Origin of the sequence: Pseudoalteromonas sp. OOF1S-7 (assembly GCF_022347765.1) — a bacterium.
Classification (GTDB): Bacteria; Pseudomonadota; Gammaproteobacteria; order Enterobacterales; family Alteromonadaceae; genus Pseudoalteromonas.
Map to the genome: position 1 here is coordinate 1 of NZ_JAKRFZ010000013.1, position 57,671 is coordinate 57,671.

The 57,671-nt window shown below is 46.5% G+C and carries 53 protein-coding genes and 2 tRNA genes (1 of these 55 running past the window's edge); 14 read left to right on the plus strand and 41 right to left on the minus strand.

Going from position 1 to position 57,671, the window contains the following annotated elements; genetic code table 11:
- The 38 genes from MHN33_RS17045 to deoC form a co-directional block, all read right to left on the minus strand.
- Nucleotides 1-127 (minus strand): GTP-binding protein (locus tag MHN33_RS17045; protein ID WP_228553369.1); only part of this gene is annotated, 127 nt, incomplete at its 3' end.
- A gap of 57 nt (nucleotides 128-184) precedes the next feature.
- Entirely contained in the window at nucleotides 185-2,299 is a 2,115-nt protein-coding gene (gene fusA, locus MHN33_RS17050; protein WP_239399650.1) for an elongation factor G, read from the minus strand.
- 27 nt (nucleotides 2,300-2,326) lie between these two features.
- Nucleotides 2,327-2,797, minus strand: a complete 471-nt coding sequence (gene rpsG, locus MHN33_RS17055) for a 30S ribosomal protein S7 (protein ID WP_046003850.1) — start codon at nucleotides 2,795-2,797, stop codon at nucleotides 2,327-2,329.
- A gap of 102 nt (nucleotides 2,798-2,899) precedes the next feature.
- On the minus strand, nucleotides 2,900-3,274 hold the full coding sequence (gene rpsL / locus MHN33_RS17060) for a 30S ribosomal protein S12 (protein ID WP_010387308.1): 375 nt from the start codon (nucleotides 3,272-3,274) through the stop codon (nucleotides 2,900-2,902).
- Between the two features lie 526 nt (nucleotides 3,275-3,800).
- On the minus strand, nucleotides 3,801-4,964 hold the full coding sequence (locus MHN33_RS17065) for a hypothetical protein (RefSeq protein WP_239399652.1): 1,164 nt from the start codon (nucleotides 4,962-4,964) through the stop codon (nucleotides 3,801-3,803).
- 4 nt (nucleotides 4,965-4,968) lie between these two features.
- The gene (locus MHN33_RS17070) at nucleotides 4,969-5,769 is read right to left on the minus strand and encodes an outer membrane lipoprotein-sorting protein (protein ID WP_239399654.1); all 801 of its coding nucleotides are present in this window, start codon (nucleotides 5,767-5,769) and stop codon (nucleotides 4,969-4,971) included.
- A gap of 56 nt (nucleotides 5,770-5,825) precedes the next feature.
- Nucleotides 5,826-6,674, minus strand: coding sequence for an acyltransferase domain-containing protein (locus MHN33_RS17075; RefSeq protein WP_275442859.1), 849 nt, complete (start codon nucleotides 6,672-6,674; stop codon nucleotides 5,826-5,828).
- Complete coding sequence (locus tag MHN33_RS17080) at nucleotides 6,675-8,993, minus strand: MMPL family transporter (RefSeq protein ID WP_239399658.1); 2,319 nt, start codon at nucleotides 8,991-8,993, stop codon at nucleotides 6,675-6,677.
- A complete protein-coding gene (locus tag MHN33_RS17085; protein ID WP_239399660.1) occupies nucleotides 8,994-9,419 on the minus strand; it encodes a hypothetical protein in 426 nt (141 codons plus the stop codon). It abuts the gene before it with no gap.
- Between the two features lie 27 nt (nucleotides 9,420-9,446).
- Entirely contained in the window at nucleotides 9,447-9,830 is a 384-nt protein-coding gene (locus tag MHN33_RS17090; RefSeq protein WP_239399662.1) for a hypothetical protein, read from the minus strand.
- Nucleotides 9,831-9,837: 7 nt separating this feature from the next.
- Complete coding sequence (locus MHN33_RS17095; RefSeq protein WP_239399664.1) at nucleotides 9,838-12,450, minus strand: lipopolysaccharide core heptose(II) kinase RfaY; 2,613 nt, start codon at nucleotides 12,448-12,450, stop codon at nucleotides 9,838-9,840.
- A 12-nt stretch (nucleotides 12,451-12,462) separates the two neighbouring features.
- Nucleotides 12,463-12,909 carry a DsrE family protein gene (locus MHN33_RS17100; RefSeq protein ID WP_239399666.1) on the minus strand — a complete coding sequence of 149 codons (447 nt, stop codon included), beginning with the start codon at nucleotides 12,907-12,909 and terminating at the stop codon, nucleotides 12,463-12,465.
- A 371-nt stretch (nucleotides 12,910-13,280) separates the two neighbouring features.
- Nucleotides 13,281-13,604, minus strand: a complete 324-nt coding sequence (locus tag MHN33_RS17105; protein ID WP_239399668.1) for a hypothetical protein — start codon at nucleotides 13,602-13,604, stop codon at nucleotides 13,281-13,283.
- 14 nt (nucleotides 13,605-13,618) lie between these two features.
- Nucleotides 13,619-14,656 carry a hypothetical protein gene (locus MHN33_RS17110; RefSeq protein ID WP_239399670.1) on the minus strand — a complete coding sequence of 346 codons (1,038 nt, stop codon included), beginning with the start codon at nucleotides 14,654-14,656 and terminating at the stop codon, nucleotides 13,619-13,621.
- 3 nt (nucleotides 14,657-14,659) lie between these two features.
- The gene (locus tag MHN33_RS17115; protein WP_239399672.1) at nucleotides 14,660-15,100 is read right to left on the minus strand and encodes a hypothetical protein; all 441 of its coding nucleotides are present in this window, start codon (nucleotides 15,098-15,100) and stop codon (nucleotides 14,660-14,662) included.
- 13 nt (nucleotides 15,101-15,113) lie between these two features.
- Nucleotides 15,114-15,860: a 3-oxoacyl-[acyl-carrier-protein] reductase gene (fabG, locus tag MHN33_RS17120; RefSeq protein ID WP_239399674.1), complete on the minus strand. Its 747-nt coding sequence runs from the start codon at nucleotides 15,858-15,860 to the stop codon at nucleotides 15,114-15,116.
- A 24-nt stretch (nucleotides 15,861-15,884) separates the two neighbouring features.
- Nucleotides 15,885-16,238 (minus strand): hypothetical protein, encoded by a 354-nt coding sequence (locus tag MHN33_RS17125; RefSeq protein ID WP_239399676.1) that lies wholly within the window; start codon nucleotides 16,236-16,238, stop codon nucleotides 15,885-15,887.
- A 14-nt stretch (nucleotides 16,239-16,252) separates the two neighbouring features.
- Nucleotides 16,253-16,933, minus strand: coding sequence for a DsbA family protein (locus tag MHN33_RS17130; RefSeq protein WP_239399678.1), 681 nt, complete (start codon nucleotides 16,931-16,933; stop codon nucleotides 16,253-16,255).
- Between the two features lie 7 nt (nucleotides 16,934-16,940).
- Nucleotides 16,941-18,728, minus strand: coding sequence for an alpha/beta fold hydrolase (locus MHN33_RS17135; RefSeq protein WP_239399680.1), 1,788 nt, complete (start codon nucleotides 18,726-18,728; stop codon nucleotides 16,941-16,943).
- Nucleotides 18,725-19,528, minus strand: a complete 804-nt coding sequence (locus MHN33_RS17140; protein ID WP_239399682.1) for a beta-ketoacyl synthase N-terminal-like domain-containing protein — start codon at nucleotides 19,526-19,528, stop codon at nucleotides 18,725-18,727. Before MHN33_RS17140 ends, MHN33_RS17135 begins: the two co-directional genes overlap by 4 nt.
- Nucleotides 19,521-20,672 carry a beta-ketoacyl synthase N-terminal-like domain-containing protein gene (locus MHN33_RS17145; protein WP_239399684.1) on the minus strand — a complete coding sequence of 384 codons (1,152 nt, stop codon included), beginning with the start codon at nucleotides 20,670-20,672 and terminating at the stop codon, nucleotides 19,521-19,523. Before MHN33_RS17145 ends, MHN33_RS17140 begins: the two co-directional genes overlap by 8 nt.
- The gene (locus MHN33_RS17150; RefSeq protein ID WP_239399686.1) at nucleotides 20,669-21,658 is read right to left on the minus strand and encodes a beta-ketoacyl synthase N-terminal-like domain-containing protein; all 990 of its coding nucleotides are present in this window, start codon (nucleotides 21,656-21,658) and stop codon (nucleotides 20,669-20,671) included. The genes MHN33_RS17145 and MHN33_RS17150 overlap by 4 nt, the downstream gene beginning before the upstream one ends.
- A 10-nt stretch (nucleotides 21,659-21,668) precedes the next feature.
- Entirely contained in the window at nucleotides 21,669-22,892 is a 1,224-nt protein-coding gene (locus MHN33_RS17155; protein ID WP_239399688.1) for a beta-ketoacyl-[acyl-carrier-protein] synthase family protein, read from the minus strand.
- Nucleotides 22,893-22,940: 48 nt separating this feature from the next.
- Entirely contained in the window at nucleotides 22,941-23,186 is a 246-nt protein-coding gene (locus tag MHN33_RS17160) for an acyl carrier protein (protein WP_239399690.1), read from the minus strand.
- A gap of 1 nt (nucleotide 23,187) precedes the next feature.
- Nucleotides 23,188-23,994: a hypothetical protein gene (locus MHN33_RS17165; protein ID WP_239399692.1), complete on the minus strand. Its 807-nt coding sequence runs from the start codon at nucleotides 23,992-23,994 to the stop codon at nucleotides 23,188-23,190.
- A complete protein-coding gene (locus MHN33_RS17170; RefSeq protein ID WP_239399694.1) occupies nucleotides 23,991-25,031 on the minus strand; it encodes a beta-ketoacyl synthase N-terminal-like domain-containing protein in 1,041 nt (346 codons plus the stop codon). Before MHN33_RS17170 ends, MHN33_RS17165 begins: the two co-directional genes overlap by 4 nt.
- Entirely contained in the window at nucleotides 25,031-25,927 is an 897-nt protein-coding gene (locus tag MHN33_RS17175; RefSeq protein ID WP_239399696.1) for a hypothetical protein, read from the minus strand. Before MHN33_RS17175 ends, MHN33_RS17170 begins: the two co-directional genes overlap by 1 nt.
- Before the next feature lie 1,668 nt (nucleotides 25,928-27,595).
- The gene (rpoC, locus tag MHN33_RS17180) at nucleotides 27,596-31,777 is read right to left on the minus strand and encodes a DNA-directed RNA polymerase subunit beta' (RefSeq protein WP_239399699.1); all 4,182 of its coding nucleotides are present in this window, start codon (nucleotides 31,775-31,777) and stop codon (nucleotides 27,596-27,598) included.
- Between the two features lie 95 nt (nucleotides 31,778-31,872).
- Nucleotides 31,873-35,898 carry a DNA-directed RNA polymerase subunit beta gene (gene rpoB, locus MHN33_RS17185; protein WP_125782363.1) on the minus strand — a complete coding sequence of 1,342 codons (4,026 nt, stop codon included), beginning with the start codon at nucleotides 35,896-35,898 and terminating at the stop codon, nucleotides 31,873-31,875.
- Between the two features lie 265 nt (nucleotides 35,899-36,163).
- Nucleotides 36,164-36,526: a 50S ribosomal protein L7/L12 gene (gene rplL / locus MHN33_RS17190; RefSeq protein WP_022944288.1), complete on the minus strand. Its 363-nt coding sequence runs from the start codon at nucleotides 36,524-36,526 to the stop codon at nucleotides 36,164-36,166.
- A gap of 70 nt (nucleotides 36,527-36,596) precedes the next feature.
- Complete coding sequence (rplJ, locus tag MHN33_RS17195) at nucleotides 36,597-37,091, minus strand: 50S ribosomal protein L10 (RefSeq protein WP_046003847.1); 495 nt, start codon at nucleotides 37,089-37,091, stop codon at nucleotides 36,597-36,599.
- Between the two features lie 332 nt (nucleotides 37,092-37,423).
- Nucleotides 37,424-38,128, minus strand: a complete 705-nt coding sequence (rplA, locus tag MHN33_RS17200) for a 50S ribosomal protein L1 (RefSeq protein WP_010387319.1) — start codon at nucleotides 38,126-38,128, stop codon at nucleotides 37,424-37,426.
- A gap of 6 nt (nucleotides 38,129-38,134) precedes the next feature.
- The gene (gene rplK / locus MHN33_RS17205; protein WP_010387320.1) at nucleotides 38,135-38,563 is read right to left on the minus strand and encodes a 50S ribosomal protein L11; all 429 of its coding nucleotides are present in this window, start codon (nucleotides 38,561-38,563) and stop codon (nucleotides 38,135-38,137) included.
- Between the two features lie 177 nt (nucleotides 38,564-38,740).
- Nucleotides 38,741-39,298, minus strand: a complete 558-nt coding sequence (nusG, locus tag MHN33_RS17210; protein WP_046003846.1) for a transcription termination/antitermination protein NusG — start codon at nucleotides 39,296-39,298, stop codon at nucleotides 38,741-38,743.
- 37 nt (nucleotides 39,299-39,335) lie between these two features.
- Entirely contained in the window at nucleotides 39,336-39,713 is a 378-nt protein-coding gene (gene secE, locus MHN33_RS17215) for a preprotein translocase subunit SecE (RefSeq protein WP_046003845.1), read from the minus strand.
- Nucleotides 39,714-39,842: 129 nt separating this feature from the next.
- Nucleotides 39,843-39,919, minus strand: a tRNA-Trp gene (locus MHN33_RS17220).
- Nucleotides 39,920-40,047: 128 nt separating this feature from the next.
- A complete protein-coding gene (locus tag MHN33_RS17225) occupies nucleotides 40,048-40,548 on the minus strand; it encodes a hypothetical protein (protein ID WP_239399850.1) in 501 nt (166 codons plus the stop codon).
- A 29-nt stretch (nucleotides 40,549-40,577) separates the two neighbouring features.
- Nucleotides 40,578-41,324, minus strand: a complete 747-nt coding sequence (gene deoC / locus MHN33_RS17230; RefSeq protein ID WP_239399701.1) for a deoxyribose-phosphate aldolase — start codon at nucleotides 41,322-41,324, stop codon at nucleotides 40,578-40,580.
- Between the two features lie 449 nt (nucleotides 41,325-41,773).
- On the opposite strand from deoC, the gene cysG reads away from it, so the two are divergent.
- The 10 genes from cysG (at nucleotide 41,774) to MHN33_RS17280 (ending at nucleotide 51,563) form a co-directional block, all read left to right on the plus strand.
- A complete protein-coding gene (gene cysG, locus MHN33_RS17235) occupies nucleotides 41,774-43,195 on the plus strand; it encodes a siroheme synthase CysG (RefSeq protein ID WP_239399703.1) in 1,422 nt (473 codons plus the stop codon).
- Nucleotides 43,196-43,238: 43 nt separating this feature from the next.
- Nucleotides 43,239-44,138 carry a sulfate adenylyltransferase subunit CysD gene (gene cysD, locus MHN33_RS17240; RefSeq protein ID WP_239399705.1) on the plus strand — a complete coding sequence of 300 codons (900 nt, stop codon included), beginning with the start codon at nucleotides 43,239-43,241 and terminating at the stop codon, nucleotides 44,136-44,138.
- Complete coding sequence (gene cysN, locus MHN33_RS17245; RefSeq protein WP_209053205.1) at nucleotides 44,138-45,553, plus strand: sulfate adenylyltransferase subunit CysN; 1,416 nt, start codon at nucleotides 44,138-44,140, stop codon at nucleotides 45,551-45,553. The genes cysD and cysN overlap by 1 nt, the downstream gene beginning before the upstream one ends.
- A gap of 33 nt (nucleotides 45,554-45,586) precedes the next feature.
- The gene (locus MHN33_RS17250) at nucleotides 45,587-47,311 is read left to right on the plus strand and encodes an SLC13 family permease (RefSeq protein WP_239399852.1); all 1,725 of its coding nucleotides are present in this window, start codon (nucleotides 45,587-45,589) and stop codon (nucleotides 47,309-47,311) included.
- 12 nt (nucleotides 47,312-47,323) lie between these two features.
- Complete coding sequence (cysC, locus tag MHN33_RS17255) at nucleotides 47,324-47,923, plus strand: adenylyl-sulfate kinase (protein WP_046003838.1); 600 nt, start codon at nucleotides 47,324-47,326, stop codon at nucleotides 47,921-47,923.
- 15 nt (nucleotides 47,924-47,938) lie between these two features.
- Nucleotides 47,939-48,706: a 3'(2'),5'-bisphosphate nucleotidase CysQ gene (gene cysQ / locus MHN33_RS17260; protein WP_239399707.1), complete on the plus strand. Its 768-nt coding sequence runs from the start codon at nucleotides 47,939-47,941 to the stop codon at nucleotides 48,704-48,706.
- A gap of 63 nt (nucleotides 48,707-48,769) precedes the next feature.
- Nucleotides 48,770-49,135 (plus strand): cupin domain-containing protein, encoded by a 366-nt coding sequence (locus tag MHN33_RS17265; protein WP_239399709.1) that lies wholly within the window; start codon nucleotides 48,770-48,772, stop codon nucleotides 49,133-49,135.
- 579 nt (nucleotides 49,136-49,714) lie between these two features.
- A tRNA-Ile gene (locus tag MHN33_RS17270) sits at nucleotides 49,715-49,791 on the plus strand.
- A 136-nt stretch (nucleotides 49,792-49,927) separates the two neighbouring features.
- On the plus strand, nucleotides 49,928-50,632 hold the full coding sequence (locus MHN33_RS17275) for a zeta toxin family protein (protein ID WP_239399711.1): 705 nt from the start codon (nucleotides 49,928-49,930) through the stop codon (nucleotides 50,630-50,632).
- A gap of 355 nt (nucleotides 50,633-50,987) precedes the next feature.
- A complete protein-coding gene (locus MHN33_RS17280) occupies nucleotides 50,988-51,563 on the plus strand; it encodes a hypothetical protein (RefSeq protein WP_239399713.1) in 576 nt (191 codons plus the stop codon).
- A gap of 13 nt (nucleotides 51,564-51,576) precedes the next feature.
- Here the strand turns inward: MHN33_RS17280 and MHN33_RS17285 are convergent, their stop codons facing one another.
- Nucleotides 51,577-52,071, minus strand: coding sequence for a YbaK/EbsC family protein (locus MHN33_RS17285; RefSeq protein ID WP_239399715.1), 495 nt, complete (start codon nucleotides 52,069-52,071; stop codon nucleotides 51,577-51,579).
- A 280-nt stretch (nucleotides 52,072-52,351) separates the two neighbouring features.
- On the opposite strand from MHN33_RS17285, the gene MHN33_RS17290 reads away from it, so the two are divergent.
- From MHN33_RS17290 to MHN33_RS17305, 4 genes are all read left to right on the plus strand, one after another.
- On the plus strand, nucleotides 52,352-54,850 hold the full coding sequence (locus MHN33_RS17290) for an EAL domain-containing protein (protein WP_239399717.1): 2,499 nt from the start codon (nucleotides 52,352-52,354) through the stop codon (nucleotides 54,848-54,850).
- Nucleotides 54,851-54,893: 43 nt separating this feature from the next.
- Complete coding sequence (locus MHN33_RS17295; protein WP_058796952.1) at nucleotides 54,894-55,328, plus strand: transcriptional repressor; 435 nt, start codon at nucleotides 54,894-54,896, stop codon at nucleotides 55,326-55,328.
- Between the two features lie 72 nt (nucleotides 55,329-55,400).
- Entirely contained in the window at nucleotides 55,401-55,868 is a 468-nt protein-coding gene (locus MHN33_RS17300) for a chemotaxis protein CheX (RefSeq protein WP_046004976.1), read from the plus strand.
- A complete protein-coding gene (locus MHN33_RS17305) occupies nucleotides 55,865-56,296 on the plus strand; it encodes a secondary thiamine-phosphate synthase enzyme YjbQ (RefSeq protein WP_239399719.1) in 432 nt (143 codons plus the stop codon). The genes MHN33_RS17300 and MHN33_RS17305 overlap by 4 nt, the downstream gene beginning before the upstream one ends.
- Before the next feature lie 8 nt (nucleotides 56,297-56,304).
- Here MHN33_RS17305 and alr read toward each other — a convergent pair whose 3' ends face one another.
- Nucleotides 56,305-57,393 (minus strand): alanine racemase, encoded by a 1,089-nt coding sequence (gene alr / locus MHN33_RS17310; protein ID WP_239399721.1) that lies wholly within the window; start codon nucleotides 57,391-57,393, stop codon nucleotides 56,305-56,307.
- 48 nt (nucleotides 57,394-57,441) lie between these two features.
- Nucleotides 57,442-57,671, minus strand: the end of a protein-coding gene (gene dnaB / locus MHN33_RS17315; RefSeq protein ID WP_046004973.1) for a replicative DNA helicase. Its footprint extends 1,150 nt past the window's final position; the window shows 230 of its 1,380 coding nt (coding positions 1,151-1,380); its start codon lies off the right edge, out of view — the gene reads right to left on this strand; its stop codon occupies nucleotides 57,442-57,444.

Genomic DNA, 57,671 nt, shown 5'->3' on the forward strand with positions numbered 1-57,671 from the left:
CACCACCGTATACTTTTGCAAGTACGTTAGTGATTGCTGCAGTTAGGGTAGTTTTACCGTGGTCAACGTGGCCGATAGTACCAACGTTAACGTGCGGTTTCGAACGTTCAAACTTTTCTTTTGCCATTTTCAAAATTCCTATAAAGAAATTAAAGTCCAGCCCTAAGACCGGACCGAACTAAAATTACTTAACAGCGCGAGCTGCAATAATTGCGTCAGCAACGTTTTTCGCCGCTTCTGCGTACTTGGAAAATTCCATTGAGTACGAAGCTCGACCTTGTGTTGCAGAACGAAGATCGGTTGCATAACCAAACATTTCAGACAACGGCACCTGAGCATTAACTTGCTTCAGACCACCAAATGAGTCTTCCATACCTTCGATTATGCCTCGACGACGGTTAAGGTCGCCAACGACATCACCCATGTTTGCTTCAGGGGTGGTGACTTCTACCTTCATAACAGGCTCAAGGATCACAGGCTGCGCATCAAGCGCACCTTTCTTAAAGCCCATTGCGCCGGCAATCTTAAACGCCATCTCATTTGAATCGACATCGTGGAACGAGCCGTCAAACAAGGTAGCTTTCACACCCAGCATAGGATAACCCGCAAGAACACCTTGCTTCATCTGCTCCTGGATGCCTTTGTCAACCGCAGGAATGTATTCCTTAGGAACCGTACCACCTACGATTTCATTTACGAATTCGTAAATTGGCGCGTCTTCATCAGCAACATCCATAGGCTCGAGCTTCAACCACACGTGACCATACTGGCCGCGTCCGCCTGACTGACGTACGAATTTACCTTCGGCTTCAACCGAACCGCGGATCGTTTCACGATAAGCAACTTGTGGCTTACCTACGTTACATTCAACACTGAATTCACGTTTCATACGATCTACGATGATATCCAGGTGGAGTTCACCCATACCTGAAATAATGGTTTGGCCTGATTCTTCGTCGGTTTCAACTCTGAAAGACGGGTCTTCCGCCGCCAGTTTACCCAGCGCGATACCCATTTTTTCTTGGTCAGCAACGGTCTTAGGCTCTACTGCCACTGAGATCACTGGCTCTGGAAATTCCATGCGCTCTAACGTGATAACAGCATCGTGGGCACAAAGCGTGTCACCAGTAGTAACATCTTTGAGACCAATTGCAGCAGCAATGTCCCCAGCGCGAACTTCTTTGATCTCTTCACGCGAGTTAGAGTGCATCTGAACGATACGTCCAAAGCGCTCTTTTTTGCCTTTAACTGGGTTATAAACCGAGTCACCCTGACCTACTGTGCCGGAATAAACTCGGAAGAAGGTAAGCGTACCAACAAATGGGTCGGTGGCGATCTTAAACGCCAGAGCAGAAAACGGCGCGCTATCGTCCGCAGGACGCGTTGCTTCGCTTTCATCTTCCAGGATACCCTGGATCTCTTTAACCTCTGTTGGAGATGGCATGTATTCAACAACGGCATCAAGCACAGCCTGAACACCTTTGTTTTTGAACGCACTACCACAGGTCATTGGGACAATTTCATTGTTCAATGTACGCTGACGGATCGCGGCCTTAATTTCGGCCTCGTTCAGTTCACCTTCTTCAAGATATTTGTCCATTAGCTCTTCAGAAGCTTCTGCAGCAGATTCAAGTAGCTCTGCGCGCCACTCCTCTGCCAGCTCCTGAAGTTCTGCCGGGATCTCTTCATAGTTGAAAGTCATCCCCTGGTCTTCAGAATTCCAGTTGATGGCTTTCATCTTGATGAGATCAATAACACCTTTAAATTCATCTTCAGCACCGATTGGTAGCTGAATTGGCACAGGCGTAGCGCCAAGACGCTTTTTCACCTGATCCACAACGGCGAGAAAATCTGCGCCGGTACGGTCCATTTTATTGACGAAAATCATGCGAGGTACTTCGTACTTGTTCGCCTGACGCCAAACGGTTTCCGTTTGTGGTTGTACACCTGATGAAGCACATAATACGACTACAGCCCCATCTAGTACACGTAATGAACGTTCTACTTCGATGGTGAAGTCTACGTGTCCGGGAGTATCGATGATGTTTATACGATGCTCATCAAACTGAGCATCCATCCCTTTCCAGAAACACGTGGTCGCAGCAGAAGTAATGGTAATACCACGCTCCTGCTCCTGCTCCATCCAGTCCATAGTTGCAGCACCATCATGTACCTCACCAATTTTGTGAGACAGGCCCGTGTAATAAAGTACACGTTCCGTAGTGGTGGTTTTCCCCGCATCTACGTGAGCACAGATCCCGATATTACGGTAGTGCTCAATAGGAGTTGTACGTGCCATATTATCCTCTTAAAGGTCTCGGGCAGATTACCAACGGTAGTGAGCGAATGCTTTGTTCGCTTCAGCCATACGGTGAACGTCTTCACGTTTCTTAACCGCAGTGCCTTTGTTGTCAGCAGCGTCAAGCATCTCTTGAGCCAGACGAAGGCCCATTGATTTCTCGCCACGCTTACGTGCAGCTTCAACCAACCAACGCATACCTAGTGCGTTGCGACGAACTGGACGTACTTCAACTGGTACCTGGTACGTAGAACCACCAACACGGCGAGATTTAACCTCTACCTGTGGACGTACGTTATCAAGTGCAGACTCGAAGATTTCTAGGTGCGACTTGCCTGATTTTTCAGCAGCCACGTCTAGCGCACCATATACGATTTTTTCAGCAGTAGACTTCTTGCCGTCTAGCATTACTACGTTTACGAATTTAGCAAGAAGCTCTGATCCGAACTTCGGATCTGGAAGAATTTTACGTTGACCTATTACGCGTCTTCTAGGCATTTTCTCTCTCCGGTATCTTCAGGTTCGTCTTACTACGACGAATTCCCAAAACAAAATATATAAATTAAAACTTAAGTGCTTGGCCTTACTAACGGAGAACCATTAGCCCTTAGGACGTTTTGCACCGTACTTAGAACGACCTTGTTTACGGTCATTTACGCCAGCACAGTCCAGCGCGCCACGTACTGTGTGGAAACGCACACCTGGTAAGTCTTTAACACGACCACCACGGATTAGGATAACACTGTGCTCTTGCAAGTTGTGGCCTTCACCACCAATGTAAGATGTTACTTCGAAGCCGTTCGTTAGACGAACACGCGCTACTTTACGTAGTGCAGAGTTTGGCTTCTTAGGTGTAGTTGTATATACACGAGTACATACACCACGCTTTTGAGGACAAGCTTTAAGAGCAGCTGAGTTGCTCTTAGTAACCTTGCTGCGACGTGGCTTACGTACTAGCTGGTTAATAGTTGCCATTAAATAGCTCCTGAATTAATAATTACTACTGAAATAAATACAAAATCGCCCCACTTTTGCCGCTGCATTTTATTGAACGACTAAAATGGGTGGCGGAATTTTAATGACCAAAGTTTAGCCTGTCAACTAAAACCGCTTTAACCGATTAAAAGATTGCCCATATGACACGATAATAAAGGCTATATGTCATAAATTACATAAGACTACAATTGAACAATTGCAGAACAAAGAAGCAACACCATGATGCGAATTCAATTGTTTATCCTGCCTGTTTGCCTTGCTATGACTTCTGCCTGCAGCAACGGGCGTACCTATTCTGGCTTAGGGAAAGCGGGGAAAACGATGAACCTGATTGCTTGCATCGCCATTCGGAAGACTGTCATACACCCACAGCGTTTGTTAAGCGGGTGATCGCAACAAGGCAGCCTCCTTCGATATGAAAGAAGGCCTGGGCACAAGCTTTTTTGCAGCGCTTGAGCCCGTTGCGTACACATCGGTGATATTACAATCAGCTTGGCAAGGAAATTTAAAAGAAGTAAGACACTGACAGAGACATAAAATCATCGTTGCGAATAAGATAGTACTCATTAGCTGCGTGGTCTGCATTGATACCCCAAAGTTCAAACGCCCACTTCCAATCAGCATTCAGCCGGCCTGACGCTTCCAACCTCATATTCATTTCGGATATATCGGTCACGCTTTGCTCTATACCAAAAAGTACTTCTGTCCCTTGTACATCATTGAATACCAACCTGGCACCCAAAAAGAGTACCGACTTATTAATGTCGCTCGCCTGAGAATCAAACAGGTATTCAGCCAACCAGCCAACATCATAAATAGAGTCAAACACACCGACCTGAGTATACTCAAACCCTGCTCCTAATTCCCACAGGTTAGCTATGTCATCTCTATAAATACCTTCCATTTTGAATAGCCAGCTAGCTTTAGCCTTTTGAAATTCAAGTCCCGTTTGCCGCATCTGCACATAATAAGGCCTCACGCCACTGGGGTCATTGAGCAAATAAGGCTCGCGATTTGTTCCTTCAAAGTAGCTAATTGCATACTCAAATTCCTCCAGATAGTGATTAATCCGCAGTGCAACATCCCAATGTCTTTCTTCCGCCCCTGATTCATACTGGGGCGACAACAAATCTATGCCCGAAGGAAATAGGCGGCCAGACTCCCCCGCAAATGTACGCTCTCGAAAGTAAGGCAGGAGAAAGATGTTGATACTCCCCCAGGCTTCAACTGAACCAAACTGTAACATTGGCTGACCAAGCTTTTCTTCTTCATCAAGCGATTCAACCAAGTCAACCTGATTGATGACATCTACGATATGACGGGACTCTAAGACCCCCCAAAAAACCTTATTTAATCCGACACCCAGTTGATAGTCCTGCCAGTAAAACTCACCGTAAAACTCGCGAAAGTCGACCTTAGTCCTCTTATCATCATGGCTGTCTAATCGAAAGAAAGGTTTGATGTGAAATGTCTTAGTGTCGTCGTACCAACTAAACTCACTTTGCAGCATCACAGAGGACTGGCCATAGACAGGTCTGCCGGCGCGCTCCCCTGTGGGCTTGTTAGCGAATAACCGTTGATCGAGCTGAATCTCGTGGTCCTGCTCAAACTCAGCAGCGCCACTGTTAAAAGAGGCGCAGGTTACAAAAAACCACACATACCACTTCATGGTTTTATCTCATTCGCTTAAAACTAGCTTGACTAAAGTCTTGTTCACTGAACGAATGACCAAAAGACATGGCATGTGTTTTGAGTAAAGTTGTCTCTTTAGTCTGCAATTGTTCCATGCGCAGTGAGTGAGGACGCCAAAACTTATCTTTGTACAACTTATAGTCGGATAAGGTAAGTCGTTTTACCAGATTTCCAGCTTTATCAAAATACTCTTTTTTACTTGCCTGAAAGGTTTTTGTGTTTAACCAAACCACTTGTCGCTGATAGCCTGAATACTTATCTTTGGGTGTTTGCTCTACAACAAAGTGCTCAACACCTTCCAGCGGTTCTTTTTTTAAAAATTTAAAATCAAATTTTTCAATCTCAAATGATGATAAATCTTCATAAGCAAAGTGGCTTCCCATAAAAGGGCCGGATTTATTTGCAGATGCGATGCGTTTAACCCGCTTAATTGAGGGTAAATATAACCATTGCTGATCCGGCTTGCTGATGTGTGAATAGCTTAAAAAACGAGTACCTTTCACATCACGAGGCGTTTCAAATAGTGTTAGCAACTTATCACCATCACCAATCACTTCCAAAGCCCGCATTTTCATGCGCCGTTCATTCTTCTCACCCGTCGCTGAAACAATGATCATTTCCACTTCGGCCTCGCTAGACCCCCATCCTTTGTCTTTCAGCTTCCTTTCCTGCGATATCTTCATGCCCGCTTCCGAAGCCGAAAGCGCACTTAAGTCAATGCTGGCATAACCCTTAAAAGCAACCAGTGCCACCGCAATACCTAGCTGTATTGTCCATTTCATACACTAAACTCCTGTTCATTAAACCAGCGCACCATGACTGATGCGCTAAAAGAGACCTATAACAATTCTTTTTTGTTATACCTCAGAATGTTAGTCAGTGTCTTGCCATGACCGCATTCAACAAACTCAGCATCAGGGAAATGTTTGAAAACATAGCCGATAGAATCTGACCAACACACAGGGTGTGTTAGATGATCGGCAAGCGCCGTGGCAATATGATTAATAGGCTGTGCCGTAACGTTGCATACGAGCGGTATAAGGGGTGATGCAAATGCAAACTGCGACAAAAATTTTGCAAACTCTGTTTTTGCCTCTGCCATTTGTTTTGAGTGAAATGCGCCGCTGGTGTTTAGTTTCACAACGAACGCGCCCGATTCCCCGAGGTGTGCAGCCACTTCTTCCAACGCTTGTGCCGGCCCAGAAAGAACGGTTTGTAACGCACTATTATAATTTGCAAAATCAATGTGCTCTGAGGCAGGTATCGCCGCCAGTGCAGCTTCTATCTCAGCTCTGTTGAGTTTCATTACTGCACACATTGCACCACCGGCTTGCCGGGCCATCAATTCACCGCGCTTCTTGACCAGTTTAAGTCCATCTTTAAAACTAATGACGGAGGCTGCAACCATCGCATTATATTGGCCAATACTATGCCCAAGTACAGCACTTGGCTCATCATTACTACTTTGCCATTGTAAAAGATGTAAGTGATTAACCGTATAGATTGCAGCTTGTGCAAAGTCCGTTTTATTTAGTTGCTCCGCCGGACCATGTAAACAGAGTGATTTCAAATCATACCCCAGCACTTCATGCGCAATGTCTGCAATTTCAGGGGCGGTATCCCACATTTCGGCACCCATGCCGACTTCCTGTGAACCTTGCCCCGGAAAAAATAACACTTTGTCCATCTAACGTTCCTTCTTATAAATAAATCGTTTGATCAATTCTGGTAACATAAACAGGTCGGCTATCAATGCGATGAAAATGACCATTGCGGTTAACATGCCCATCCCCTGATTCAGTCTGAAACTTGAAAATGCCAAAATAGCAAAACCACAAACCAGAATAATCGTTGTATTGATAATCGGGCTACCAACTTGTTGATAAGTCTTGGCGATAACCTCATTAAATGTCGCAGCATTTAAGTTTTTCTTGATATGCGTTAAGAAATAAATCGTGTCATCGACCACAATACCGAAGGTCATCACTACAACTATCGATACAGCGAGTCCAACCTCACCATCAATCAATCCCCATATGCCAAATGCAATCACAGCAGGCAATAAATTGGGTAGTAAACTTAATACACTCATTTTCAAGCTTTTAAGTGCGATAAGTAAAATGATAGAAACAAATACAAATGCTAATACGGTGCTTGAAATTAAACTGTGAGCATTTGATTGACCAATGTCAGCGAACATGATGGTTGGCCCAGTGCCAGGGTGCAACTTAATATCACTGTTATACGATTTATGCCATTGTGCAGCTTTTGCTTCTAGTGCCAATATCTCCTTACTACTGACGTTGTCAACAACCACAGTGACACGTGTACTTTCGCGGCTGAGATCCACTAGATTCTTGGTAGACAATCCATAAGGTAATGACATTTCATACAACAAGTGCATTTGCGTCGCGGTTTCCTTGTTCTCAGGCAACCTGTAATCTTGGCTTGCCCCTCCCAGGCTTGCTTGATATAGCTTCTTTTGTACATCGGCTACGGAGGTGACATGACGAACGATCTCTTGATCATTTAGCCAGTGAGTAAAGTCATCAATATAAGTCAAATAGGCAGGCGTAAAGATCTCTGATTTTCCAGGAGACTGCACCTCAAAGTAAACTTGGTGAACTCCGGTGAGCCTCTGATCTATGTATTCAGCATCAACCCTTACCTTGTTTTCACTGTCAAAGTACTCAATAAAATTATCATTCAGTTCGTTGTATGTAATTGGGAAAACAAGCGCAACACTCAGGAGCAAGCCTGATACAAAATAGCGTCCAGACCGATTAGCAATATGCAGCCCAAGTTTACCCAATCGTTTCTCTGAACGCTCTGCGTGACTCACTTGCTTCAGTTTAAACAAAGATAAAAAGGCGGGTAAGAAAGTAACGCTTAACGCGAATACAGCCACATTACCGACAACAAGCATAAAACCTAAATCCTGAAGTGGCGGCACTTCACTGCTCATTATCGCGGCAAAGCCAGCGCACGTAGATAAGGTGACAAGAAACAATGGCCATATATTTGCCCGGACAGCCTGTTCAATGGCATCTTTTTGGTACATACCAGTTGCGATACGTTTTTGCACAGAAAACAAAATATGCATACTTTGCGCAACTGCCAGTGTCATTAAAACAGTGGGCGCAGACACTGAAATCGCAGTTAACTTCAGCCCGCTCAACCCGGCAATTCCCAGTGCAATAAACCAACTCATTGTAACCGACAGCAATACCGCAACAGTCGCAGCAATTGAACGAGTTAATAGCCAAGTCAGAAGTAACACGGTCAAATACACTAGCCCATAGAGTGTCTCCACGTCTGATTGTGCGGAGACGTCAAAGCCATGGTCAATCACTATCGAGCCGGTTAAGTGATATTGAAGCGTTTGCTCATCGTAAACACTCAACAGTTCGGTCAACGCTTTCATGAATGCCGCTTTGCCAGTCTCTGTTGTGACATCATCAGCGAGTGACAAATTGATACCCGTGACCGAGCGCTCAGGCCCGACTAAAAAGTCTTTTAAGCCTTTTTCAGCCTGTGCTCTTGCATAAAAGTCGTTTAAGTATTGGGGAGTTACTAAATCTTGCTCTAGATCTTGAACATAATCCGAGACTAAAATGTCATCGCCTTGAGCGCGAATGAACTGGTAATTCGTCACGCTATCAACGCGTAAAACATGAGATAAAGTTCTCATTTTTGCCGAAATATCAGCAATGAGATCGAGACCCGCTTTGTCGTATATCGTGTTATTAGGCGTTGTAATAGCAATAAACACATTATTTGATCTGACAAACTTATCCTGTAACGACTCAAACGCCTGTAGCTTTACGTTATCCTCTGCAAAAAAGTCTCTGTAGTCAGAGCTAAACTGCAAACGCTCCAAACCATAGCCTGTACCTAAAGTGATAATTATCGAAAGTACAATAATCCACCACCGCATGGATAAGATCGAAAACTGCTTTGACGTTTGAATCGAGTCAATTTCAGAAGATTGAATTGGATCACTCACTTAATACACTCCTTGCTGATTCTCGTAAAGGTATACGCCAAAGCAATGTAGTAAACCAATGCCCAGAGCGATAAATGAAGATACTTTATCAAAATCCGAGACCGGCTCTTTCATAAAGGGGATTGCCAGAACAACTGAACCACGTAGCACGTATATCGCCGCAATTGCCATCAACCCATATAATAAGAATGGCGCTGTGAAATACTTTGCTGCCGCGAGATTGTAATAGCTGAAAATAAAGAACACTGCTGTGACGCCTAAAGTCACAATTGCAGGTATCCATGAACCATTTTCAGCTTTCGTCGCCATGGCCTCTCCAGCCCCAAAGTAACGATAAGCGGGTGCGCCCACGTAAATTATATACAAGTGCAAAATCGCGATCGCCGCATTGATAACTGCACATACAAGCCACGTAATCTCATTCATACACATTCCTTTTAAAATCGAGTTAAACTACCAAAACCAAACCTTATCGTGCTCAAGACATAACTGTGCCATAGTCTCCGTCACCTCAACCCCGTCTATCAATTTCAGATCACTGCTGTACTTCGCAAGGTCTTCAGACAGCACCCAGATACGAGCACCCTTTTCAATTAACGCTTTAATGGAGTAAGGGTTATGACTGAGCATGACTTTTTCGACTTCACCTATGTCTAAGCTCATAGCAGCCTGTTGTTCAAAACACATCGCCACTGCAGAGCCGGTCAGCAACAGGTTATGATTGGCCCTCATTGACTTCATGCATTCAGAGAGCCATACAATATTGCCATACTGCTCTTCCAGTGCACCTCTGAATCCTTTTTCAACAATCGCCAAAGAAGAATTTAAACGACTCATATATCACCTACTTTACAAACATGCCTAAATCGTCCATTTGTTCAATGCACGACGTAAATTGAAGTGCAACTTCATCCAGATGGCTGTAATCATGTGCATTCGAAATTAGGAACCCGTGCAGTTCAGGCATATAGATATTTTTCTGACGCATAAAATAAGCCATCGCCAATGTTGCCTTAAAGTTAGCTCCTTGTAAGGCATCTCTAAAGTAAGACGGTTGCTTGTGTGTAAAACACACTGAAAACATGGAATAACCTGACTTCAATCGCATGTTGATGTCTCTGACATCGGTAGCATGCTGCATCTTATTTGTTAGATAGCGGGTTTTATCGCGTAACGACTGATAAATATCTTGATTTGATTTCAGGTGATTCAGTACAGCAAGTCCCGTTGCACAACTGACGTAATTTCCGCTCATTGTGCCACCCAGGAATACACGCTCTTCATAATCTCTGAACGGGTCCCCTGTCGTACGGCCTAACTCTAGCAGCTTATGCTTACCCACAACGGCGCCTGCCGGTAGACCGCCACCGATGATTTTCCCCAGGCAGGTAATATCGGCTTCGACGCCTGATAGCGTTTGAATACCGCCGTAGTCCACCCGAAAACCAGTCACAACCTCATCAAACACCAGTGGAATATCGAGTTCAGTACAAAGTGCCCTCAGTTTCTGCAAATACTCAACCTCAATCTGCCCTGCCCCGGCTTGCATTGGCTCTACCAAAACAGCAGCGATATCATCAGCTTCTTTACGTAATACTTCTAATGAATATTCGTGGTTGAATTGCAATACACGTGTACTGTTTACAATATGGTCTGGTGTGCCTTGGCAGCCAGCAATCGCTTGGGGATCATGCTTTTCGCCGTGTACTTTGAACCATGAAGAGACCATAGCTTGATCAGAAAAGCCATGATAGTGTCCTTCAAATTTCGCGATCTTTTTCGCATGTGGACGATATGCTCTGCACAGTCGCAGCGCATGAATAACAGACTCAGTGCCCGAGTTAGAGAAAACCGCATAATCAGCCCCAGGAAAAGCATCTACTAACGTTTCGGCCAGTTCCACTTCCAATTTGTGACCCAGTGCATTGATATTGACGTTTGAGCTCGCAGATTTCATCGCTTCCTGAACAACTGGGTGGCTGTATCCCAGAATATGAGGACCATAACCACAACTGAGGTCGATCATTTTATGCCCGTCAACATCTGTTACATAAGGTCCAGAGGCTGTCTCGACAAATAGAGGGTAATTACTCGGAAAAAAATATCTATCTAAGTGTGTAGACGCAATAAGGCTCTTTTTCGCCTGATTGCGTAACACTAAGGCTTTAGGGTTTTCTTTCTCATACCAGTTATCCAGCATGGTTTTGATACTATCGCTGACGAACGGAGAATACTGATCTGAAAATGCTCGCGCATTCCCCCATACATCCAGATTCGGATCCATCTGAGTAGCAAAGCCTTCACAAGACATCATGGCCAGCTCAGCTTTGGTAAAGTTTGGTGTATAAGAAGCGTTATATTGATGCAGTACTTTATTCACATCATTGAAAAACTTAGCCGTGTCCCAGCGCTCTGCAACCGTTTTAAAGTGGTATTCCAGTACGTCCGACATGTCTTTTTTAAAGCCATCATTTTGCAATAGATCTTCGTCACAAAGTGCAAAGCAATTGGTAAAGCGGCGAACGGCAAGCGGCCAGTTGTGATTGGTGGCTGCATAATAGAACGAAGAAAGCCCCCATTTTTCATGCTCTGTTAAATAGGCAACAATACCAAAGTCGATGAACGTAATTTTACCATCCTGAGTGAAAATAATATTACCTGGATGCGGGTCGCCATGGCACACACCATCGAAATAAAGCATTGTATAGATGGCATTTTGCAACCTAGCGGCAAGCTGAGATGGCGATTTGTCTACCTGATGATAGTTAAGCGCTTTAATGCCATCGACGAATTCCATAACCAGGATATTATCGTGACACAACTCCTCAAAAGGGGCGGGAACTTGAATATACTCATGGTTGAGGAAGTTATTTCTGATCTGTTTCATATTGTGCAGCTCAATTGATAAATCAAGTTGTTCGCACAATAAGCGTCTAATTTCATCCATGCGTTTTGAGGCATGCATCTTTTTCATCAAAGGAACAACCTTCTCAAAGATGTTCGTCATGCCACAAATAAAACTAAGGCTGCGCTGCATTTGTTTACGCACATTTTTACGCACAACTTTGACCGCGACGTCTTCACCTGTGACCAATCTGGCACGGTGAACCTGGGCGATGGATGCACTGGCAATGGCTGTCTCGTCAAACTCAGCAAAAACTTCTTCTAAGGGTTTTTTATACGCTTTCTCTAACTGAGATTTAATATAGCTAAAGTCGTTTGCTGGCGTATCGTCTTGTAGTTTTTGAAGTTGACGAATGGTCGCCTCAGGTAATAGATCGGAACGTGTTGATAAAATTTGAGCTAGTTTGATGTAAAATGGCCCACCAGCTAGTGCAAGCTTGTAAAGATAATACCCTAGTTTTTCACCAAATTTGGCACTTTTCCTATTAGAAAAAAGTGCACGAGCTGAGTAAAAAAACATCATAGGAAATCGAAACAAAACAGAGTTCTGCATATCGCGTCCTTGTTACTTAGTACCAAGCACTAAGGCTTGATCTGATTGGTTAAGATAAAAGTTGAACGAGAAAGGAAGTAACACTTCTACTTCTTCTATTTGATTTGTCGCGCCACGCTCTTCCATACAGTACTGGCACACATACCAGCGCAACTGATCAGGATATTTAGCAAACAAACTTTTCGCCAGTTCATACATGGGGTAATTTCCCTGCTCATCCAGCCGAGACTTAATCGGATCCTGAGTACGGATAGAAGTCGTTTGGGTGATAGCGGTACTATTGCCACAAGTCCAAATGACCACTTCTTTCCCTTGGCTTAAAATAGATTCAGCCATACGAAACACCGAGGTTGTTCCGTCATTGGCAAACGGACTTCCCATTAACCCCAGGAAAATTGAATGGGCTTCCTCATCTTTTGTTGGCTTGTGCTGGCAAGCATGAATGTGCGTATCACACATTTGAAACTCCTTCTTTAAATTTCACATTTTGTCGATTAAGCCCAACACGTATGTATAAATTTCTAGCTTATCGAAGAGGAGTACTTCTTCAGCCTCATATCTCAGCTAAGCGATATTCAGATTAAGCCATGTCATTTATACCAATAAAGCGACTCTAAGGGTTTCTGTAAAAGCACTTACTTCCCCCACCGAAATGCCATATCCAATGGTCTTGTCACCCTTGTCCCAACGGAGCACCGGCCCATAAAGCATTTAGTTGGCATGGGAAGGTTAAAGGCACCAAGTCACAAATACTCTTCGAGTCCAATACTCATTGGAGTTGGCAGACACACTCGTGGAGTTCACCATCTCCCATTGTCACAACTAAACAGTCAGTGCCAGATTGGACGCACTGATTTATTCATCAGACACAGAGTGAATTCATCTATTTCAGCCGCTTTAATTTCTTCGGGCAGGGTGATATCTCCGCGCTGCTGCAAGCTAAATTTATCGACAAAACAGGTAATATTTTCGTGTTGTGCACATGCTAAGATTGCTGTTTTATCACGCATGTGCAACAAGCTAATCGCATCTTGAAAAAGCCACACCGCAACTTGCTTTCCTGCATTTGCAAGTTCGGTAGCGAGCGTGAGCCCTGAGGTACACCCGCCACCCGCTAAGTCATTTTGTGTCTCAACAATTAAGTAATCACACATAGCTCATTGCTCACTTAGTACGTTAGGACGTAGGAAGTAAATGACATGCCTGAGCTACCTAACCAGCAGCCCACTTTATCCCCGCGCTGTAACTTGCCACTTTCGATATCCAACGCCAAACTTGCCGGCATTGATACCGTACCCAAGTTGCCATAGTTCGGGAATAAATATGTAATCTTGCCACCTGCTCCCGCTTCTTGCGCCCACTTTTCATACGCATTGACGTCACCACCAGTATGCGCATAGATAGTTTTCACTTCGTCAAAGCGATGTGAAATCTTGTCAAGTATTTCTATCATGCTTTCAAAGCTGGCAAATACGCGTGAACTAAACGCGGTAAATGACCCCAGGCCATTGAGTGCAATCAATGAACTATCCATACAACGCCCTTCGTAACCGGCCAAAGGAATCGTACAAAGATCGGCCCCTTCCTTTTTACTAATGTAGTACCGCTCCCAATCATCACCATCAGCAGATAAGATTGTTGCCGCCGCACCGTCTCCGCCACAATAAGCGCCAAAACAATGTTCTAAGCTGCGGAAGTTCTTCAAGGTGAAATTACTCGGGTAAGACACACCACCTTTATTGAAGTAACTCTCCGCATTGATGATCAATGCATTTTTGTACTTACCGGATTTAAAAAAGCTCTCAGCGATATCTGTTGCTCTTGACCACGCCATACAGGCATCCATAACGTCAAAGCAATCGACCTTGTCCATACCCAGTGCTTGCGCAATAAAGTATGAATCGGCCGGTTCCAGAAATCCTCTGGCAATACCGCAGAAAATCAGTACATCAATGTCTTGACGATCAATTCTTGATTCTTCAAAAGCGGCTTCTGCTGCCTGAACCATTAACTCCAGGGGGGTTTCATTGGTAAACCAGTAACGCTCCTGAACACCAATGCTATCTAACATGTAGCCAATTGACGCCAATGCGGTGTCCAGATCACCATCAAATACAGGAGCACTGTGTTCTCTTACCACATCTAAAATATCTTGATTTGATACTTTCTTTTTCGGATGTACGAATTTTACTGACTCAATCTTCATAACTTATTCCTTGATTATTTTCGCAACCAGTGAGTCCATGGTTAGCACACGCGTACCATCAACTTCTGCAAATCCAGATGTCACAAACGAATCCTCACTCAGCACTTCAAGTCGGACACTCATATCTAGTCGACATGCCAGAGGGATCGGCGCATGTTGCGTTACACCCGAGATACTGCCTAGCAGTATCTGTGGCGCTTTATCCGCATCATTACTTACATTGATAAGCGCAATAGTTAACTGTCCCAAGGATTCAATCACTAATTCGCTTGGCCAGTTCTGCTCAGTGTCTTGTAATAAAAACGGTTCTTTTGCCGCAATGACTTTGCAGCCTTTTGCCCATTCATTCTTTTCAAACGACGTGATCTGATCGAGTAAAAGAAACGGAAACCTTTGCGGCAAATATTGGGTAATTCTCTCACCTGAAATAAAATCTTTTTCCATGATGTTTTCTCCGCTAGATCACCAGTCCACCGTCGACAACGAGAGTTTGCCCTGTGACATATTGCGCTTTTTCAGAGGCTAAAAAGGTGACAACATTGGCCACATCATCGACCGTGCCCATTCGCTTCATCGCGATTTTACCTTTCATCTCTTTGCGCTCTTTATCAGACATATATCCCGTCATGTCTGTCTCAATAAATCCAGGTGCCACGACATTCACTCTGATGTTCCGTGGCGCAAGCTCCTTCGACAGTGATTTAGCCATACCAATCAAGCCTGCCTTTGATGCGGCATAATTGGTTTGGCCCGCATTGCCATATACACCTGCAACAGAGCTGATCATGACAATACTGCCTTCACGTTGTAGCAACATTTTGTACCCGGCTTTTTTTGCCAGTAAGAAGCTGCCTGTTAAATTTGTCGTGATCACTGAGTTCCAGACTTCACTTTCCATAGTGATCATCATGCCATCAGCGGTGATCCCTGCGTTGCTTACTAAGATATCCAACTTCTCTAGCGGGTCGATTTGTTGCTCGAACAACACATCTATATCTTGCTCACTGGCAATGTCGCAGCAGGCAGCGACAAACTGCTGCTCTGGATAAAGCGCTTTAAGTGTTTCAACCAGATCGTCAGCCATCTCTGCATTACTACGATATGTGAATACAACATTCGCACCTTGCTTGGCTAAGTCCTCAACGATGCCTTTTCCAATACCTCGATTACCACCGGTTACCAGTGCGTACTTTCCTTGCAACATAATTCATTACCTTAAATTTGCTTGTTAACGATATACAAACACCGATTTGGACTTCACCTGCCCATCAACACTGATTTCGGCTTGTATATGAACTTCACCCGGCTTTTTTTTCTTGATTGACGAATTCACGTTGAGCACATCGCCTGGCCGAACAATATCAATAAAACTGACGCGTTTAAGCTGAGCATATGGTTCAGATTGAGAGGATCCAATCTCCTGAAATAGCTGATCGCTGAGTTGGCGCATACACCTTAAAGACATCACTCCAGGAAACACGGGGTCGCCAGGGTAATGGCCCATTACAAACGGCGCACTGCCACTTACGAAATAATTGCCTTGTGCACTTTCGTCATTTTCTATACGTACATTACTTAACACACAAATCTCCTTATTTACCCGCATCCACCAGCATGATCTAAATCCAATGCAAACTTGCAAGACAACGGCAGATCTAATGCCTCTTCGGAGCCCAATTTAGCGTGCTCGATAAAATCATTTAAGCGATCAAGACCCCAGTATTGCTGCCGTTTCATTGCGAACATAGGGACACCAAACACATCTTCTCGATAAATTCGGTATAAAATATCGATGCCTTGCGCACGAATTTCTGAGTCATCTGCTGCGGCGACAACTTGCTGGCTTAGCTCTGCATTTAGCCCTATTCGCTCACATATTTTGAATAAGGTCTCTTTTTCACTGATGTTCTCACCAAGCTGCCATCGCGCCTCGTAAGTGGCCCAGAAAAACGCATTTCCAACGCCCAACTCTTTTGCCTTTAGATAGCCAAGGTGGCTCAACTCCCACCAGGGGGCGGGATCAATTGGCCAACTGATTTTTAAACCGAAGGATTTGGTCAGTCGCGCTATATCCTTAAGAATATAACGGTGTTTTGCATCACTCATTGCACGATAGGGAAACTCTCCGGAACGCGCACTAAGATCAGACGCATTCTGTTCATCCGGTTCCCAAAAAGGAACGAGTTCAATCTCGTTCCTTTCAATACGACTTTTCAATGCAAGTGAAGCCAGCCATGAATACGGGCTACGAAATGAAAAGAAGTAAACAGGTTTCATACCTATATTATCCAACTAAGTTCTTGTGGATAGATGCTTTTGTTTCATCATCAAATGCAACTAAGCTCCAGTCTTTACGGTCGTTAATACGTGCGTAACCGTGGGTAATGCTGCCTGTCGCTGTATGGATTAGTTTTCCGTTGCGCTCTACATAGCAATCCATGCGATGCGTATACGTAAAGTCACGATAGGTATCAACCAGGGTGTAAGTTGTGTACAGCGTCTCTTCCATGAATGCTTCTTCAAGAATTTCAACTTGTGCAGAAGGTACAACTGGGATCCACTTTTTCTCATGCAGCATAGTGCGAATGGAGATACCATTGTCCGCCAGGAACAGATCTTCAACTTCTTCCATAAGACGCAGGTAACCTGAATGTTTCATACGCTCGTTGAAGTGACAATAGAAATAGGGAATGTGCCATTTCCAGACCAATGATTTTTCACTATTGGCTTTAATAGCAGCAACCACACTGTCAGAACCATTCACTTCACCACGGCTTTCAAGGATATCTGCACGCTGTGCACTTTCAATCGCAGGACGTGAAATAGTTTCGTACGTCCATTTTTCTAATGCTGGTACCTTAATAGGCGCAACATCTTGTGTAACCGGGCTATCGTCTAACTTAAACAGCACAGCTGCGCGGCAAACTACTGCCTTGAGCATTTGGCCATCTCGCTCAACATTCAAGTTAACAATCAAGCTGATAGATTCGTCTTGGTCGCGTTCTTCATCAATTTGAACATCAGCTTCAACAACATCATCCATGTGCAAGGCATGTAAGATACGTGCATCAGAATCAACGATCTCTAAACAAAGGCCGTTGTCTTCATACAATGCACGAGGCACAAATTCATTTTGACGGAAATGGTCTAAGATCGCTTCTTCAGCTACATACATAACGTGCTTAAAGCCGATCCAGGTACAAATGTTATTCCCTTCATTTCTGGGAAAGATAGTTGATTTAGTGGGTTTAGTTACTGTTGACATCGTAAGTTCCTTTTCAATAAAACTAGTTATTAGTTTTGAAACAAAATCTGAATCTTCCACCATGGCAAAATGACCACAGTGCGCTATAAACTCAAACTGTCCCCGCTTAAACTTGGTAGAAAATTGACTTATCTCTTCGTGTGGAATTGAAAAGTCTTGTGCACCACCAGCTATCAAAGTTGGCATTGAAAAAGGTGATACATCTAATCCAGGGGTTTGAGAGTAAAATTTGTAAAATTCCAACCAGCTTGACGGGCTGTACAGTTGTTTGGCTTTATTTAAGACAAGCTCTCTGGATCGTGGCTTCATGCTTTTACCACCTAACCTTGCATCGATACTCATCATTAAAAATTTATCAAACTCCTGAACCATCCCGGTGAAGAAAGGCCAGTCAAATATTTTGTAGTCTTGACGTGAATACACTGAAAGCAAAACCAAAGCATGGATATCCTCAGGTTTTATCGCTTCTCCTAAAGATAAAAGCACATTGGCGCCAAAAGAGTGTGCGAGTACCACTTTGGGACCTTTTGGTAGATGCTTCCACGCTTCGGCCAACACAACATCAGCCGAAGGTTCGTAGACCAGTTCATCACCAACCTCTAAGTTCCACGGCAAATCCATCTCATAATAAGCGTCAAACTTCATGGGCAATTTATTTACTGCTTCTCGCCACACATCGTGAGAATCAGCAATGCCATGGATCAGGATAAGCTGGTACGGACAGCTTGGCTCGTCGGACTGCTTTTGTAGCGACAAAATCCGAGCTTCGGAGCCAATATCTATCTGGTCATGCTCAATCAACATCATGAAATCTGCCAGTACTGGCTGTGTGCGGATACAGAGCGAGGTTCTCTTTTACTCGCATATTCACATGCGAGTTTAATTTTCAGAACTCCTGCTGCTCCACTCGCATCATTACACAGCGTTTTGATCTCTTCATCTGTGATCAAATTCTCTGCAATGGCCTGCTCACCCTGATGTAACTTGACAACTTGTTCAGCACGGGCAACGGTGGATGACTCTAGCAGATAGCCACAGGCACCATGAAAGCGCGGCACGCTGGGCGCGATATATTGTGCAATGACGTCATTACTGACCTCAACGCCAATCACCAGTACACGCTCTGCACGCTGGGTGTCAATTAAGTCCATCGCCAGTTGCAACGCGTCATCACCAGATGACTGCCCATTACATAGCATCAAGTTGGGACCTCTTAGTTGGTTCACTATCGAGATTGATGCTGAAATCGAGTTAGAAGAAGCATTTGGTAAATCCATTGCACTGGTTGCATCAACGTGCTCTTGCGCAATGGTTTGTGCTGTTTTTAGTACAGTATCAACATTACCAAGGTTAGAACTTACGATGATTGCAGTGGCATCTTTTTGAGCATCACTCAGCGAAGGAGCAGACGCCAAAATCTGTTGCGCGGCAACCAAAGCCATGAGCGTCGCTTCATCTTTGTAACGAAGACCTTTTCTGCCTAATAACTTAGAGGCCGTTTTATAGTGCAAGTGGACATTTTCTGCTTCAGCGATGCAAGGTATTTCATTGCCCGCCATTTCTGGCTTGTATAGCTCACAACTTAAAATCGAATACGTATTAGACATAACCACTTTCCTTGTATTCAGACACGAGAACAACAGAATTGACACCACCAAAACCAAACGCATTAACTTGAACATGTTTTATTGGGGCTTTATGTGACTGAGCATAAATCGGAAAATCCGTGACTTCATCCAAAGGCGCGCTTGTCCCCGGTGTAGGTGGTACGACAGAGTTTAAAATAGACTCCACCGCAGACATGACCCCGATACAGCCAGATGCCCCGGACGTATGGCCAGTCATTGCTTTAATCCCAGATATTGCTGGTTTGCGCTCTATCGTTTGATAAAAGTTAGACAGGGCTTTTGACTCAACCGAATCGTTCAACTCTGTGCCTGTACCATGCACATAAATCAAGTCAATATCTTGCTTGTCAATATTGGCTTGCGCAAAGGCTTCCGTAATCGCACGCTCAATACCGGGTTGATCTGGTGCTGTTTCGTGCACAGCATCAGTACTCAAACCAACAGAGTTGACCTCGGCTAGTATGGATTGCTGACGACTTTTTGCACTCTCTTCGCTTTCCAGTACTATGGCGACACCGCCATCACCCATCAATACACCCTGGCGGCTTTTTTCCATGACCTGAACGGCAGTTGGCATATTCGGATTAACGCGATCTAATAAACCAAACATAGATGCCGTGAGTGTATCGCACCCGGCAACAACGGCCATTTTTGTGCGCCCTAGTTTGATTTGATCAAATGCCAACGCCAGTGCATAGTTTGATGCTGCGCATGCATTTGACAAGGTATAGACATTGCCACAGTTAGGGAGGACGCTTTTCACTGCTTTACTAAAATCTAAATCTGCAACATCAGTTGGCTCATTTTGTAGCGCGGATACCTCCAGTGTGCGTAACTCACGCAAACCTGTACCAACATAAACAGGAACCGTTTCAGATTCAATTTCAGGTACTTCTTCCATTGCTTCGGTGATTGCCCGAATCAAGAAGTGGCTGCTTCTCGCTTTGCCAGCTTCCCCCTGGTCTTCACGTTCATAAGCATTCGGTTTATTAAATTTACTTGCATCCAGTTGCTTAAGCGGCTGGTTGCCTTGTGTACCTTTAACAAACTCTGTAAAACATGTTTTTGAGTCATCGCCTACCGCGGTACACGCACCAATACCGGTTATCACTACACGAGTCATACAGCCTCCTTTCGAATCACAACCATACCTGTGTTTCCCTTGATGCACTGTGCATATGCAACCCCAATTTCACCTGGTTGCAACTCATCTAGTAAAGCACTGATTTGCAATGTGAAATGCGCACTATTTGCATTGCCATACTGTTCATAGGCATCGATCATTAATACGTGCTCATCGAACACTTCAGCCAAACACATACGCTCAATTTCTTTCGCGTTTGGCCACAGGCCTCCCAGAGAAACAGCCCGTACCTTGTCACTTGTCACATCCGCCTGCTGAAGCCCATCGGCGATGAGGGACTTTAATGCCGCTGCATTGCTCGGTTCAGGATTAAATCCTCCCAGACAAGACAGTACAGTTGCAATAGGCGTGCGACCATATTGCTCAGCAGTCTCTGCAGATTCCATCACAAAAAACACACTGGCTTCTGTGAACTTCTCCGTTTCGTTGTACTGCTGTGCTAAGGCGCTAAAGGCCTTCTTATTCGTTTGAGATAGCTCTTCGCATCCCCCTACAAGTAGGGTCTTCGCATAGCGGTTTTCTATCAGTGACAGACCATATTGAATGGCAGCCAAACCACTGAGCTCACCAGCAGAAATGGTTGTATTTGGTCCTTTTAAACCATGCCAGATTGCTGATTGGCCCGCGGCGCAGTTCATTACTGTATTCGGAAAAAGCGCAGGATTAACATAGTCAGGTTTATCGTAAGCTAATGACTCGTAAGTAAACCGGACAATACTGTCCATACTTCCCTGTGCACTACCAACCACAGTGCCGATGCACGTTGGATCAGCTTGTTGCTGCTCACGCAAGTCGTCCATGTGCGTGCCAATACCATATATGGATAAGGCTGTCAGGCGGTCAAGGTTCCGGGTTCCTTTCTTTCCAAGCGCGGCTTTTACTTCGAAATCAGCCATTACATTAAACTGCTGCGTTTCGTTATCGCCCACCAGAACTTGCTTTAGTGAAATTACTGTATTTGTCATGTTCCCTCACTTACTCATGAAACGCGCCATACAAGGTAATTGCATTGTTTCCACCAAATGCAAATCCATTGTTCTGTACAATATTGACTTCCGACTTACGAGATTGATTTGGAATACAATCCACTGGACAATTTTCATCCGCAGTCTGATGATTTATTGTAGGAGGCAGAAATTGCTCTTTAATTGCCAATACACACGCTATACTCGCGATTGCACTTGCAGCACCCATAGAATGACCCAGCATCGACTTGATCGAACTGACAGGAGGAGGTACTTCTCCATAGACAAGCTTGATAGCACCAGATTCAGTTTCGTCATTTGCAACCGTGCCTGTGCCATGAGCACAGATATAATCGACTTGCTCTGGCTTAATGCCCGCATTCTTATGCGCACGGCGGATACATGCAGCGATACTCTCTTTGTTAGGAGAAACCATGTGGTTTGCGTCGCAATTCAAGCCGTATCCCAGTACTTCCGCATAAATCTTAGCGCCGCGTTTGCGCGCACTACTCAATGACTCTAAGATCAAAATCCCAGACCCTTCACCAGTCAAAATCCCCTTGCGGTTCTTATCGAAAGGCTGGCATTTTTCAGGTGCAATGGTTCCCAGGCGGAAAAAGCCTGCGTATGTCTTGCGACAAACAGAGTCACTGCCCCCACAAATTGCAGCTTCAGCCTGACCTGAACGGATTTTGTCAAACGCATGGCCTATGGCGTAATTTCCAGCAGCACAAGCTGTCGAAATAGTCACTGACTCACCCGTTAAGCCATACTCTCGTGAAATTGAGTTTGCTAAATTTGCAGACACCGATTGCTCAACAAGGTCTATGTTGAAAGCCTCATCATGACCAGCCTGGCTGGCTTCAACCCAATCTTTGGCAATTTTGTCCAGACTTTGAGATTCTCCGTCAGTAGTACCGATACAGACAGGAATTCTCCGCCCGGAAAGCTGTTCCACTGAAAAACCAGCATCGTCTAGCGCCATTTTTGCCGCAGCAATGGAGAACTGACTTGTACGGCCCAGTTCTGACAAGGGAATATGCTTGATATAGTTCTGAGCTGAAAAGTCTTTGACTTCACAATTCACCACATCTTCATATCCTTGGGTATTAAACTGTGATGCAGGGCCTGCACCCGACTCCCCAGCAAGTAAGGCATGCTTAAACTCATTGATGGAAGTGCCAACACTGGACACTACCCCTAAACCTGTAATTACAACTCTATTAACAGACATGTTCACTCCTTGAGTCGAGGAAAGGGAATAGAAACATTCCCTCTTTTATTACCAGCCTGCGTGCTCTGAAACTACACCGTACACGCCGTCAAGATTGACCATTTTTGCTAGCTCGGCCTGAGGAATCTTCACTTGATATTCCTTTTCCAACGTTGCCAGGATTTCAATTGCTCTCAACGAATCCGCGTTATGATCTTCTTTGAACAGACTTGTTTGTGTTACCTCATCCTCTTCAAGCTCAAGAATGTCACAAACGATTTCTTTGATATTTTCTACGCGCTCTTGTTTACTCATTTCAAGTTTCCTTTTTAACTTTTAAGTGAAGTATTAAATTATCATTTAACACTATATAAAAATCGCCATCCATACCATTAGATAATTTTGATGACAAAATATAAAACGCATCAAAATCAGCTAAAACAGCAGATCCAGATACATCATAAAAATCATTACAAACCAAATTCAATCCAGCCAAGTCGCCAACCAAAGATATAAAGCAAGCGTCTTTCACAAGTTCAAAATTCAAAAGCCCAAAATTAACAAAATCAAACTTTTCTATAATAAACCTTGGCTTTTTATATTCATTATTTAAATCCCATAAAATGACACCCTCATTACAGGATTTTGAATCACTTTCAACTTGACCCACAATATAATGAGCACCATTAGCACCCACATCAGACATACCAGCCCAAAGAGACATAAAACCGGAGTTAATACCTGTAAAGGTGAAATTTGAATTATTTGACTGACTTTTTATTGACAAACAACTGGCCGGCATATTTACCGAGCTATTTGGTGCATAGGTCGCCCCTAAACTTGTTTCACTACCTTCCTCTAGCTCTTTAGATATAAGGCACCGAACGTCATCATCCGCGGTACTGGTCCCCAATGCATAGAAAGGCTGTTGACCGTTTTTGATATTAAGTAAAGACTGTGCGGACAACACATATTTAGTGGCCATTGAATAATAGCGATGCCCTTTCTTGCCCAAATACTCTCTGGGGTCGAACCAATCTCGCTTTATGCTCTTGTTAAACGGTGGGGAGTCCGTGCCTATATAGCTATTTGTCACCCAAGCAATGTCACATACTGCAATCATGATGCTTCCTTATTGACCGTCATAAAAGACATGCAATTGTGTCCGCCAAAAGCTGTACTATTTACCAGCGCGCAACGTGCCAAATTAGTCTTAGCCACCTGGAATCGCCCACTTAAATGTAATGCAGCACTCAGATAAGAAAAGGCCGCACTGGCACCACCCGTATGACCAATCCATTGCTTTAGACACACAGTTTTATCTGGGGTAAAAGTGTCCGGAAAAACACGTTTGAGTAATGCGTGTTCAATTCCATCATTGAGCTGTGTACCGGTAGCATGCGGTAAAAATAGCCCAACATCACAAGGAGAGACGGTATATTCAGTCATTAAGTGATCTAGACACTTCGCTAAGGTTTTTCCTTCCGGGTTAGGCGCCGTAACATGATAACCATCGCAATTTAATGTCGTTTTTTGTATATAAGCGTAGTGCTTTACATGGGTATGGTGTGTCAACACTAACGCTGCTGCTCCAGCGCCCAAAACCGTACCATTGCGGGATGCCTGAAATGGTCTGCAAGAATGGTCATCTAGCGCCATCATCGCTTTGAATGCCATTTGTGAAGAATCACTTTTTGCTTCAACACCGCATACCACAACCGCATCATGCCCTTGAGCTAATAGTTTTTGTGCAATGGGCAATGCGTAGCCAGAAGAAGAACAAGCATTTGAAACAGTGAGATACAAACCTTTCAAGCCATGTTCAGTCGCCAGCTTTTGCGCTAGGTTATAACGCTCATATTGGGCGCACTTTGTTATTTCCAGCGCTTTGGTATCACCTGCGCCTGTCGCAATAATAAGAGCGATGTTGTTAAACTCCGCTTTTGTTTTGCCCAACGCTTCTGTTATAGCTTCATTTGCCAGATACCAGGCGCTGCGGGCTTGTTCTTCAGTTAAAAGCCCTTGATAAAAAACGGTATCTGATAACGCCCCTTCTTGTGCAAACTTGCCCGGAAGCATTGGCGCTAGGTTGTACAACTCTCTCAATGTGTCGATGCCGTGCCCCAATGCACTCACCGCACCAAGCCCAACAATGTGCATTAAATCGCCTCCTTGCGAATTACAATCAGCTTACCAACATCCATGATCCGCTCACCATTTGCCACTGCATAACCTGATATGAATGCGGTGTCATCAGAAATATATGAGATACTGGAGAAGTATTTAACAACATCACCAGGATAAACCTGTGAAAAGAATTGGCATTTATCAATTGCACATACCACGATAGGTCTGCGGGTATCGACGACATCCCAATGCTCAGCCAGCAGTAAAACAGCTGACTGCTCCAGTCCCTCAATCAATGCGCCCCTAGAAAAAGCCATCTCTTGTTGTGTAAGGTCACCGTACGCATTTTGATAATACAAATCACCATAGCTTATATTTTTTATAGCACTTCCATGCTCTTTATTTGCGTATACCTTGTCGACAACCAGCAATGGAAAACGCTGAGGCAAATGGCAATATGAGTCTTGATAGCTAATATTATCGCTTTCGATTACAACACTATCCAACTTCTTTAGGTTCTGATGGTGCTTCTCAAAGACGAGCTTTGTTGCCAGCTCCCCTTGCAAGTTATATTCAAAAATCAACTGCCCCTTTCCATTTTTATAAATATTAATGGAAACTAAGTCGCCAGGGGAAAAGCCTTTATAGAATGCACTCTTATTTAGAAACTTATAGGCATGACACTCTTGAATCAAATCAATAATGCCATATGAAAACTCCACCATTAATGAAGCAGGAAAAACAGGGAAGAATGGGTAATGACCTTTAAAAACGACATCATCTTCAACAAATTCAAAATCCATCCCTTTTGTTTCATCTAGCTTTAAAGGGGTTAATTTTAAATTCGATATAAAATCACGAACACTTAATGAATAACTCACAGCCACACACCAAATAAAAACAACATAAACACAAGAAAGCACAGACATATAAACAACGCCTGCCATTTCTGATGGGGTACAAATTACACATTAAAAAATTTTTTGTCTAATGATTTTTTGATGGAAAAACAACAACTATTGAACAGAGAAAAACAATTTAAAATTTATTAAAAAACACAGAAAAAAATATGAAAATTTAAAAAAAGAGAAGAACAGAAAATAGAGTAAAGATACTAATAATATGGAATTATGATAAAATTCATTTGCTTAGACAGATTCCCATTCTATTCAAACATACGGCGGCCAAAGTCAGAATTACAGTTTGCAAAATAATGAATTGTCAACAGAGGGAGGGGCGTTCCGAATCTGGTGCATGATTTCTTCAATTTTATCGCACAGATATTGCGCAAACAAAAATAATTAATTTTTTAATTTTTTAAAAAATCAAGTAAAAATTGATGTAAATCATTATCCAAAAAAGTGCTGACCTGCCTTGCCAGCATAACTGTCAGCCATTACGAAGCCAGACACCTAACGGATCATGCTATTTTTTCCTCACTAAACTTAACGTCAGACAGAAGCAGCGGACATGCGGGGGGCGCCCATCACTGTTAAATGAGCAAAGTAAATTAAGCCTGTAAGGCAGCGCTGAAGTTTTCGCTCACGGCCAGATAAAGCACTTAAGAAAGTACGTGACCCCAACGAGTGAGTTCAATACTCCCCAAAGTGACTGATGAGGAATCAGGCTACTACGAGCATGATGGATCCACAGTTCAGTAAAACCGCAATGGTTACTCCAGTAGAGCCATCTTGACTGAACAGGGCGATACTTATAGTTATAGAGATCAGGAAGTATCCCAGAGTCTGAGCTTGTTAAGAAACAACATAACAGCCTTACCAGCCGGGATCACAAGAGCCTCAGCCTTAGTGTGACAGCAATGACCTCCCGGAAAATAAGGATCTCTAAAAACGGATGGTACACACGTTTTATGACTGTCCAAATCTTGCGTTACTGACGCACTGTTCTCAGCCGTGCTCAAGGGTAATAACAATCCGCATAGTTAAGCCACCGACTGGATACCTCCACTGTCACGACACACGGTGCGCCAGAGATTAGTGGGGTATCCATCTGGCTACCCTGACGAGCATAAAAAGTGGCTGGCAGTTGTCTTAAAGAGCAGCTGCAAGGCTTTGTATCACTGAATTGAGATAAGCCATCCCGGTATGAAATAGGCCCTATTATCTGTATCTATGAGCCCAGGGAGCTATTCTGATGTTATCAATACGGCGTCAATAATCAGCGATAAGCCTTTCATCTGATACGCGCTTCATTTATCCGATTGATATCAGGGAGACTGGTTGCATGGTCGATGCCTGCCGAATCGCAGATCTATGGAACCTGTCCAACGCATATTTATACCAATTTACTTAATTAAGTGAAATTGGTATTAGCTTCTCATAGAAGATAAAGGTAAGAGAATCGTTTATCGGGCTACCATGAAGGCGTTAAGGCAATGGACAGTGCAGCAGCCTTGATCCGCTTTATCTGTGGGTCAAAATGCAGCACAGTTACTGTAGTACAGGCTGTAATTGGATGATGAGAGGAGGTGCTCATCTGCTTTATCGCAAGTAATTTTGAGCTGTAGCACGGACAATAAAAAAGCCGTTTATTTAAAACGGCTTTCTGTTTACTAATTTACTAGTGAATAATGAGGGTTACTCGTTTCCACCTAGCAAATCTGCATTCAGTGCGTCAGTCAGTGCCTGAGATGCTTCTTCAGCACTTACTGTCTGCTCTTCAACTGCCGCATCATTTTGCTTACGACGGTTGATGCGATCTAGATGGTAAGAGAAACCGGTACCCGCTGGGATCAGACGACCCACGATAACGTTTTCTTTCAGACCACGTAGCTCATCACTCTTACCATTTACTGCCGCTTCAGTCAGGACACGTGTTGTCTCCTGGAACGAGGCTGCAGAGATGAAAGACTCTGTTGCCAGTGAGGCTTTGGTAATACCCATCAGCTGAATTTCGAACTTAGCTGGGATCTTACCTTGTTTCTCTAGCTCACGGTTTGCGATGTTAACGCGTGCCACTTCGGCTTGCTCGCCTGCCAGGAACTCACTGTCACCACCATCGATGATGATACATTTACGTAGCATCTGACGAATGATGGTTTCGATGTGCTTATCGTTAATCTTTACACCCTGTAGACGATATACTTCTTGTACTTCGTTTACGATGTAGTTAGATACGTCAGTCACACCACGCAGACGCAGGATGTCGTGCGGAGACTCAGGACCATCGGCGATAACTTCACCTTTCGATACCTGCTCACCCTCGAACACGTTCAGCTGACGCCATTTCGGGATCATTTCTTCGTATGCATCACCCTCTTCCGGCGTGATCACCAGGCGCTTCTTACCTTTGGTTTCTTTACCAAAGCTAACGGTACCTGTGATTTCTGCCAGGATCGCTGGATCTTTTGGCTTACGCGCTTCGAACAAGTCAGCAACTCGAGGTAGACCACCCGTGATATCACGTGTCTTCGAACCTTCCTGAGGAATACGTGCCAGTACGTCACCCGGCTGAGCCGTTGCACCATCTGTGATTTCGATGGTAGTGAACGAAGGCAGACGAATTTCCTGCAGGCCACGCTCTTCATTTTCAATGATAAGCTTAGGCTCTTTCGCATTCACCTTAGCAAGGTCTTTAACAACCACACGCGTCAGACCAGTTAACTCGTCTGTCTGTGCTTCTGTGTTCGAATCGTCGATGTCGCTGAACGATACTTTAGACTCGTGCTCGATGATGATTGGGTGACTGTGCGGGTCCCAGGTCGCGACAATGTCGTTACCTTTTACTTCTGCACCGTCGCTCACTGCCAATACGGCACCGTAAGGCACTTTATAGCGCTCTTTCTCACGGCCCTGCTCGTCAATAACCGTAATTTCGGTTGAACGTGAGGTGATCACTATCTTACCGTCGGTATTGATTACGAACTTCGCATTGTGCAGCTTCATGCTACCGTTGTTCTTAACCTGTACGCTGTTTTCTGCAGACGCTCGAGATGCCGCACCACCGATGTGGAAGGTACGCATCGTAAGCTGGGTACCCGGCTCACCGATTGACTGTGCCGCGATAACACCAACAGACTCACCCGCGTTGATGATGTGGCCACGTGCAAGGTCACGACCGTAACAGTTAGCACACACACCAAAGTCGTTTTCACAGGTGATAACTGAACGTACTTTTACTTCGTCCACTGAGTGCTCTTCTAACAGGTCACACAGTTTCTCATCAAGCATCACGTTACGTTCAACCAGCACTTCTTCAGTGCCAGGGATAACCACGTCTTCAGCAACAACACGACCCAATACACGCTCGCGTAGTGGTTCTACAACGTCACCACCTTCAATCAGCGGCTTCATCACAGTACCTTCAAGGGTACCACAATCGGTTTCGTTGATAACCAAATCTTGTGCTACGTCTACCAGACGACGAGTCAGGTAACCCGAGTTCGCTGTCTTAAGTGCGGTATCCGCTAGACCTTTACGCGCACCGTGCGTCGAGATGAAGTACTGTAGTACGTTCAGACCTTCACGGAAGTTCGCGGTGATCGGAGTTTCGATGATTGAACCATCCGGACGAGCCATCAGACCACGCATACCAGCTAGCTGACGGATCTGAGCGGCACTACCACGTGCGCCCGAGTCGGCCATCATGAACACTGAGTTGAAAGAGTCTTGCTCTTCTTCTTCACCCTGTGCATTCACAACGGTGTCTTTCGACAAGTTCGCCATCATTTCACGTGACAAGTTTTCATTAACACGTGACCAGATATCGATAACTTTGTTGTATTTCTCACCCGCAGTTACAAGACCAGACTGGAATTGCTGGTTGATTTCTGTAACTTCAGCTTCTGCCGCTTCGATGATACCTGCTTTCGTAGGTGGGATTTCCATATCGTTGATACCGATAGACACACCCGACTTCATCGCGTAGTGGAAACCGGTGTACATCACCTGGTCAGCAAAGATAACAGTATCTTTCAGACCCAGACGACGGTAACACTCGTTCAACAGGCCAGAGATCTGCTTTTTACCCAGCGCACGGTTGATAAGCTCAAACGGCAGGCCAGTTGGCATGATCAAAGACAGGATGGCACGACCAACTGTGGTTTCAACCACTTCGGTTACGTCTTTACGCTCACCTGTTTCGCCATCAATGTGGACTTCTGCGATACGTACTTTTACGCGTGCGTGTAGTTCAGCCGCGCCAGTACGGTACGCTTTTTCAGCTTCTTTCGCATCTTTGAAGACAATGCCTTCACCTTTTGCATTGATGCGATCGCGCGTCATGTAGTACAGACCCAATACAACGTCCTGTGAAGGTACGATGATTGGCTCACCGTTCGCAGGAGACAGAATGTTGTTGGTCGACATCATCAGCGCACGTGCTTCAAGCTGTGCTTCCAGTGTCAACGGTACGTGTACCGCCATTTGGTCACCGTCGAAGTCAGCGTTATACGCCGCACACACTAGCGGGTGCAGGTGGATTGCTTTACCTTCGATTAGTACTGGTTCAAACGCCTGGATACCAAGTCTGTGAAGTGTTGGTGCACGGTTCAGAAGAACCGGGTGCTCACGGATCACTTCATCAAGTACGTCCCAAACCTCTGGTACTTCGCGCTCTACCATCTTCTTCGCAGCTTTGATGGTCGTCGCCATGCCGCGGCGCTCTAGTTTGCCGTAGATGAATGGCTTGAAAAGCTCAAGTGCCATCTTCTTAGGCAGACCACACTGATGTAGTTTCAGTGTAGGACCTACTGTGATTACAGAACGGCCAGAGTAGTCAACACGCTTACCAAGAAGGTTCTGACGGAAACGACCTTGCTTACCTTTGATCATGTCTGCAAGCGACTTCAGAGGACGCTTGTTAGAGCCTGTGATCGCACGGCCACGACGACCGTTATCCAGTAGTGCATCAACTGCTTCTTGCAACATACGCTTTTCGTTACGTACGATGATGTCTGGTGCCGCTAGGTCAAGTAGACGCTTAAGACGGTTGTTACGGTTGATAACACGACGGTATAAATCGTTCAGATCAGACGTCGCGAAACGACCACCATCCAGTGGTACCAGTGGACGTAGATCAGGTGGCAGAACTGGCAGTACGCTCATTACCATCCACTCAGGGTTGTTACCTGACTGGTGGAACGCTTCCATCAACTTAAGACGCTTAGTAATCTTCTTACGCTTAGTTTCAGAGTTGATAGTTGGCAGCTCTTCACGCATTTCTGCGATCAGTTGACCCAGGTCCAGGTCGCGCAGCAGATCAAGTACCGCTTCGGCACCCATCTTAGCTTCGAACTCGTCACCGTGCTCTTCCAGTGCGTCCAGGTACTCTTCTTCACCTAGCAGCTGACCACGCTCAAGCGTTGTCATACCAGGCTCAGTTACAACGAATGATTCGAAGTAAAGTACACGCTCGATGTCACGTAGCGTCATGTCCAGCATCAGGCCGATACGAGACGGCAATGATTTTAGGAACCAAATGTGGGCAACTGGGCTGGCCAGTTCAATGTGACCCATGCGGTCACGGCGTACTTTAGTCAGTGTAACTTCAACGCCACACTTTTCACAGATCACACCACGGTGCTTCAAGCGCTTGTACTTACCACACAAACACTCATAATCTTTTACTGGGCCGAAGATACGGGCACAGAATAAGCCGTCACGCTCAGGCTTGAAAGTACGGTAGTTAATTGTCTCAGGTTTCTTTACCTCACCATAGGACCATGAACGCACCATGTCCGGCGAAGCAAGACCAATGCGAATTGCATCGAATTCTTCGGTCTTATTTTGTTGCTTCAGAAACTTAAGTAAGTCTTTCACCTTAGCTCTCCTGTCGGAGTTAATCTTGAGGGCAAGCCAGGCTTGCCCCTTCATTCTTTTCAGTCCGGTCTGGGCCGCTTACGCGGCCCGGCGGATCAACTTTCTTCCAATTCGATGTTGATACCCAGCGAGCGGATCTCTTTCAACAATACGTTGAACGACTCCGGCATGCCCGGCTCCATCTTATGGTTGCCGTCTACGATGTTCTTATACATCTTAGTACGACCATTTACGTCATCCGACTTAACCGTCAGCATTTCCTGTAGCGTGTAGGCAGCACCGTATGCTTCAAGTGCCCATACCTCCATCTCACCGAAACGCTGACCACCGAACTGTGCCTTACCACCCAGCGGCTGCTGAGTAACCAGGCTGTAAGAACCGGTAGAACGTGCGTGCATCTTGTCATCAACAAGGTGGTTCAGTTTCAGCATGTACATGTAGCCAACCGTTACCTGACGCTCGAATGCGTCACCGGTACGACCATCGTACAGAGTTACCTGACCGCTTCTTGGATAACCACCCAGCTCTAGCATGTCTTTGATTTCAGCTTCGCGTGCACCGTCAAACGCAGGTGTTGCGATTGGCAGACCGCCTTTCAGGTTGTGCGCCAAACGACGGATCTCATCATCAGAGAAGTTTTCAATATCGACTTTCTGACGGCAATCACCGATTTCGTAAGCTTTCTTGATGAAGTCGCGCATTTCGTGAAGTTCACGTTGCTCTTTCATCATGTCTTCGATGCGCTCACCGATACCGCGTGCAGCAAGACCCATGTGAGTTTCCAGGATCTGACCGATGTTCATCCGCGATGGTACACCCAGCGGGTTCAGAACGATGTCTACCGTACGACCTTTTTCGTCGTAAGGCATGTCTTCAACAGGCACGATAGTAGAGATTACACCCTTGTTACCGTGACGACCCGCCATCTTATCACCCGGTTGGATGCGACGTTTAACAGCCAGATAAACCTTAACGATCTTCAGTACACCAGGCGCCAGGTCATCACCTTGGGTGATCTTGCGACGCTTGTTCTCGAACTTCTTATCGTATTCAGCTTTCAGCTCGTCGTACTGCGCAGCCAGTTGCTCTAGTTCAGCTTGCTGCTCTTCGTCAGCCAGGCTTTGCGTCAGTAGTTTTTCAGCGTTCAGTTCAGCGATTTTCTCTTCGCTCAGACCAGCACGTACCAGCAGGTCACGCGCACGTGTCAGTACACCGCCTTCAAGGATACGGAACTCTTCGTTGAAGTCTTTCTTCGCTTCGCGAAGCTGCATGTCTTCAACTTCCAGCGCACGCTTGTCTTTCTCTACGCCATCACGGGTAAAGACCTGAACGTCGATAACCGTACCAGAAACAGAGTTAGGCACACGCAGTGAGCTGTCTTTTACGTCAGACGCTTTTTCACCGAAGATAGCACGTAGTAGCTTTTCTTCTGGCGTCAGCTGAGTTTCGCCTTTCGGTGTTACTTTACCAACCAGGATATCGCCGCCTTTTACTTCAGCACCGATGTATACAACACCTGATTCGTCCAGCTTACCTAGCGCAGACTCACCAACATTCGGGATATCAGCCGTGATCTCTTCTGGACCAAGCTTAGTATCACGCGCAATACACTGTAGTTCCTGGATGTGGATCGTAGTTAGACGATCTTCCTGAACAACGCGCTCTGATAGTAGGATTGAATCCTCGAAGTTATAACCATTCCACGGCATGAATGCCACGCGCAGGTTTTGACCAAGAGCCAGGTCGCCCAGGTCAGTCGAAGGACCATCCGCCAGTACGTCACCACGGACAACCGGCTCACCTACCATACAAGTTGGCTTTTGGTTGATACAGGTGTTCTGGTTAGAACGGGTGTATTTGGTCAGGTTGTAGATGTCGATACCCGCTTCACCAGGTACGCGCTCTTCTTCGTTCACGTTAACAACGATACGGCTCGCATCAGCATACTTCACCACACCGCCACGCTTAGCAACAATGGTTACACCAGAGTCTTTTGCCAGCGTACGCTCGATACCTGTACCTACCAGCGGCTTATCTGCGCGCAGTGTTGGTACAGCCTGACGTTGCATGTTCGATCCCATCAATGCACGGTTCGCATCATCGTGTTCAAGGAATGGGATAAGTGCCGCTGCCACAGAGATAACCTGCTGTGGAGATACATCCATATACTGGATGCTGTCGCTTGGCATAAAGGTTGATTCACCCTTGTAACGACATGGGATCAGCTCTTCTGCAAACTGGTTTGCTTCAGTCAGGTTGGTATTCGCCTGTGCGATTACGAACTGACCTTCTTCAATTGCAGACAGGTAATCAACGTCATCGGTTACTACGCCGTCAACCACTTTACGATATGGGGTTTCAAGGAAACCATAATCGTTAGTACGTGCGTACGTAGACAATGAGTTGATCAGACCGATGTTTGGACCTTCAGGCGTTTCGATTGGACAAACACGACCGTAGTGCGTTACGTGTACGTCTCGAACCTCGAAGCCAGCACGTTCACGTGTCAGACCACCCGGACCAAGTGCAGAAATACGACGCTTGTGCGTTACTTCTGACAGCGGGTTGTTCTGGTCCATGAACTGAGACAGCTGTGAAGAACCAAAGAATTCTTTAACGGCAGCAGAAATTGGCTTCGCGTTGATCAGATCCTGAGGCATTACATTGTCCAGATCACCTAAGCTCAGACGCTCACGTACAGCACGCTCAACACGTACCAGACCTACGCGGAACTGGTTCTCTGCCATTTCACCTACAGAACGGATACGACGGTTACCTAAGTGGTCGATATCGTCCACATCGCCTTTACCGTTACGGATGTCGATCAACACCTTCATCACGCTCACAATGTCTTCTTTGCTCAGCGTGCCTGGGCCTGTGTCAGTGTCATAACCAACACGGCTGTTGAACTTCATACGACCAACCGTTGACAAGTCATAACGCTCGTCAGAGAAGAACAGATTGTCAAACAAGGCTTCTGCTGCTTCTTTTGTTGGTGGCTCACCCGGGCGCATCATACGGTAGATTTCTACCAGTGCTTCAAGACGGTTTGCTGTGCTGTCAATGCGCAGTGTTTCCGACATGTAGGCACCGCTGTCTACGTCGTTGATGTACAGGGTATCGATTTTAGTGTGACCTGCTTTAACCAGCTCAGCCATCAACTCCAGAGACAGCTCAGCATTCGCTTCTGCAATGATCTCACCGGTTGACTCATCGATGTAGTTTCGCGCAACCACACGACCAATGATGTACTCATGCGGTACTTCTAACTGGTCAATGCCCTTTTTCTCGATTGTTTTTATATGACGGGCTGTGATACGACGACCCTGCTCAACCAGGACTTCACCGTCTGCATCTTTGATATCAAAGGCAGCGGTTTCACCACGCAGTCGAGATGGTACCAACTCCATCATCACTTTGCCGTTCGTTACTTCGAACGCAGTGGTTTCGAAGAACATGCCAAGGATTTCATCTGTCGTGAACTCAAGGGCACGCAGGATGATTGATGCAGGCAGTTTACGACGACGGTCGATACGTACAAACAGGTTATCTTTTACATCGAATTCAAAGTCTAACCACGAACCACGGTAAGGGATCACGCGTGCGTTATATAGTACTTTACCCGACGAGTGTGATTTACCACGGTCGTTATCAAAGAATACACCAGGTGAACGGTGTAGCTGAGAAACGATAACACGTTCAGTACCGTTGATAACAAAAGTACCTGTGTCAGTCATGAGCGGGATTTCGCCCATGTAAACTTCTTGCTCTTTAATGTCTTTGACTGTGCCTGGTGCATCTTTGTCCATTAGCACAAGACGAAGTTTTACGCGAAGTGGAGCAGAAAAAGTCACACCGCGAATTTGACATTCTTTTACATCGAATACTGGCTCTCCAATACGATAGCTGACGTATTGAAGCTCAGAATTGCCCGAGTAGCTTTTGATCGGGAACACAGAACGGAATGCCGCTTCCAGTCCGGTATCACCATCAGCGTCCGGTGTAATGAACTTTTTGAACGATTCCAACTGCGTTTGCAAAAGGAAAGGTATGTCCAAAACTTGTGGACGTTTACCAAAATCCTTACGGATACGTTTCTTTTCAGAATAAGAGTAAGCCATGGGGTTCCTCAGCTTGCTGATCTTTGACCCAACCTGTTCATGGAGAACAGACTTCATTGGCATCTAAGCCATGATAACAACATCTAATTGTCGTCCTACGAGTCACTCACTTTCAAAATACTACTAACAAATTGAAAAATAAGAAAAAACATAGGAATTTATTGCGCAACAGGAAAGCGTCGCTCTATAGCGCAAAAGGGCCGGTGATTAAATAATCACCAGCCCTTGCCTGATTGCTCAGGCAGCGAACCTAGCAAATGCCAGATTACTTGATCTCAACTTCAGCACCAGCTTCTTCAAGATCTTTCTTAAGTGCTTCAGCTTCTTCCTTAGAAACACCTTCTTTGATAGGTGCAGGAGCAGACTCAACAAGAGCTTTTGCTTCTTTAAGGCCAAGACCAGTTGCACCACGTACAGCTTTGATAGCAGCAACTTTGTTACCGCCAGCGCCAGCTAGGATTACGTCGAACTCAGTCTTCTCTTCAGCAGCTTCAGCAGGACCAGCAGCAACAACAGCAGCAGCTGCAGTTACGCCGAATTTTTCTTCCATTGCTTCAACTAGTTCAACAACTTCCATTACTGACATTTCAGCAATCGCGTCAAGGATTTGGTCTTTAGTTACAGACATTTTAAGTTTCCTAATTAATCACGAACCATGGGGTTCTAAAAATTTATTTGTGAAAGTAAGAAGCGTGCTATTAAGCAGCTGCTTCAGCTTTCTGAACACGTACAGCTTCAATTGTTTTACACAATTTACCAGCTGACGCTTCTTTCATAGCGCTCATTAGGCGTGCAACAGCTTCGTCGTAAGTAGGCAGCTTAGCTAGCATGTCTACGTCAACAACATTGCCTTCAAATGCAGCCGCTTTCAGTTCGAACAACTCGTTTTTCTTCGCGAAATCAGCGAAGATACGAGCCGCAGCACCTGGGTGCTCTGAAGAGAAAGCGATTAGGCTTGGGCCTACTAGCGATTCGTTAAGGCACTCATATTCAGTACCTTCAACAGCGCGTTTAGCAAGCGTGTTACGGACAACTTTCATCCATACGCCAGCTTCACGAGCTTCTTTACGAAGCGCAGTGATCGCATCTACTGTTACACCACGAGAATCTGCAACAACTGCAGACAGAGCACCTTTGGCAGCTTCGTTGACTTCAGCAACAATTGCTTTTTTGTCTTGAAGATTTAAAGCCATGGGTGTTACTCCTGGTTATGATGGGAACGTGTCCCAGTTCTACTTTACTCATTGTCTTTCGACTCAGAGCTGCTTTTTACGGCGAGAACCAGAAGATTAGGAAAATCTAGCTGGGATTCACACCGTCTACGTAGGGAATTAAGTAACTTAGTTACACCTACGGTCTTGGACGGAAACGCAATTTATCGGATCATTGTAGACTATAAAGTCTGCAAAGTGCCGAAATTATGCGCTTCAACCCGAATTCTTTGCTTCGTTTTGAGCACAGCTCTCAACGAAATGGCGCAAAATTATAGTCTAATTTTTACGCCATGTAAACGCTTATCTCTAAATTAAGCCACTTGCGTGTTTAGAGTAGCTTGGTCTACAGCAACACCCGCGCCCATAGTCGTTGAGATGCTTACTTTCTTCACGTAAGTACCTTTAGCTTGTGAAGGCTTAGCCTTCTTAAGCGCAACGATAAGTGCTTCCAGGTTTTCCTGAAGCTGGTTCGCGTCGAAATCAACCTTACCGATAGTGGTGTGGATGATGCCGTTTTTGTCGTTACGGTAGCGAACCTGACCCGCTTTCGCGTTTTTAACTGCTTCTGCAACGTTAGGTGTTACAGTACCAGTCTTAGGGTTAGGCATAAGGCCACGTGGACCTAGGATTTGACCTAGTTGACCAACTACGCGCATTGCATCCGGAGAAGCAACAACTACGTCGAAGTTCATTTCGCCTTTCTTAACCTGCTCAGCAAGGTCTTCCATGCCTACCAGGTCAGCGCCAGCTTCTTTCGCTGCGTCCGCGTTTGCACCTTGAGTGAATACCGCTACGCGTACTTCACGACCAGTACCGTGAGGTAGTACAGTTGCACCACGTACGTTTTGGTCAGATTTACGAGCATCGATACCCAAGTTTACAGCAACGTCTACGCTTTCAACGAACTTAGCAGTAGCCAGTTCTTTAAGAAGAGCAACAGCTTCGTTGATTTCGTATTCTTTAGTAACATCCACTTTTTCGCGGATAGTACGCATACGCTTAGTTAATTTAGCCATTCTCAATTACCCCTCTACGTTCAAGCCCATTGCACGTGCAGAACCTGCAATCGTGCGTACAGCTGCGTCCATATCAGCAGCAGTAAGATCCGGACGTTTAGTCTCAACGATCTCTTCAAGCTGAGCGCGAGTAACAGTACCCACTTTCTCAGTGTTAGGACGGCCAGAACCAGACTTGATACCAGCTGCTTTCTTAAGCAGGTAAGAAGCAGGCGGAGTTTTCATGTCGAAAGTGAAAGAACGGTCGTTGTAAACAGAAATGATTACAGGAACCGGTGCGCCTTTCTCGATAGACTCTGTACGTGCGTTGAACGCTTTACAGAATTCCATGATGTTTACACCGTGTTGACCTAGTGCAGGACCTACTGGAGGACTAGGGTTAGCCATACCAGCAGCAACTTGTAGCTTGATTAAAGCTTCAACTTTTTTAGCCATGATAATACCTCGTTATGTGGGTCTTAGCCTTGTGCGCGCGAGGACGCGTACTCAGACGGCTTCCCAATTAAAAAATTACACTTTTTGTGCGTCATCGTAATGACATACAAAAAGGCCGCTGATTATAGATTAACCAGCGGCCTTTGGCAATAACTTTTGCTGTTTTAAACAACAAAATTACTTGTCTTGTTCAACCTGTCCAAATTCCAGGTCAACCGGCGTAGAACGGCCGAAGATCAGCACCGATACTTTCAGGCGGCTCTTCTCGTAATCCACCTCTTCAACCACACCGTTGAAGTCAGCAAACGGGCCATCGATAACACGGACCACTTCACCAGGCTCGAACAGAGTCGCTGGCTTAGGTGCTTCTGCATTTTCCTGCAGACGGTTAAGAATGCGATCAGCTTCTTTTTTGCTGATTGGTGCTGGACGATCTGACGTACCACCCACAAAGCCCATTACACGCGGTGTACTGTTGACCAGGTGCCAGGACGCATCATCCATCACCATTTCAACTAACACGTAGCCCGGGAAGAATTTACGCTCAGACTTACGTTTTTGTCCGGCACGCATCTCCACAACTTCTTCAGTTGGGACTAGTACTTCACCGAAGTAGTCTTCCAGACCTTCGATTTTAATGTGCTCAATAATGGTTTGAGCAACGCGCTTTTCAAAACCTGAAAACGCCTGAATTACGTACCAACGTAATTTCTTTTCTTTGTTCTCATCCGACATGGGATCAGATCTCCAATCCAGTTAAAACGCTAACCTATTAAAAGGTCAAGCCGGTTAAAAAACCAACGGCGCGGAACAGAATGCCGTCTAATCCCCACAGGATCAGCGCCATAACAACTGTCGCGGCCATCACGATAAAGGTCGTGTGTGTTGTTTCCTGACGCGTTGGCCAAACTACTTTGCGAACCTCAATTCTAGACTCTTTAGCAAAAGCGATAAAGGTACGCCCTTTCTCTGTTGTTGCGGCAATGCCCAGTCCGGCACCTACAGCCACCACGACACCAATCGCGCGGATCAACACTGACATGTCAGCGTACATGTAGTTACCAACCACTGCGCCAGTCAGCAAAATTGCAACCAGCAACCACTTTACCGTGTCCATCGAGCTAGACGGGTTTTCAACATTAGTGCTCATAATTTATTTTTACCTTAAATACAGACACAACAACCCTGCATAAAACAGGGTTAATCCATTTCAATCCAAATTTACAAATAAGCGGTGATGACAAGACCCATTATTTTAGATTTGGACTGATTGTTAGAGTGGCAGGGGCGGCAGGACTCGAACCCGCAACCATCGGTTTTGGAGACCGCTGTTCTACCAATTGGAACTACGCCCCTGCAAAGTGGATGCCCATTATACTGACGAACAAACTGAAAACAAGAGTAAAAGATGCGCAAAGCGCTATTTGTGGTAATTTCAGCCGGGCTGAGTGCCGGCAAGGCTATGCACAAGCGTGATTTCACAGTTAATACAAACGCAGCGGATCACCACAGAAGAAATCACACAGCAACCATATCTGCTCGAAAGGGTGCGCGGCGGGCATCGTCAAGTGGGGTAATGCGCTTTCAAAATCAGCCCGGTGCCACATTGGACTGGCATTGCGGATCAATAACCACACGCGCTGGGAGTGATAATGCTTTCCCGCCTTTTGCAGCAGTAACCGGGACAGACCGGTGGCCAGGCGCTGAGAACTTGGCGCCAGCGCCATCACCGCCAGTTCTCGTTGCATCAATAGCGACAGTGGACGGCCAAGCACGGCCATGGCTTCCGTTTCACTGGCATACAGATGGGCAATTTCAATGTCGAGCTGCGCCTCTCCGAGATAACAACTGACATCGGGTTTGGCTGGCTGATTATGCCAGATGTGACGCATCGGCGTGTGCGTAAGCCGCTCATAGCTGCGCATAAACAGCTTGGCAGCGCCATGTTCCAGCTGCTGCTTTTCTCGCTCACTGTCACGGATCACCACCTGGTCACGCTTCACTCTGTTCTCCGCTAGTCTGTACAATCCAGCTGGCGATGCACATCTTGTAGTAAACTCGATGCGCCAAATCGGAAATGCGCCGCACACAGCCAGTCTTTACCCATGATATCAACTGCAACTTGTAAGTAATCACTTGCTTGCTCAACACTTTTAACACCACCGGCTGCTTTAAAGCCAACCGGCTTGCCCGACACACGGATGCGTTCAAGCATGATTTTTGTTGCTTCTAACGTCGCATTCACCGGCACTTTACCCGTACTGGTTTTGATAAAGTCAGCCCCGGCAAGAATCGCCACATCACTGGCCTGAGCGATTTGCTGGGCATTTTCCAGCACCCCGGACTCAATAATCACTTTGAGCTTTGCCTGCACACCACACAACTGCTTGCTGGAGCGCACGTACTGCCACGGCGTATCCGGATCGCCCGCCTGTAACTGCTGATAAGGCATCACCAGGTCAATCTCATCTGCCCCGGCCTGTAAGGCATCCTTAGTCTGTGCCAGCACTTGCTGTAACGACTGCTTGCCGCTGGGGAAATTGGTAACTGTGGCTACCTTGACCTGCGACCAGCCACGTCGTGCCAGTTCACTTTTACACAATGCCACAAACTGGGGATACACACACACGGCTGCGGGCAGCCCCAGCTCCGGCCGAATGCTGTCTAACAATGCAATGATACTGGCCTCGTTATCCTGCTCGTTTAACGACGTCAGATCCATTAATCCAAGCACCTCGCGTGCGACGGCTTGCATTTTCATATTCGTTTCCTTTTTACTGCACCCAGCCTCTTGGACATGGCTGCATCATATGAGTCGGACCTCAACGTTAGCCGCTTGCCCCGCCCTACCACAGGACATTTGTCCGCACCGTATTGAACATGCTTTATCGAGCAAGATCCAGCAACCTTGTTACCGAGCCGCAAGGCAACAAAATATCGTGTTTTTATCGTTTCAGCACAGCTACCAGGCGATAGATTGTCGAAATTATAACTCATAACCAATAGCTATATCTGTTATCCGACTCGCACTATCACGCTAAACCCCTTGATATATATGAGGTAAGCCTGTTTTACCGGATTGATATAACTTTTAGTTATAAAAACTGGGTTTAAGTTATTTTTTCCCTGCCTGCGCGCGGGATATTCTGCCACTCTAGAAAAAGCCAGAGTTGGCTTATATCAAGTTTACGATGTTTAAGGGGCAACAGCGTGCAGTACTTACCTATTTTTACCAAGTTGGACAACAAACCCGTGCTGGTCGTCGGCGGTGGTGAAGTTGCACTCAGGAAGATCCGCGCGCTGCTTAAAGCCCGTGCCGACGTCACCGTACTGGCACCGGAGTTTTGCGACGAGCTTATCCAGCTGTCTGAGCAAGGTGAGCTGAGCCTGAAACAAGCTTACTTCAGTGCCGAAGCCGTTGACGGCATGGCCCTGGTCATTGCTGCCACTGACAACGATGACGTCAATGCACAGGTCCGCGATGCTGCGGATGCTCGTAATATTTTCGTCAATGTGGTTGATGATCAGCCCAAGTGTAGCTTTATTTTTCCGTCTATCGTTGACCGTAATCCCATTACCATTGCGATTTCCAGTGCCGGCACCGCGCCTGTACTGGCGCGTCGTTTAAGAGAAAAACTCGAAACCCTGATCCCACAGCATATTGGCCCGCTGGCTGAGCTGGTAGGCGGATTCAGAGACAAGGTTAAAGGCCGTTTTAAACACTTTGCCGATCGTCGCCAGTTCTGGGAGCGGGTGTTTGACTCACACGTGGTCAGCAAAGTCCAAAGCGGTGATACCGCTGGAGCACAGCAGCAGCTTCATGAGATGCTGAGTGATACCGCAGAGCCTCAGGGCGAAGTCTATGTCGTAGGCGCAGGTCCTGGCGATCCGGAACTGCTGACCCTGAAAGCATTGCAACTGATGCAGCAGGCCGATGTGGTGGTGTATGACTATCTGGTCTCGGATGAAATCATGGAGCTGGTCAGACGCGATGCCGACCTTATCTGTGTCGGTAAACGTGCCGGACACCACAGTGTTAAACAGGAAGACACCAATCAGATGCTGGTTGAACTGGCACAGCAAGGCAAAAAAGTATGCCGAATTAAAGGCGGCGACCCCTTTATTTATGGCCGTGGTGGCGAAGAAGTGCAGATCCTGGCTGCGGCCAACATCCGCTACCAGATAGTCCCTGGTATTACCGCCGCCGCGGGGTGCAGTGCCTATGCGGGTATTCCACTCACACACCGCGACCATGCGCAGGCAATTCAGTTTGTGACGGGGCACTGTAAAAAAGAAGGACAGGAACTGGACTGGCAGTCACTGGCCAAACCCAACCAGACTTTGGCCATTTACATGGGCGTGATTAAATCACCCCATATTCAGGCTCAACTGCTGGCCCATGGCCGCAGCGAACACACGCCGGTGGCCATCGTTGAGAATGGTACGCGCAAATCGCAGCGTGTTGTGACCACTGAGCTTGGCCAGCTGGAAACGCAAATAGAAGCGAACAATATCCAGTCACCGGCATTACTGATCATTGGCGAAGTAGCCGCTTTGCATCAGGAGTTGGCCTGGTTTGGTAAGACAGAACAAATTGCAAGTTACGCTCAGCCGCTCGCTAAGATCGCCTGATGCATGAACCACTTTATTTTTAGTATTAAGTAGGACGACGACAATGGCTTTAACTCACCTTCAGCAACTTGAGGCTGAAAGTATAAAGATTATTCGCGAAGTCGCTGCTGAGTTTGAAAACCCAGTGATGCTTTACTCCATCGGTAAAGACTCATCGGTACTCCTTCACTTAGCACGTAAAGCGTTTTTCCCGGCAAAGATCCCTTTCCCTCTGCTGCATGTAGACACGGACTGGAAATTCCGCGAGATGATTGAGTTTCGTGATCGTCTGGCCAAAGAGTATAACTTTGACCTGATTGTGCATAAAAATCCGGAAGGACTGGCAATGGGTGTTGGTCCGTTCACCCACGGCTCGGCCAAGCATACCGACGTCATGAAGACCCAGGGTCTTAAACAGGCTTTGAACAAATACGGTTTCGATGCAGCCTTTGGTGGTGCCCGTCGTGATGAAGAGAAGTCTCGTGCCAAAGAGCGTGTTTATTCATTCCGTGATAAACACCACCGCTGGGATCCAAAAAATCAGCGTCCAGAGCTGTGGAATACCTACAATGGTCAGGTCAATCCGGGCGAAAGTATTCGTGTATTCCCGCTGTCAAACTGGACGGAGCTGGATATCTGGCAATACATCTACCAGGAAAACATAGAGATAGTGCCGCTGTATCTGGCAGAGAAACGCCCGGTAGTTGAGCGCGATGGCACATTAATCATGGTCGACGACGAGCGTATGCCACTGGCGGAAGGTGAAGTGCCTGAGATGAAGTCGGTGCGATTCCGTACGCTGGGGTGTTACCCGCTGACCGGCGCGGTTGAATCTGAGGCGAACACCCTGACCGGGATCATCGAAGAAATGTTGTTATCGACCTCTTCCGAGCGTGAAGGCCGGGTCATCGACCATGACTCATCCGGGTCAATGGAGAAGAAAAAACGTGAGGGGTATTTCTAATGTCTACCGCAAATGAAGTAAAAGAACTGGGGATTGAAACCTATTTATCACGCCAGCAGGATAAAAGCCTGTTGCGCATGATGACCTGCGGCAGTGTAGACGACGGTAAATCCACCCTGATCGGCCGCCTGCTGCACGACAGCCACCAGATCTATGAAGATCAGTTAGCGGCGCTGCACAAAGACAACGAAAAAGTCGGTAATGCCGGTGAAGAGCTGGATCTTGCCTTGCTGGTTGACGGTTTGCAGGCAGAGCGTGAGCAAGGTATCACCATTGACGTGGCATACCGCTACTTCTCAACGGCCAAGCGTAAGTTCATCATCGCGGACACCCCAGGGCACGAGCAGTATACTCGTAACATGGTAACGGGTGCTTCAACCAGTGATCTGGCGATTATTCTGGTGGATGCCCGCTATGGTGTACAGATCCAGACCAAACGCCACAGCTTTATCTGTGACTCGCTGGGGATCAAGCAATTCGTTGTGGCCATCAATAAAATGGACATCGTTGACTTTGATGAAGCCGTGTTCGAGAAAATCAAAGCCGATTATCTGAAGTTTGCTGAGCAACTGGACGTCAATGACATCAAGTTCGTGCCCATTTCGGCTCTGAAAGGTGACAACGTCGTGACCCGCTCTGAGCACACGCCTTATTACACCGATCAGCCACTGATGGCGCTGCTGGAAGACTCTCCGGCTGCGGAGCCAAACAGTGCCTTCGAAGCACGCTTCCCGGTGCAGTACGTCGTACGTCCTAACCTGGACTTTCGTGGTTTCCAGGGCACGTTGACGTCTGGTGCGCTAAGTGTTGGTCAGGCGGTTAAGATTTTACCTTCAGGTAAAACCAGTACCATCAAAGAACTGGTGACGTTTGACGGTAACCTCGAGCAAGCTGAGACCGGGCAGGCACTGACTATCACTCTGAATGATGAAGTCGATGTCAGCCGCGGTGATGTGATTGTCCCGGCAGACTCTGCAACTAAAGCAACTAACCTGATCCAGGCCAAACTGGTGTGGATGCACGAGGCGCCTCTGGTGCTGGGCAAAACCTATAACTTCAAGTTGGGCGCTAAGAGCACGGCTGCCATCGTTAAGCAGATTGACCACACCATTGACGTCAACACGCTGGAACACGGCGAAGCCGAGAGCCTGCAACTGAACGAGATTGCCATTGTTACGCTGGAGCTGACAGAAACCATTGCAGCGGATGTATATCGTGATAACCACGAAACCGGTGCCTTTATCCTGATCGATCGTCTGAGCAATCTGACGGTGGGAGCAGGTATGATCGATGCCATTCTGGATGAGCAAGTCAGTGAGAAACAGCAGTTCAGTGAGTTTGAGCTGGAGCTGAATGCCCTGGTTCGCAAGCACTTCCCGCACTGGCAAGCGCTTGATTTGAGCAAGCTGAAGTAACGGCCTTATGCCTGTTAACGGGAGTTATCTATGCTGCTAGAGCAGATCATCTTAACAGGCATCATGCTCGTGCTGGTCGCGTGTCTTTTTGGCACGCGGCTTAATCCGGCCTGGTTGTTCGTTGGCGCAATCAGCAGCGCCTATCTGGCCGGATTGATCGACCTTGAAACCATGCTGGTCAATTATGCAAATCCGTCGTTGATCACCCTGGTTTTACTGATCCTGGTTTCTATTGCCATTGAAAAAACCACTCTGGTGCAATATCTGGCCCGCTCTCTGGCCAATGGTTCACTGGCACGCTCGGTCATGAAACTGGGGTTATCCACGGCCTTTTTATCGTCTTTTACCAACAATACCGCAGTGGTTGCGTCTTTGATCAGTACCATTAAAGAAAGCAAAACCCACTCGCCTTCCAAGTTATTACTGCCACTGTCGTACACGGCGATTCTGGGCGGTACCCTGACCCTGATCGGCACCTCCACCAACTTAATCGTCAATGGCTTTGCCATTGAGGCTGGTATGGCACCGCTGGGCTTTTTTGATTTTACCCTGGTTGGCATTGGCGCGCTGAGTGTGGGCCTGATCACCATCATCTTATTACTGAAGTTTTTACCCGACCATGGCCGTAAAGAAGAAGAGGTTGTGCCTTTTTATCTGGAAGGGAAAGTGACGGCGGGTTCTAAACTGATAGGCCGCACAGTCGAAGAAAATGGCCTGCGCGATCTGCGTGACTTATTCCTCGCCGAAATCATCCGCGGCGAGCGTCGCATTTGCGCCGTCACCCCGCAACAAGAGATACAACTAGGTGATATCCTGTTGTTTGTTGGCGACATCAAGTCTGTACCTTTATTGCGCCGCTTCGATGGCCTGCAGGTGGTGCATGACAAACATGAAAAAGATGCCGAACACCTGGTGGAAGTCGTGATCAGCCAGTCGTCTAAGTTTCTAGGCAAAACACTCAAAGAGATCCGTTTTCGCGAACAGTTTCATGCCGCGGTGATTGCCATTCGCCGTGGTCACGACCGGCTGCCCGGCGGCCTGGGCCAGGTTAAGTTACAAGCAGGAGATTCACTGATCCTTGCCCCTGGCGGCGACTTTTATCAGCTGCCGGATCTGAAACGCGAATTTGTATATATCTCAGGTCTGGACCTGCAAACCCACCTAACTCAGCCGCAGTCGAATAAGGTGATGGCCGCCTTTGTTGCCGTACTGGGCCTGGGGATCTTCGATATCGTGCCGTTAGTCAAAGGCCTGATGGTATTATTACTTGGACTGGTGTTATTTGGTTCCATCAAAGTCAGTGAGATGAAGCGCCGTTTTCCCATTGAATTGCTTGCCATTGTCGGCAGTGCGATTGGTCTGGCTAAACTAATGATAGACACCGGGTTGGCCGGGCAAATTTCCGATGCACTGTTTTATGTACTGGGCGACTTTGGTCCGTATGGTGCCTTTATTGCCATCTTTGTAATGACCGTGGTGTTCACTGAATTAATCACCAATAATGCAGCCGCCGCGCTATCTTTCCCTGTTGCATACGCTCTGGCGATAGGTTTTGGTGTAAACCCGCTACCCTTTGTGATGGCAGTCGCCTTTGGCGCATCGGCCAGCTTTATTTCACCTTTTGGCTATCAGACTAATCTAATGGTATACAGTGCAGGCAATTACCGGATCAAAGACTATGTGACCGTGGGCCTGCCGCTTTCAATTATTTACTCGATCACTGTGCTGACGCTGATCCCCTTGGTTTTCCCGTTTTAGTGGATAGGAATTATGGATACGAATATTGTCTGGCATAACTATGCCGTGAATAAAACACATCGCAGCGAACAAAAAGGCCACCGTCCGGTTATTCTGTGGTTTACCGGCTACTCTGGTTCGGGCAAAAGCACCGTCGCCAACGCACTGGAAAGTGCCTTGCAGCAGCTCGGCGCGCACACTTATCTGCTTGATGGCGACAACGTACGTCATGGGCTGTGCAAAGATCTCGGGTTCAGCGACGCAGATCGGGTTGAGAACATCCGCCGTGTGGGTGAGCTGAGCAAACTCATGGTCGATGCGGGCCTTATCGTACTGACCGCCTTTATCTCCCCGTTCCAGGCCGAACGCGATATGGTTCGCAACCTGGTTGAAGACGCCGAGTTTATTGAGGTTTATCTGGATACACCGCTGGAAGTGTGCGAACAGCGAGACCCGAAAGGCCTGTATAAAAAGGCCCGCGCCGGTGAGATCAAACACTTTACCGGCATAGACTCAGACTATGAACCACCTCAAAACCCGGAGATCCGTATTAATACCGGTGAAAATAGTCTGGACCAATCGGTGCAACAGCTGGTAGCGTATCTGCAACAGCGCGAGATAATTCATCTGTAGTACCAAGGAAATACCATGAACGACACCGACTTACTGGAGGAGATAGTCAATCTGGCCCGACGCGCCGGAGACAAGATCCTCACCATTTATGCCAAAGACTTTAACGTTGAATATAAAGACGATAAAAGCCCAGTCACCGACGCCGACTTAGCCGCCAATGAGGTGATCACGACAGGCCTGCAAACGCTTACTCCGGATTTGCCTATCCTCAGTGAGGAGAGCGCCGAGATCAGCTGGCAGGAACGCCAAACCTGGCAGCGCTACTGGCTGGTTGACCCCATCGATGGCACCAAAGAGTTTATTAAGAAAAACGGTGAGTTCACGGTCAACATTGCTCTGATTGAAAACGGTGAGCCGGTGATGGGCGTGGTCCATGCGCCCGCGCTGAACGTCAGTTACTTCGCCGCCAACAGCATTGGCGCTTTCAAAGAATGCGGCGAGGCCCGTATTGAGCTGAAAGTCACCCGTAAAGACAATCAGGGCACCATTCAAGTGGTAGGCTCACGCTCACACCCTTCACCGGACTTGGCTGACTATCTCAAACAATTTGATGATGTGAACATGGTGCCAAAAGGCAGTTCACTGAAACTTTGTCTGGTAGCGGAAAGTGCTGCCGATGTGTATCCGCGCCTGGGCCCAACCAGCGAGTGGGACACCGGCGCCGGACATGCCGTGGCGAAAATCGCCGGTGCAACCGTCACTCAGCTGGACGGCAGCCCGCTGCTGTACAACCAAAAAGAGTCTTATCTGAACCCCTACTTTGTGGTCTCACGACTCAACTGATCCTTGAGCCTTATCCAGTCGGGTAAGGCTTCTCTCTTATGCCCGTCACCATAAGGAAATGCTATGTCACACGCACCCATTAATTTTGCCGACAAACTGGCGCTGTTTTCTGAGCACTGGAGCCCAAAAGTCATTGCTGAAATGAACGACTATCAGTTCAAACTGGTAAAACTTCAGGGGGAATTTGTCTGGCACGATCACCCCGATACCGACGAAGTGTTCATTGTGCTATCCGGTGAGATGCACATAGCCTTTCGGGACCGTACAGAATACCTGAAAGAGGGTGACATGCTGGTTGTGCCAAAAGGCGCAGAGCACAAACCTTATGCCGAGCAAGAATGTCAGGTGCTCATTATCGAACCCAAAGGGGTCGTCAACACCGGAGATGCCGACAGTTCACTCACCGCACAAAACGATGTCTGGATCTAACGCACAGATGTAAGGCGAACGAACCTAATAAAGAAACAGGCTTAGCGCACTAGTTTGGCTTTTTATTAAGCAATTGAATCAGATATGTGCGACTTTTTCCTCTTTTGCTAGTGACAAGCCTGTTAAAAATTTTTATACTGCCAGCGCTTTTTAGGTCTCTGCTAAAGAGTATGCTCAATTTATTGAGCACTACAATCTAAAAATGGCCCTATAGCTCAGTTGGGCGAAACAAGACCGAAGCAGCGCTTCGCAGCTTATTGAGGTGGAGGCAGGACGCCGACAGGACCTCGTTTCATGGATGAATTTATTGAGCACTACAATTTGAAAATGGCCCTATAGCTCAGTTGGGCGAAATAAGACCGAAGCAGCGCTTCGCAGCTTATTGAGGTGGAGGCAGGACGCCGACAGGACCTTGCTTCATGGATGAATTTATCGAGCACTACAATTTGAAAATGGCCCTATAGCTCAGTTGGGCGAAACAAGACCGAAGCAACGCTTCGCAGCTTGTTGAGGTGGAGGCAGGACGCCGACAGGACCTCGCTTCATGGATGAATTTATCGAGCACTACAATTTGAAAATGGCCCTATAGCTCAGTTGGTTAGAGCACCCGACTCATAATCGGTAGGTCCCTGGTTCAAGTCCAGGTGGGGCCACCATTTTCACCTCTAATCAAATATACAAGTAAAACACATCTCAGGGAATCCAGCTCACTACCAAACAAGTCATAGCTTTTATTGCGCAGAACATCATCCATGCCATACTTATCTGATGCCTAGTTACTGATATACTAAATTGACGGACTCAGAAGCCGAAATCACTGCGCGAGCAAAAGAGTTTGCTAAGAAGAATAGAACCAAAATTGCTCGAGAATTGACAGATATAGACCGCTTTCCACCAGATAAACAACCAGTATCGGTTTTTATGAGTGGCTCTCCCGGCGCAGGAAAAACAGAAGCATCCAAAGCATTCCTTGAGAAAATTGGCGAGGAGACAGTAATTAGGTTGGACCCCGATGATCTGCGAGAAAGGTTTCAGGATTACACAGGAAATAACTCTTACCTTTTCCATGGTGCAGTTTCCTTAATTGTCGAGCGAACGCTTGATCGTGCATTCAGGAACAAACAATCTTTTCTTTTAGACGGAACATTATCAAGCTACGCTGTCGCGGAAAAAAATATTGAGCGCTCCCTACGTAAAAAAAGGGCTGTGCTCATCCTATTTGTATATCAGCATCCGAAGCTCGCCTGGAAATTTGTACAAGACAGAGAAAAGTTAGAAGGCCGTAGAATTCGTGCTAAAACTTTCATCAAGCAATTCTTAGACTCTCAACAAGTGATCAGGGAACTAAAAGCTAAGTTTGGCAATCTTATAAATGTAGACCTACTGGTAAAAAACAATGTGGGTAACACACGCTTTTACCATGCTAATATTCAGGCAGTAGAGCACCATGTTGGTGAAAAATTTACTCGCGAAGAGTTAAATTTGATGATAAAGTGAGCAACCTGTTAAGGAGGAATGTGTATGTTTTCTACCTCGTTCAAATCAAAGAGTCCACAAAGCTCTAAGTTGTCCAATTTTGTGTTAAATGCGAATTCAGGCGAAAAGAAGCGCGTTTATTCACACGTAATCGACAAAGCCATTGATTCTCAAAACAAAGTTACAATACAGAGTAACCAAACAAGTAAGTAAGGGCGTTATACTTGACGCCTATACTTCTTAGCCACTTGGATATTCGCAAAACTCTCAACTAAAACTCCAGACCTCTCCCCCACTTTGCAACAACCAAAAAACCATAGCGCCCTAACCCAGTTCAAAGTATCCTAACACCACTGCATATCAAAGGACTTTAATCATGCCTAATCAAATGTTTACCGATGTCGAACTGCGTATCATGTCAATTCACGTTAAATCGTTGGGCCTGGTGGACAAGTTACTCAGTGAGCGCAAGTTTGAGATCAAAGTGTTCAGTGCAGTAAGCGACGGGGTCGCGGATCATGCATTTAATATGGAACTCAATGTGATGCCAGTCAGTGAAGGCGGCACCATCAGCTTTGGCCCTGCTGGTTACACAATTTATCGTAACCGGGCCGGTCAGATCCCCCGTTTTCTGGATGCGCATATTGCCGTATTGGAAGATGACAGTGACATCCGCAGTACAGCTAAGCTGATGGCACAAGTCAGAAAAACCACGGCGTTTAGCGAACTCACCCGCACTGTGACGGCGGCTGCTGCCAACCCCTTATTTGCTGTGGGTATGAATGTGGCAGAAAGCCTGATGGATATTTCCATTGATGTCTTAAAGGAAAATAAGGATGACCTGTGGCTGCGCCGCTTTTTCAGCTTTAATTACAATATCGAAGGCTATGAGGGCGTTGCCGAATTTGAGTCTGACGAAGTAAAAATCACACTGCAGCTTTTTACCGGATAACACCGCGCTATCATTAAGCTTTCACAGTTATCACCTCCCCCTGGGTCAGAGCCACTAGCTTATCTGCGGGGAGCGAAAATACAGCATGCGGCGTACCAGCAGCAGCCCATAAAGTTTCGTATTGCAGCAGATCCTCATCAATATAAGTGACGGGCTGGCTAAGGTGTCCGATAGGAGGAATGCCGCCAATGGCAAATCCGGTGACCTCCCGGGTAAACTCAGCGTCGGCTTTTGCCAATTTCTCTCCCAGATGCTTGGCGACCATTTTTTCTTTCACTCGGTTGCTGCCGCTGACCAACAGTAGCACCGGCTTGCCACTTTCTTTGCCTTTAAATATCAGTGATTTTACAATCTGACCGAGTTCACACCCAATTGTGTGTGCCGACTCTTGCGCTGTCCGGGTACTGCCGGGCAATTCCACCACCGCAAATTTACAGCCCGCAGAAGTAATGGCATTCTGTACCCGTTGGGCACTTTTACTTAGTTTCTCTGTGTCTTGATCAGTCATAGCTGCTCCTTGTTTTAGCCTTACTGAGTGCCTTTCTTACCCTATCTAAAAAACCTCAACCGGACCAAATACATTGAATGATTTGATGTTGGTTTTCCTTCATCTGACCGCACGACCCTCTTTTTCCGCATAATCCGAGATAACAACGAGAAATCAGTACATTTCAGCTACACTTATTGTAGAAAACTTTTTACACGAGATCCGGGTCGCAACAAGGGACAACCCAGATCCAACTGCTCAATCACAGGGTCTTGTGATATCACATAAGAGAGATAGCCGAGTGACCAAACTGTACTCCATTGACCTCAAGCTATGGCTTACACTCAGTGCTTTTTTATTTGCTGCTCTGCTGTCCGTCGGCTTGGTACAAATGCATCATGATACCCAGCAGGAAAGCCTGCTCGCGCTCACAGACGCCACATTGAAGCGCGATCTCTCCACACTAAACCTGACTATGCAGGACCACCTGGCCCACAACGAGCAAGATGAAATACGCAATATTCTGATTGCGTACCAGCAAGAACAAGGATACACACAGCTGGCCCTAATCGATATACAGGGCACCGTATTGTATAGCAGTACAGCCGACTACGAGGGCCTGCACTACCGTGATACTCCATTAAATCTCAAGCCTGAAGCTATCCGTCAACGATTCAGCCCACCCTACCTGATGGTGGAATATATCAAACATAAACAGCTGTATCTGGCCTATAGTACCTATGAACAACAAAGTGCGGTGACTGCTGGTACGCCACTCCCTGCAATTATCTATGCTGAGTATTCCATTGCCACCCAGGCGCAGCAGCTGCTGGAATACACACGAATGAAAACCCTGTCAATCCTGGCCATCGCTGTATTATTAACCATGTTTGTGCTGTATTTTACCCGGCTGTTTATCCATCGTCCCGTCTCACAACTGATTGAGCTCAGTGAACGACTGAGTCGTTTTGATTTTAGCAAAACGCTCGAAACGCGAGGTGCAGGTGAGTTTAAACACCTTGCCGATAACCTTAATCGTATGGCGCACAGCCTGCAATCCGGCTGGCAAGCAACACAACAAGCAGAGGCCGAAGCCAGCCACAAAACAGCTATACTGGAGGGCATTTTCTCAGCTCTGCCAGACTTGTTTTTTATCATTGATAAACAGGGCACCATTTTAGAATATCACTGCGGACAGACTGACGATTTATACGTGCCTGAAGCCCAATTTTTGGGCCACAAAATTGAAGAGTTCCTGCCAGCACAAACTTCGCGCCACTTTGCCCGTGCGATTCAAAGTCTTGAGCAGCCAGGTCAGTTGACACAACTTGAATACTCTTTGCCGTTTGATAACGGCAAACGCCATTTTGAAGCGCGCCTCAGTGCGCTGCCCGACTCCGACGCCCTGGTCATTGCAGTGCGTAATATCACAGACAAAAAACGCCAGGAAGAGATTATTTTGCATCATGCTTTTTACGACACCCTGACTGACTTGCCCAATCGCTTTTTAGTCCTCGATCGGCTCCAACAGCTGATCCACGATGCCAGACGAGACAAGTCTCTGGTCGGTGTCGGGTTTATCGACCTGGATGACTTCAAAAAAGTGAATGACTCGATGGGGCATGAGGTAGGTGATAAAGTCCTGGTACACTCAGCAAAACGACTTCAGTCGGCTTTACGAGAGAAAGACACCGTCGCCCGCCTTGGTGGTGATGAGTTCATCATTCTGCTGGGCGATCTGAAATCCAGCGCCGATATCCACCCTATCGCGGCAAAACTGGTCAAGCTCTTTCATGCGCCCTTTGATATTGACGGCCGCGCCTTCAATATTTCGCTGAGTCTGGGTATAGCCATTTTCCCTCAGGATGCGGATACCCCCAACGACTTGCTGAGACAGGCCGACTCAGCAATGTACAATGCCAAACAACAGGGCCGCAATACCTATTGCTTATTTACCGAGAACATGAGCAACACCCTGCAGCGACGTCTGATGCTTGAAGAAAACATGCAAGGTGCACTTGAGCGCGGTGAATTCGAAGTCTACTATCAACCCCAGCTAGACCTTCAGGCATGTCAAGTAGTCGGCGCGGAGGCTTTGTTGCGCTGGCATAGTGAAAAACTGGGACCAATTTCACCCGCAGAGTTTATTCCACTGGCTGAGCAAACAGGCTTTATTATTGACCTGGGAAAGTTTGTGCTGAACTCAGCAGCCAGCGCCTTGCAACAGATCCATAAACAGTTCAATGCATCATTACGACTGGCGGTTAACTTGTCGCCTCGCCAGTTTTATGACTCTGAACTATTAAACCATGTAGAGCACCTGATCACACACTGCGAGTTGCAACCCGGTACGCTGGAACTGGAGATCACTGAGGGTTTGTTATTAAGCGGCGACAGTACAATCAAAACAACGCTCAACACACTTCATAAAATGGGCGTTTTGATCTCCATGGACGACTTTGGCACCGGCTATTCATCATTAAACTATCTGCGTCAGTATCCGTTTGATGTACTCAAAATAGATCAAAGCTTCATTGCCGACATGCATACAGGTAATGAATCAGCTTACCTGGTTAAAAACATCATCACCATGGCACATGGCATGGGGCTCAAAGTAATCGCCGAGGGCATAGAAGACCATGAGCAGCTTAACCGATTGGTGGAGTTTGACTGTAACATTGGGCAGGGCTATCTGATAGGTCAGCCCATGCCAGAAGCGGCGTTTCAGGATTGGCTTGAACACAATTTTTCCCGTCCTGAGAATATAATGAATAAATCCCTGTCGATACAAGACTATTAAAAAGAATATGTTAGTATTGCATGGCAGTGTAAGGATTTAGAACATGAATATAGAACAACTGGTAAGTAAAGCTAAGCAAGTTTGTGACAACCGGGGGGCTCGTTTTACCCCTATCCGAGAGAAAGTTTTTCGCTTACTCGCTGCCAAGCAAGGCGGTGTAGGCGCCTATGATCTGCTAGAAGAACTCAAGCTGACCGAATCCGGCGCTAAGCCTGCAACCGTGTATCGTGCTTTGGATTTTCTCTCAGAGCTGGGGTTTATTCATAAGATTGAAAGCACCAATGCATTTATGCTGTGCCATCATTTTGACTGTATTCACCCTGTGCAATTATTGATCTGTGATTCCTGTGGTCACGTACAAGAGCTGCATTCTAATGCCATTTCACATGAACTGAATAACTTGGCTGCAGAGCATGGCTTTCTTGTGAAAGCACAAACGATTGAAGCACACGGGCGTTGTGGAAAATGTAATGAGTAGTGCAGCATAGTAAAAAGCCCACTACACTTAAATCAGCGTCCGTTACAACGTAGGAACCTAGGGAAGAAGCATATGAATGTAGAATTCATCAACCCTTTTTTATCGTCACTGATGAATGTACTGGCTACCATGGCACAAACTGAACTAACGCCAGGCAAGCCAAAGATTAAAAAAGATGAGGTGGCATGCGGTGATGTGTCTGGGTTGATTGGCATGGTCGGCCCGCAGACCAAAGGCTCCTTTTCTATCAGCTTTGATGAAGGCCTGGCACTGACCATTATGGAAAGAATGCTGGGTGAACGCCCCGACAAAATCAATGAAGAAGTCACGGACATGGTTGGTGAAATCACTAACATGGTCACCGGTGGTGCAAAGAACTTGCTGGGCGAGAAAGGCTATGAGTTTGATATGGCCACACCCATAGTGGTATCTGGCCCGGGCCATACAATCACTCATAAGTGTGATGGCCCTAAAATCATCATGCCCTTCACTTCAGCTGACGGGAACGCCAACATAGAGGTGAGCTTCGACAAGCTATGAGCTGGCATCAAACACATATCACACTCAGGCCGCGTCAACGCGGCTTTCATTTGATTGATGATGAAGTGCTGACTCAGCTGCCACAGCTGGGTTACTACAAAGTGGGTTTGCTGCATTTGTTTATTCAGCACACTTCGGCCAGCCTCACCCTCAATGAGAATGCCGATCCAACCGTGCGTATGGATATGGAAAGCCACTTCAATCACTTCGTACCCGAGCGACAAAGTTACTATCGCCATGATTACGAAGGGGATGATGATATGCCTGCCCATATCAAATCCAGCACGCTGGGCTGTGAGGTCACTATTCCGGTAAGTCAGGGCCGTCTGCAATTAGGTACCTGGCAGGGGATCTACCTTGGTGAACATAGAGACCACGCCAGTAGCCGTTCCATCGTCGCTACCTTGCACGGCCAATTGCTGGAATGATCCCAGGACTAGTCTGTCGGGGTGAGATAATCGTAACTGACCCTGGTTGTCACATTACAAAGCAACTCATAGGGGATCGTACCTGCACAGGCTGCTACCTCTTCAACCGGTAGCGCAGGCCCCCACATTTCAACCGGATCACCCACTGCAATGCCATCCGGGTTGTTTCCGATGTCTACCGTGATCATATCCATAGACACTGTGCCCACAATGCCATAGCGTTTCTCTCTTATCACCACGGGGGTGCCACACCTCACATTCCGTGGATAACCATCGCCATAGCCCATTGCTACAACGGCCAGTTGCGTTTGTTGCTGACTCTGCCAGCGCCCGCCATAACCCACTTTCTCGCCAGCAGCGATTGTTTTGATGGCAATTACCCGAGTTGTTAGCCGCATCACGGGCTTTAGGCCATGCTCAGCGCCCACTCGGTTAAGCATTGGCGAGACACCATACATCATCAACCCGGGTCGGATCCAATCACCATGCGATCCTGGCCAACCGAGCACGCCAGCTGAGTTGGCCAGGCATCTGGCTTCGGGTTTATCCGCTACCAGACGTTCAAACACCGTAATCTGGTGCTGTGTTTGTGTACTGTTTAAGTCGTCCGCACAGGAAAAGTGCGTCATCAACTTCATCTTTGGGTTGATATTGTCACAAGCTTTTAAACGTTGATAAAATCTCTCAAATTGCTGCGGCTCGATCCCTAACCGATGCATCCCCGTGTCAATCTTTAACCATACCGATAAACGTGCATCCAGCTGACTGGTTTCAATGGCCCGTAACTGATTTTCATCATGAATGATGGTTTCAAAATTGTTGGCAATGAGAATTGGCAAGTCTGTGCGGTTAAAAAAGCCTTCCAGCAACACAATTGGTTTAGTCAGGCCACCGGCACGCAGCGCCAACGCTTCATCGATGCGTGCAACCGCGAAGACATCGGCATCATTGAGGTGCTGTGCAATCTTGACCAAACCATGGCCATAAGCATTGGCTTTCAGTACTGCCATTACCCGAGCATCGGGTGCCAGCTCCTTGATCCGTTTGAGATTATAACTCAGTGCAGAGAGGTTAATTTCGGCGGTTGCCAGGCGCATACATACTCCTTATTCAGGCGACCGATTCAGTCACAAAGGACGAATACCTTAATATTCGTCATCCACAGCAGGACCGGCATAGTTGTCGAACCGAGAGAATTGCCCCTGGAAGGTTAACCTAACCTTACCAATCGGACCATTACGCTGTTTACCGATAATAATTTCTGCAACACCTTTATCCGGGCTGTCGTCGTTATACACCTCATCGCGGTAGATAAACATGATTAAGTCGGCATCCTGCTCAATAGAGCCAGATTCACGTAAGTCTGAGTTTACCG

What these genes read in the sequence shown, in the direction of transcription:
- fusA (WP_239399650.1), bottom strand. Translation starts at nt 2,299, where the DNA reads ATGGCACGTACAACTCCTATTGAGCACTACCGTAATATCGGGATCTGT.
- rpsG (WP_046003850.1), bottom strand. Translation starts at nt 2,797, where the DNA reads ATGCCTAGAAGACGCGTAATAGGTCAACGTAAAATTCTTCCAGATCCG.
- rpsL (WP_010387308.1), bottom strand. Translation starts at nt 3,274, where the DNA reads ATGGCAACTATTAACCAGCTAGTACGTAAGCCACGTCGCAGCAAGGTT.
- MHN33_RS17065 (WP_239399652.1), bottom strand. Translation starts at nt 4,964, where the DNA reads ATGAAGTGGTATGTGTGGTTTTTTGTAACCTGCGCCTCTTTTAACAGT.
- MHN33_RS17070 (WP_239399654.1), bottom strand. Translation starts at nt 5,769, where the DNA reads ATGAAATGGACAATACAGCTAGGTATTGCGGTGGCACTGGTTGCTTTT.
- MHN33_RS17075 (WP_275442859.1), bottom strand. Translation starts at nt 6,674, where the DNA reads ATGGACAAAGTGTTATTTTTTCCGGGGCAAGGTTCACAGGAAGTCGGC.
- MHN33_RS17085 (WP_239399660.1), bottom strand. Translation starts at nt 9,419, where the DNA reads ATGAATGAGATTACGTGGCTTGTATGTGCAGTTATCAATGCGGCGATC.
- MHN33_RS17090 (WP_239399662.1), bottom strand. Translation starts at nt 9,830, where the DNA reads ATGAGTCGTTTAAATTCTTCTTTGGCGATTGTTGAAAAAGGATTCAGA.
- MHN33_RS17095 (WP_239399664.1), bottom strand. Translation starts at nt 12,450, where the DNA reads ATGCAGAACTCTGTTTTGTTTCGATTTCCTATGATGTTTTTTTACTCA.
- MHN33_RS17100 (WP_239399666.1), bottom strand. Translation starts at nt 12,909, where the DNA reads ATGTGTGATACGCACATTCATGCTTGCCAGCACAAGCCAACAAAAGAT.
- MHN33_RS17105 (WP_239399668.1), bottom strand. Translation starts at nt 13,604, where the DNA reads ATGTGTGATTACTTAATTGTTGAGACACAAAATGACTTAGCGGGTGGC.
- MHN33_RS17110 (WP_239399670.1), bottom strand. Translation starts at nt 14,656, where the DNA reads ATGAAGATTGAGTCAGTAAAATTCGTACATCCGAAAAAGAAAGTATCA.
- MHN33_RS17115 (WP_239399672.1), bottom strand. Translation starts at nt 15,100, where the DNA reads ATGGAAAAAGATTTTATTTCAGGTGAGAGAATTACCCAATATTTGCCG.
- fabG (WP_239399674.1), bottom strand. Translation starts at nt 15,860, where the DNA reads ATGTTGCAAGGAAAGTACGCACTGGTAACCGGTGGTAATCGAGGTATT.
- MHN33_RS17130 (WP_239399678.1), bottom strand. Translation starts at nt 16,933, where the DNA reads ATGAAACCTGTTTACTTCTTTTCATTTCGTAGCCCGTATTCATGGCTG.
- MHN33_RS17135 (WP_239399680.1), bottom strand. Translation starts at nt 18,728, where the DNA reads ATGATGTTGATTGAGCATGACCAGATAGATATTGGCTCCGAAGCTCGG.
- MHN33_RS17140 (WP_239399682.1), bottom strand. Translation starts at nt 19,528, where the DNA reads ATGTCTAATACGTATTCGATTTTAAGTTGTGAGCTATACAAGCCAGAA.
- MHN33_RS17145 (WP_239399684.1), bottom strand. Translation starts at nt 20,672, where the DNA reads ATGACTCGTGTAGTGATAACCGGTATTGGTGCGTGTACCGCGGTAGGC.
- MHN33_RS17150 (WP_239399686.1), bottom strand. Translation starts at nt 21,658, where the DNA reads ATGACAAATACAGTAATTTCACTAAAGCAAGTTCTGGTGGGCGATAAC.
- MHN33_RS17155 (WP_239399688.1), bottom strand. Translation starts at nt 22,892, where the DNA reads ATGTCTGTTAATAGAGTTGTAATTACAGGTTTAGGGGTAGTGTCCAGT.
- MHN33_RS17160 (WP_239399690.1), bottom strand. Translation starts at nt 23,186, where the DNA reads ATGAGTAAACAAGAGCGCGTAGAAAATATCAAAGAAATCGTTTGTGAC.
- MHN33_RS17165 (WP_239399692.1), bottom strand. Translation starts at nt 23,994, where the DNA reads ATGATTGCAGTATGTGACATTGCTTGGGTGACAAATAGCTATATAGGC.
- MHN33_RS17170 (WP_239399694.1), bottom strand. Translation starts at nt 25,031, where the DNA reads ATGCACATTGTTGGGCTTGGTGCGGTGAGTGCATTGGGGCACGGCATC.
- MHN33_RS17175 (WP_239399696.1), bottom strand. Translation starts at nt 25,927, where the DNA reads ATGTCTGTGCTTTCTTGTGTTTATGTTGTTTTTATTTGGTGTGTGGCT.
- rpoB (WP_125782363.1), bottom strand. Translation starts at nt 35,898, where the DNA reads ATGGCTTACTCTTATTCTGAAAAGAAACGTATCCGTAAGGATTTTGGT.
- rplL (WP_022944288.1), bottom strand. Translation starts at nt 36,526, where the DNA reads ATGTCTGTAACTAAAGACCAAATCCTTGACGCGATTGCTGAAATGTCA.
- rplJ (WP_046003847.1), bottom strand. Translation starts at nt 37,091, where the DNA reads ATGGCTTTAAATCTTCAAGACAAAAAAGCAATTGTTGCTGAAGTCAAC.
- rplA (WP_010387319.1), bottom strand. Translation starts at nt 38,128, where the DNA reads ATGGCTAAATTAACTAAGCGTATGCGTACTATCCGCGAAAAAGTGGAT.
- rplK (WP_010387320.1), bottom strand. Translation starts at nt 38,563, where the DNA reads ATGGCTAAAAAAGTTGAAGCTTTAATCAAGCTACAAGTTGCTGCTGGT.
- nusG (WP_046003846.1), bottom strand. Translation starts at nt 39,298, where the DNA reads ATGTCGGATGAGAACAAAGAAAAGAAATTACGTTGGTACGTAATTCAG.
- secE (WP_046003845.1), bottom strand. Translation starts at nt 39,713, where the DNA reads ATGAGCACTAATGTTGAAAACCCGTCTAGCTCGATGGACACGGTAAAG.
- deoC (WP_239399701.1), bottom strand. Translation starts at nt 41,324, where the DNA reads ATGAAAATGCAAGCCGTCGCACGCGAGGTGCTTGGATTAATGGATCTG.
- cysD (WP_239399705.1), top strand. Translation starts at nt 43,239, where the DNA reads ATGGCTTTAACTCACCTTCAGCAACTTGAGGCTGAAAGTATAAAGATT.
- cysN (WP_209053205.1), top strand. Translation starts at nt 44,138, where the DNA reads ATGTCTACCGCAAATGAAGTAAAAGAACTGGGGATTGAAACCTATTTA.
- cysC (WP_046003838.1), top strand. Translation starts at nt 47,324, where the DNA reads ATGGATACGAATATTGTCTGGCATAACTATGCCGTGAATAAAACACAT.
- cysQ (WP_239399707.1), top strand. Translation starts at nt 47,939, where the DNA reads ATGAACGACACCGACTTACTGGAGGAGATAGTCAATCTGGCCCGACGC.
- MHN33_RS17265 (WP_239399709.1), top strand. Translation starts at nt 48,770, where the DNA reads ATGTCACACGCACCCATTAATTTTGCCGACAAACTGGCGCTGTTTTCT.
- MHN33_RS17280 (WP_239399713.1), top strand. Translation starts at nt 50,988, where the DNA reads ATGCCTAATCAAATGTTTACCGATGTCGAACTGCGTATCATGTCAATT.
- MHN33_RS17285 (WP_239399715.1), bottom strand. Translation starts at nt 52,071, where the DNA reads ATGACTGATCAAGACACAGAGAAACTAAGTAAAAGTGCCCAACGGGTA.
- MHN33_RS17295 (WP_058796952.1), top strand. Translation starts at nt 54,894, where the DNA reads ATGAATATAGAACAACTGGTAAGTAAAGCTAAGCAAGTTTGTGACAAC.
- MHN33_RS17300 (WP_046004976.1), top strand. Translation starts at nt 55,401, where the DNA reads ATGAATGTAGAATTCATCAACCCTTTTTTATCGTCACTGATGAATGTA.
- MHN33_RS17305 (WP_239399719.1), top strand. Translation starts at nt 55,865, where the DNA reads ATGAGCTGGCATCAAACACATATCACACTCAGGCCGCGTCAACGCGGC.
- alr (WP_239399721.1), bottom strand. Translation starts at nt 57,393, where the DNA reads ATGCGCCTGGCAACCGCCGAAATTAACCTCTCTGCACTGAGTTATAAT.